General features: G+C 66.7%; 59 protein-coding genes and 1 tRNA gene (1 of these 60 only partly in view). 26 read left to right on the top strand and 34 right to left on the bottom strand.

The window, feature by feature from the left end:
- On the bottom strand, positions 1-229 hold the 5' end (the start) of the coding sequence (locus N4S67_RS27625) for a methylmalonyl-CoA mutase family protein (protein WP_260996248.1). Its footprint begins 1,349 nt before the window's first position; only the first 229 of its 1,578 coding nucleotides appear in the window; its start codon is at positions 227-229; the stop codon falls past the left edge of the window.
- A gap of 202 nt (positions 230-431) precedes the next feature.
- Here N4S67_RS27625 and N4S67_RS27620 point away from each other — a divergent pair, with 202 nt between their 5' ends.
- Genes N4S67_RS27620 through N4S67_RS27605 form a run of 4 tightly spaced genes read left to right on the top strand, consistent with a single transcriptional unit; the run spans position 432 to position 4,563 of the window.
- The gene (locus tag N4S67_RS27620; protein ID WP_260996247.1) at positions 432-1,253 is read left to right on the top strand and encodes an SDR family oxidoreductase; all 822 of its coding nucleotides are present in this window, start codon (positions 432-434) and stop codon (positions 1,251-1,253) included.
- On the top strand, positions 1,250-2,764 hold the full coding sequence (locus N4S67_RS27615) for a class I adenylate-forming enzyme family protein (RefSeq protein WP_260996246.1): 1,515 nt from the start codon (positions 1,250-1,252) through the stop codon (positions 2,762-2,764). Before N4S67_RS27620 ends, N4S67_RS27615 begins: the two co-directional genes overlap by 4 nt.
- Positions 2,765-2,777: 13 nt before the next feature.
- Positions 2,778-3,092 carry a hypothetical protein gene (locus N4S67_RS27610; protein ID WP_260996245.1) on the top strand — a complete coding sequence of 105 codons (315 nt, stop codon included), beginning with the start codon at positions 2,778-2,780 and terminating at the stop codon, positions 3,090-3,092.
- Between the two features lie 13 nt (positions 3,093-3,105).
- Positions 3,106-4,563 (top strand): adenylate/guanylate cyclase domain-containing protein, encoded by a 1,458-nt coding sequence (locus tag N4S67_RS27605; RefSeq protein ID WP_260996244.1) that lies wholly within the window; start codon positions 3,106-3,108, stop codon positions 4,561-4,563.
- Here N4S67_RS27605 and N4S67_RS27600 read toward each other — a convergent pair.
- Positions 4,560-5,297 carry an SDR family NAD(P)-dependent oxidoreductase gene (locus N4S67_RS27600; protein WP_260996243.1) on the bottom strand — a complete coding sequence of 246 codons (738 nt, stop codon included), beginning with the start codon at positions 5,295-5,297 and terminating at the stop codon, positions 4,560-4,562. The genes N4S67_RS27605 and N4S67_RS27600 overlap by 4 nt on opposite strands.
- Before the next feature lie 59 nt (positions 5,298-5,356).
- Here N4S67_RS27600 and N4S67_RS27595 point away from each other — a divergent pair, with 59 nt between their 5' ends.
- The 3 genes from N4S67_RS27595 to N4S67_RS27585 are packed head-to-tail and all read left to right on the top strand — an operon-like array spanning position 5,357 to position 8,824.
- Complete coding sequence (locus N4S67_RS27595) at positions 5,357-6,160, top strand: putative hydro-lyase (RefSeq protein ID WP_260996242.1); 804 nt, start codon at positions 5,357-5,359, stop codon at positions 6,158-6,160.
- Entirely contained in the window at positions 6,157-7,521 is a 1,365-nt protein-coding gene (locus N4S67_RS27590; RefSeq protein ID WP_260996241.1) for an MFS transporter, read from the top strand. Before N4S67_RS27595 ends, N4S67_RS27590 begins: the two co-directional genes overlap by 4 nt.
- Before the next feature lie 13 nt (positions 7,522-7,534).
- A complete protein-coding gene (locus N4S67_RS27585) occupies positions 7,535-8,824 on the top strand; it encodes an MFS transporter (RefSeq protein ID WP_260996240.1) in 1,290 nt (429 codons plus the stop codon).
- Between the two features lie 52 nt (positions 8,825-8,876).
- On the opposite strand, the gene N4S67_RS27580 is transcribed toward N4S67_RS27585, so the two are convergent.
- Complete coding sequence (locus N4S67_RS27580) at positions 8,877-10,139, bottom strand: amidohydrolase family protein (protein WP_260996239.1); 1,263 nt, start codon at positions 10,137-10,139, stop codon at positions 8,877-8,879.
- Positions 10,140-10,164: 25 nt separating this feature from the next.
- Here N4S67_RS27580 and N4S67_RS27575 point away from each other — a divergent pair, with 25 nt between their 5' ends.
- Positions 10,165-10,998 carry an AraC family transcriptional regulator gene (locus N4S67_RS27575; protein WP_260996238.1) on the top strand — a complete coding sequence of 278 codons (834 nt, stop codon included), beginning with the start codon at positions 10,165-10,167 and terminating at the stop codon, positions 10,996-10,998.
- Between the two features lie 9 nt (positions 10,999-11,007).
- Here the strand turns inward: N4S67_RS27575 and N4S67_RS27570 are convergent, their stop codons facing one another.
- Positions 11,008-11,643, bottom strand: coding sequence for a TetR/AcrR family transcriptional regulator (locus tag N4S67_RS27570; RefSeq protein WP_390893548.1), 636 nt, complete (start codon positions 11,641-11,643; stop codon positions 11,008-11,010).
- Positions 11,644-11,871: 228 nt separating this feature from the next.
- Here N4S67_RS27570 and N4S67_RS27565 point away from each other — a divergent pair, with 228 nt between their 5' ends.
- From N4S67_RS27565 to N4S67_RS27555, 3 genes are all read left to right on the top strand, one after another.
- The gene (locus N4S67_RS27565) at positions 11,872-12,099 is read left to right on the top strand and encodes a WhiB family transcriptional regulator (protein ID WP_260996301.1); all 228 of its coding nucleotides are present in this window, start codon (positions 11,872-11,874) and stop codon (positions 12,097-12,099) included.
- Between the two features lie 67 nt (positions 12,100-12,166).
- Positions 12,167-12,409: a hypothetical protein gene (locus tag N4S67_RS27560; protein WP_260996236.1), complete on the top strand. Its 243-nt coding sequence runs from the start codon at positions 12,167-12,169 to the stop codon at positions 12,407-12,409.
- A gap of 9 nt (positions 12,410-12,418) precedes the next feature.
- A complete protein-coding gene (locus tag N4S67_RS27555; RefSeq protein WP_260996235.1) occupies positions 12,419-13,150 on the top strand; it encodes a ZIP family metal transporter in 732 nt (243 codons plus the stop codon).
- 120 nt (positions 13,151-13,270) lie between these two features.
- On the opposite strand, the gene N4S67_RS27550 is transcribed toward N4S67_RS27555, so the two are convergent.
- Positions 13,271-13,353, bottom strand: a tRNA-Leu gene (locus N4S67_RS27550).
- Between the two features lie 214 nt (positions 13,354-13,567).
- On the opposite strand from N4S67_RS27550, the gene N4S67_RS27545 reads away from it, so the two are divergent.
- Positions 13,568-13,939 (top strand): hypothetical protein, encoded by a 372-nt coding sequence (locus tag N4S67_RS27545; protein WP_260996234.1) that lies wholly within the window; start codon positions 13,568-13,570, stop codon positions 13,937-13,939.
- Positions 13,936-14,268, top strand: coding sequence for a DUF3817 domain-containing protein (locus N4S67_RS27540; protein ID WP_260996233.1), 333 nt, complete (start codon positions 13,936-13,938; stop codon positions 14,266-14,268). Before N4S67_RS27545 ends, N4S67_RS27540 begins: the two co-directional genes overlap by 4 nt.
- Here the strand turns inward: N4S67_RS27540 and N4S67_RS27535 are convergent.
- From N4S67_RS27535 to clpS, 12 genes are all read right to left on the bottom strand, one after another.
- Positions 14,246-15,616, bottom strand: a complete 1,371-nt coding sequence (locus tag N4S67_RS27535; RefSeq protein WP_390893556.1) for an MFS transporter — start codon at positions 15,614-15,616, stop codon at positions 14,246-14,248. The two genes, N4S67_RS27540 and N4S67_RS27535, sit on opposite strands and share 23 nt — an antisense overlap.
- Before the next feature lie 140 nt (positions 15,617-15,756).
- Complete coding sequence (rdgB, locus tag N4S67_RS27530; protein WP_260996300.1) at positions 15,757-16,362, bottom strand: RdgB/HAM1 family non-canonical purine NTP pyrophosphatase; 606 nt, start codon at positions 16,360-16,362, stop codon at positions 15,757-15,759.
- A complete protein-coding gene (gene rph, locus N4S67_RS27525) occupies positions 16,359-17,141 on the bottom strand; it encodes a ribonuclease PH (RefSeq protein ID WP_260996231.1) in 783 nt (260 codons plus the stop codon). The genes rdgB and rph overlap by 4 nt, the downstream gene beginning before the upstream one ends.
- 59 nt (positions 17,142-17,200) lie before the next feature.
- Positions 17,201-17,974 carry a cyclic nucleotide-degrading phosphodiesterase gene (locus N4S67_RS27520; protein WP_260996230.1) on the bottom strand — a complete coding sequence of 258 codons (774 nt, stop codon included), beginning with the start codon at positions 17,972-17,974 and terminating at the stop codon, positions 17,201-17,203.
- A 61-nt stretch (positions 17,975-18,035) separates the two neighbouring features.
- A complete protein-coding gene (murI, locus tag N4S67_RS27515; RefSeq protein ID WP_260996229.1) occupies positions 18,036-18,857 on the bottom strand; it encodes a glutamate racemase in 822 nt (273 codons plus the stop codon).
- Entirely contained in the window at positions 18,854-19,528 is a 675-nt protein-coding gene (locus N4S67_RS27510) for a rhomboid family intramembrane serine protease (RefSeq protein WP_260996228.1), read from the bottom strand. Before N4S67_RS27510 ends, murI begins: the two co-directional genes overlap by 4 nt.
- Positions 19,529-19,568: 40 nt before the next feature.
- Entirely contained in the window at positions 19,569-20,540 is a 972-nt protein-coding gene (locus N4S67_RS27505) for a cysteine synthase (protein WP_260996227.1), read from the bottom strand.
- Position 20,541: 1 nt separating this feature from the next.
- Entirely contained in the window at positions 20,542-20,847 is a 306-nt protein-coding gene (locus N4S67_RS27500; protein ID WP_260996226.1) for a MoaD/ThiS family protein, read from the bottom strand.
- Between the two features lie 24 nt (positions 20,848-20,871).
- Entirely contained in the window at positions 20,872-21,285 is a 414-nt protein-coding gene (locus N4S67_RS27495) for a M67 family metallopeptidase (RefSeq protein WP_260996225.1), read from the bottom strand.
- 34 nt (positions 21,286-21,319) lie between these two features.
- Complete coding sequence (locus tag N4S67_RS27490) at positions 21,320-22,345, bottom strand: P1 family peptidase (protein WP_260996224.1); 1,026 nt, start codon at positions 22,343-22,345, stop codon at positions 21,320-21,322.
- Positions 22,342-22,926: an oxidative stress transcriptional regulator AosR gene (gene aosR, locus N4S67_RS27485; RefSeq protein WP_260996223.1), complete on the bottom strand. Its 585-nt coding sequence runs from the start codon at positions 22,924-22,926 to the stop codon at positions 22,342-22,344. Before aosR ends, N4S67_RS27490 begins: the two co-directional genes overlap by 4 nt.
- A 7-nt stretch (positions 22,927-22,933) precedes the next feature.
- The gene (gene clpS / locus N4S67_RS27480; RefSeq protein WP_260996222.1) at positions 22,934-23,236 is read right to left on the bottom strand and encodes an ATP-dependent Clp protease adapter ClpS; all 303 of its coding nucleotides are present in this window, start codon (positions 23,234-23,236) and stop codon (positions 22,934-22,936) included.
- 103 nt (positions 23,237-23,339) lie between these two features.
- On the opposite strand from clpS, the gene N4S67_RS27475 reads away from it, so the two are divergent.
- The 3 genes from N4S67_RS27475 to N4S67_RS27465 are packed head-to-tail and all read left to right on the top strand — an operon-like array spanning position 23,340 to position 28,052.
- The gene (locus N4S67_RS27475) at positions 23,340-24,590 is read left to right on the top strand and encodes a nicotinate phosphoribosyltransferase (protein ID WP_390893555.1); all 1,251 of its coding nucleotides are present in this window, start codon (positions 23,340-23,342) and stop codon (positions 24,588-24,590) included.
- Between the two features lie 5 nt (positions 24,591-24,595).
- A complete protein-coding gene (locus tag N4S67_RS27470) occupies positions 24,596-26,608 on the top strand; it encodes an ATP-dependent DNA helicase (protein ID WP_260996299.1) in 2,013 nt (670 codons plus the stop codon).
- Between the two features lie 13 nt (positions 26,609-26,621).
- A complete protein-coding gene (locus N4S67_RS27465) occupies positions 26,622-28,052 on the top strand; it encodes a peptidase (RefSeq protein ID WP_260996220.1) in 1,431 nt (476 codons plus the stop codon).
- Positions 28,053-28,080: 28 nt separating this feature from the next.
- Here N4S67_RS27465 and N4S67_RS27460 read toward each other — a convergent pair whose 3' ends face one another.
- The 3 genes from N4S67_RS27460 to N4S67_RS27450 all read right to left on the bottom strand — a co-directional run bounded on the left by N4S67_RS27460 (position 28,081) and on the right by N4S67_RS27450 (position 32,406).
- The gene (locus N4S67_RS27460) at positions 28,081-28,812 is read right to left on the bottom strand and encodes an MspA family porin (protein ID WP_260996219.1); all 732 of its coding nucleotides are present in this window, start codon (positions 28,810-28,812) and stop codon (positions 28,081-28,083) included.
- A 109-nt stretch (positions 28,813-28,921) separates the two neighbouring features.
- A complete protein-coding gene (locus tag N4S67_RS27455; RefSeq protein WP_449288842.1) occupies positions 28,922-29,767 on the bottom strand; it encodes a Vgb family protein in 846 nt (281 codons plus the stop codon).
- Positions 29,764-32,406, bottom strand: coding sequence for a glycosyltransferase family 1 protein (locus tag N4S67_RS27450; protein WP_260996218.1), 2,643 nt, complete (start codon positions 32,404-32,406; stop codon positions 29,764-29,766). The genes N4S67_RS27455 and N4S67_RS27450 overlap by 4 nt, the downstream gene beginning before the upstream one ends.
- Positions 32,407-32,617: 211 nt before the next feature.
- Here N4S67_RS27450 and N4S67_RS27445 point away from each other — a divergent pair, with 211 nt between their 5' ends.
- Both N4S67_RS27445 and glgB read left to right on the top strand, forming a co-directional pair.
- Positions 32,618-34,705: an alpha-1,4-glucan--maltose-1-phosphate maltosyltransferase gene (locus N4S67_RS27445; protein WP_260996217.1), complete on the top strand. Its 2,088-nt coding sequence runs from the start codon at positions 32,618-32,620 to the stop codon at positions 34,703-34,705.
- 4 nt (positions 34,706-34,709) lie between these two features.
- On the top strand, positions 34,710-36,932 hold the full coding sequence (gene glgB / locus N4S67_RS27440) for a 1,4-alpha-glucan branching protein GlgB (RefSeq protein ID WP_260996216.1): 2,223 nt from the start codon (positions 34,710-34,712) through the stop codon (positions 36,930-36,932).
- Here the strand turns inward: glgB and N4S67_RS27435 are convergent.
- From N4S67_RS27435 to N4S67_RS27425, 3 genes are read right to left on the bottom strand one after another with little or no spacing between them, the layout of a single operon-like run.
- On the bottom strand, positions 36,929-37,819 hold the full coding sequence (locus N4S67_RS27435) for a tetratricopeptide repeat protein (protein WP_260996215.1): 891 nt from the start codon (positions 37,817-37,819) through the stop codon (positions 36,929-36,931). The two genes, glgB and N4S67_RS27435, sit on opposite strands and share 4 nt — an antisense overlap.
- 13 nt (positions 37,820-37,832) lie before the next feature.
- Positions 37,833-38,216, bottom strand: a complete 384-nt coding sequence (locus N4S67_RS27430; RefSeq protein WP_260996214.1) for a DUF3817 domain-containing protein — start codon at positions 38,214-38,216, stop codon at positions 37,833-37,835.
- Positions 38,217-38,260: 44 nt separating this feature from the next.
- On the bottom strand, positions 38,261-39,442 hold the full coding sequence (locus N4S67_RS27425; protein WP_260996213.1) for an acetyl-CoA C-acetyltransferase: 1,182 nt from the start codon (positions 39,440-39,442) through the stop codon (positions 38,261-38,263).
- Positions 39,443-39,525: 83 nt separating this feature from the next.
- Between N4S67_RS27425 and mce the strand changes: the two genes are divergently transcribed.
- Positions 39,526-40,008, top strand: a complete 483-nt coding sequence (mce, locus tag N4S67_RS27420) for a methylmalonyl-CoA epimerase (RefSeq protein ID WP_260996212.1) — start codon at positions 39,526-39,528, stop codon at positions 40,006-40,008.
- Here the strand turns inward: mce and N4S67_RS27415 are convergent.
- Together N4S67_RS27415 and nucS are read right to left on the bottom strand one after the other, a co-directional pair.
- The gene (locus N4S67_RS27415; protein WP_260996211.1) at positions 40,005-40,295 is read right to left on the bottom strand and encodes a hypothetical protein; all 291 of its coding nucleotides are present in this window, start codon (positions 40,293-40,295) and stop codon (positions 40,005-40,007) included. The two genes, mce and N4S67_RS27415, sit on opposite strands and share 4 nt — an antisense overlap.
- A complete protein-coding gene (nucS, locus tag N4S67_RS27410; protein WP_260996210.1) occupies positions 40,295-40,966 on the bottom strand; it encodes an endonuclease NucS in 672 nt (223 codons plus the stop codon). The genes N4S67_RS27415 and nucS overlap by 1 nt, the downstream gene beginning before the upstream one ends.
- A gap of 46 nt (positions 40,967-41,012) precedes the next feature.
- On the opposite strand from nucS, the gene N4S67_RS27405 reads away from it, so the two are divergent.
- Together N4S67_RS27405 and N4S67_RS27400 are read left to right on the top strand one after the other, a co-directional pair.
- The gene (locus N4S67_RS27405) at positions 41,013-42,614 is read left to right on the top strand and encodes an adenylate/guanylate cyclase domain-containing protein (RefSeq protein ID WP_260996209.1); all 1,602 of its coding nucleotides are present in this window, start codon (positions 41,013-41,015) and stop codon (positions 42,612-42,614) included.
- A gap of 71 nt (positions 42,615-42,685) precedes the next feature.
- On the top strand, positions 42,686-44,473 hold the full coding sequence (locus tag N4S67_RS27400) for a fatty acyl-AMP ligase (protein ID WP_260996208.1): 1,788 nt from the start codon (positions 42,686-42,688) through the stop codon (positions 44,471-44,473).
- Between the two features lie 6 nt (positions 44,474-44,479).
- On the opposite strand, the gene N4S67_RS27395 is transcribed toward N4S67_RS27400, so the two are convergent.
- From N4S67_RS27395 to N4S67_RS27375, 4 genes are all read right to left on the bottom strand, one after another.
- Positions 44,480-44,992 (bottom strand): hypothetical protein, encoded by a 513-nt coding sequence (locus tag N4S67_RS27395; protein WP_260996207.1) that lies wholly within the window; start codon positions 44,990-44,992, stop codon positions 44,480-44,482.
- 64 nt (positions 44,993-45,056) lie between these two features.
- Positions 45,057-45,299, bottom strand: a complete 243-nt coding sequence (locus tag N4S67_RS27390) for an alpha/beta fold hydrolase (protein WP_260996312.1) — start codon at positions 45,297-45,299, stop codon at positions 45,057-45,059.
- A complete protein-coding gene (locus tag N4S67_RS28100; RefSeq protein ID WP_390893553.1) occupies positions 45,275-45,769 on the bottom strand; it encodes an alpha/beta fold hydrolase in 495 nt (164 codons plus the stop codon). Before N4S67_RS28100 ends, N4S67_RS27390 begins: the two co-directional genes overlap by 25 nt.
- A gap of 138 nt (positions 45,770-45,907) precedes the next feature.
- Positions 45,908-47,668 carry an N-acyl-D-amino-acid deacylase family protein gene (locus N4S67_RS27375; RefSeq protein ID WP_260996206.1) on the bottom strand — a complete coding sequence of 587 codons (1,761 nt, stop codon included), beginning with the start codon at positions 47,666-47,668 and terminating at the stop codon, positions 45,908-45,910.
- Between the two features lie 77 nt (positions 47,669-47,745).
- Between N4S67_RS27375 and N4S67_RS27370 the strand changes: the two genes are divergently transcribed.
- Together N4S67_RS27370 and N4S67_RS27365 are read left to right on the top strand one after the other, a co-directional pair.
- Complete coding sequence (locus N4S67_RS27370) at positions 47,746-49,095, top strand: aromatic ring-hydroxylating oxygenase subunit alpha (protein ID WP_260996205.1); 1,350 nt, start codon at positions 47,746-47,748, stop codon at positions 49,093-49,095.
- Entirely contained in the window at positions 49,064-49,717 is a 654-nt protein-coding gene (locus N4S67_RS27365; protein WP_260996204.1) for a TetR/AcrR family transcriptional regulator, read from the top strand. The genes N4S67_RS27370 and N4S67_RS27365 overlap by 32 nt, the downstream gene beginning before the upstream one ends.
- A gap of 16 nt (positions 49,718-49,733) precedes the next feature.
- On the opposite strand, the gene N4S67_RS27360 is transcribed toward N4S67_RS27365, so the two are convergent.
- The 5 genes from N4S67_RS27360 to N4S67_RS27340 form a co-directional block, all read right to left on the bottom strand.
- Entirely contained in the window at positions 49,734-51,080 is a 1,347-nt protein-coding gene (locus tag N4S67_RS27360) for a lipase family protein (protein ID WP_260996203.1), read from the bottom strand.
- A gap of 65 nt (positions 51,081-51,145) precedes the next feature.
- A complete protein-coding gene (locus N4S67_RS27355; protein WP_260996202.1) occupies positions 51,146-51,700 on the bottom strand; it encodes a hypothetical protein in 555 nt (184 codons plus the stop codon).
- A gap of 156 nt (positions 51,701-51,856) precedes the next feature.
- Complete coding sequence (locus N4S67_RS27350) at positions 51,857-52,645, bottom strand: amidohydrolase family protein (RefSeq protein WP_260996201.1); 789 nt, start codon at positions 52,643-52,645, stop codon at positions 51,857-51,859.
- Positions 52,638-52,958 (bottom strand): thioesterase family protein, encoded by a 321-nt coding sequence (locus N4S67_RS27345; RefSeq protein WP_260996200.1) that lies wholly within the window; start codon positions 52,956-52,958, stop codon positions 52,638-52,640. The genes N4S67_RS27350 and N4S67_RS27345 overlap by 8 nt, the downstream gene beginning before the upstream one ends.
- A gap of 108 nt (positions 52,959-53,066) precedes the next feature.
- Positions 53,067-53,726, bottom strand: coding sequence for a TetR/AcrR family transcriptional regulator (locus tag N4S67_RS27340; RefSeq protein ID WP_260996199.1), 660 nt, complete (start codon positions 53,724-53,726; stop codon positions 53,067-53,069).
- Between the two features lie 214 nt (positions 53,727-53,940).
- Between N4S67_RS27340 and N4S67_RS27335 the strand changes: the two genes are divergently transcribed.
- The 3 genes from N4S67_RS27335 to N4S67_RS27325 all read left to right on the top strand — a co-directional run bounded on the left by N4S67_RS27335 (position 53,941) and on the right by N4S67_RS27325 (position 56,317).
- Positions 53,941-54,258, top strand: coding sequence for a hypothetical protein (locus tag N4S67_RS27335; protein WP_260996198.1), 318 nt, complete (start codon positions 53,941-53,943; stop codon positions 54,256-54,258).
- A gap of 71 nt (positions 54,259-54,329) precedes the next feature.
- Complete coding sequence (locus N4S67_RS27330; RefSeq protein WP_260996197.1) at positions 54,330-55,814, top strand: DNA-3-methyladenine glycosylase 2 family protein; 1,485 nt, start codon at positions 54,330-54,332, stop codon at positions 55,812-55,814.
- On the top strand, positions 55,814-56,317 hold the full coding sequence (locus tag N4S67_RS27325; RefSeq protein ID WP_260996196.1) for a methylated-DNA--[protein]-cysteine S-methyltransferase: 504 nt from the start codon (positions 55,814-55,816) through the stop codon (positions 56,315-56,317). Before N4S67_RS27330 ends, N4S67_RS27325 begins: the two co-directional genes overlap by 1 nt.
- The last annotated feature ends 122 nt before the right edge of the window (positions 56,318-56,439 follow it).

The raw sequence follows: 56,439 nt of genomic DNA, 5'->3' as shown, positions 1-56,439 counted from the left end.
GGCCGGTACCGCCCTGATCCAGCAGGTAGCGGTAGCGGCGATTGGACTCCTCGGCGGTGCCGAAACCCGAGTACTGGCGAAACGTCCACAGCTTGCCGCGATAGCCACTCGCGAAGTTGCCACGCGTGAATGGATACGCACCCGGCGCTGGCGGGTCGCTTTCCCGGTCCGCCGGTCCGTAGACGGGCTCGAGCGGCAGGCCGGACGGAGTCTGGACTGGGTCGGTCATCACGGATAACGTACTTGCAAAAAATGAGAATGCCAATACCGCAGTGCGCAAACGTGCAGTCAGAAGGACCTGTCGTCACCGGCGGTAAGCGGCCGAAGGTCCCGTACACAGCGATTATGGGATTCGCTTAGAATGAGAATGCCAATACCGCTTCCGGAGCATCATCGGTAGCATCATCAGGACTGCCCGTCCGAGGAGGCCCATGTCCCCGTTCACCGACCGCACACTCGTGGTCTCCGGCGGCAGCCGCGGCATCGGACTGGCGATCGCGCTCGGCGCGGCCAGGCGCGGCGCGAACGTCGTACTGCTGGCCAAGACGGCCGAACCCCACCCCACACTCCCCGGGACGGTCCACACGGCCGTCGCCGATGTCGAGGCGGCCGGCGGCAAGGGCGTGGCGGTCGTCGGCGATGTGCGCAAGGAAGAGGACGTGCAGCGCGCGGTCGACACCGCCGTCGAGCACTTCGGCGGCGTTGACGTCGTCATCAACAACGCCAGCGCCATCGCGACCGAACCCACCGAGCAGTTGTCGGCCAAGAAGTTCGATCTGATGATGGACATCAATGTCCGGGGCACATTCCTGCTGACCAAGGCGGCGCTGCCCTACCTGCGCAAATCCCCCAACGCCGCAGTGATCACGCTCGCGCCGCCCCTGAACATGAGCCCGCACTGGTTGGGCGCACACCCGACCTACACCCTGTCGAAGTACGGCATGACGCTGTTGTCGCTCGGGTGGGCCGCCGAATATGCCGACGCAGGCATCGGTTTCTCTTGCTTGTGGCCCGAGACCTACGTCGCGACCTCGGCGGTGGCCAACCTGGCCGAGGGAACACTGATGTCTTCGTCGCGCAGCCCCGAGATCATGGCCGACGCCGCGATCGAGATCCTGTCCCGGCGAGCGGGCGAGGTCAACGGCCAGTGCTACATCGACTCCGCGGTGCTCGCCGAGGCCGGTATGACCGACCTGACGCGCTATGGCGGTGGCGACAGCCCAATCCTTGATATCTTCGTCGACAAATCATGAGCATCTCATTGCTGCTCGAGATGGCCGTCTCGAGCAATCCGGACCGGACCGCGCTGGTGTCCGGCGAGATGCGGCTGACCACAACCGAACTGAGCAGCCTCGCTGACGGAGGCGCCGGAGTTGTCGCGTCCACAGGCGCATCACACGTCGTCTATGTCGGGCTCGGCGGCGCCATGCTGCCTCTTTTGCTGTTCTCCGCGGCCAAGGCCGGCATACCGGTCACCCCGCTGAACTACCGGTTGAGCGGTGACGGCTTGCGCGAACTCATCGACCGCCTGCCCCAGCCGTTGGTGGTGGCCGACGCCGACTACCGCGATGTCGTCGAGGGTACGGGCAAGAAGGTCATCAGTTCCGACGAGTTCCTGGCCGCTGCCCGCACCGCCGAACCTGTTGCCGAGTTCCCCGACCCCGAAGACGTCGGCGTGGTGTTGTTCACCTCGGGGACCACGTCGCGGCCCAAAGCAGTTGAGCTGACACACAACAACCTGACCAGCTACATCACCGGAACGGTCGAGTTCGACTCCGCCGAGCCCGGTGACGCGGCGCTGATCTGCGTGCCGCCGTACCACATCGCGGGGGTCAGCGCGGCGCTGTCGAATCTGTACGCCGGCCGAAAGATGGTGTATCTGCCGCAGTTCGACGCGGCGGAGTGGGTTCGGCTGGTGCGCGACGAGGGTGTCACGTCGGCGACCGTCGTGCCGACGATGCTCGACCGCATCGTGACGGCACTGGAGTCCGACGCGGTCTCGCTGCCCACCCTGCGCACTCTCGCATACGGCGGGTCCAAGGTCCCACTTCCGCTCGTACGCAAGGCACTTGCGCTGTTGCCAGAGGTCGGTTTCGTCAACGCCTATGGACTCACAGAGACCAGCTCGACGATTGCGGTACTGACCCCCGACGACCATCGGGCCGCGTTGAGCGCTACCGACGACGCAGGCCTTCGCCGGCTCGGTTCGGTCGGCAAGCCGGTGCCGGGAATCGAAGTGCAGATCCGCGGCGAGGACGGAACGGTGCTCGGGCCCGGCGAAACCGGCGAGTTGTTCGTCCGCGGCGATCAGGTGTCCGGCCGGTACGCCGAGATCGGATCGGTGCTCGACGCCGACGGCTGGTTCCCCACCAAGGACGTCGCGATGCTCGACGAGGACGGCTACCTGTTCATCGGCGGCCGGTCCGACGACACCATCATCCGCGGCGGCGAGAACATCGCGCCTGCCGAGATCGAGGACGTGCTGGTCGAACACCCTGCGGTACGCGACTGCGCGGTAGTCGGGCCCGAGGATCCGCAGTGGGGTCAGATCATCGTCGCGGTGGTGGTTGCCGCCGACGGCGCCGAGCCCGAGCCCGACGAACTGCGCGAGCATGTTCGCGCGCAGCTGCGCGGATCACGTACGCCGGATCGTGTGGTGTTCCGCGACGAGTTGCCGACCAACGCGACCGGCAAGGTGCTACGCCGCGAGCTGATCGCCGAACTGACAGCCGAGAACGGCGCGCACGCGAGGAGCGCGAAATGAAAAGGAGCTCAACATGATCAAGAACGGCACCCGGCTGCAGAGCCAGGTCTGCGATACCCAGGTGATCGTCGTGCGCAGCGCCGAGAGCCTCGACGATCTGCGTGCGGGCGGGGTGCCGATGGTGCCGTTGGACAGCAAGGATGATCCGGCGAAGTCGTCCGAACTCACCATTGACCCCGAGTTCTCCGACGGCAACGTGATGGGCAAGCGCTACGTCGACGAGAACGGCGCCGAGGTGCTCGTCACCAAGGCCGGTGCGGGGACGCTGTCGGTCGGCGCCACAGCGCTCACCCTCAAAGAAGCCAAGCCGCTGCCGGCCAGCGACTGATACCTTCGGCCGGGTGAGGCCACGTCGCCTGCTGGTCCGTTATGCCGCCGGCCTGACGTTCGCCTATCTGCTGACCACGACCGAGGTAACGGCGCTCGTTGTGTCGCTGACCGGGCGCGGTGACCCCTCAAGCACGATCATCGTCGCCACGGTGGGCCTGATCGCCGCAGGCACCGTCACCGTCGCGATCGGAGCGGTGCGCATCGTGTCCCCGGCGCTGCGTTGGCTCGACCGCAGGGAGCCGACGGATTCCGAGCGCAGAACCGCGCTGAAGACGATGCGCAGGCAGTCGGCGCTGACCACCGCACCCTGGGTTCTTTCCGCTGCGGTGATGATTCCGTTGAACCTCGGCGCGGAGCCGGAAATGCAGGTGGTGATCGCCTCGGCTCTGCTGTTCGGAGCCATCGCGACGGTGTGCACCGGCTTCCTGTTCACCATGCGAACCCTTCGACCGATGCTGGCGGGTGTCACCAAGGATTTCAGCGAGATCACGCCGCTGACCGCCCCGGGGGTCCGGGCGAGGTTGCTTCTCGCATGGACGGTGTGCACAGCGCTTCCGGGTATCGCCATCGCCTCCCTTCTGGTCATGCGGTCGCGAGGCTGGATCATCGAGGAATCCACGCCGATCGAACTCGCACTCCTCGTGCTGGCACTCGTCGCGGTCGCCCTCGGCCTGCGGGCCATGATCCTGGTGTCGATCTCCATCTCCGACCCGGTGGGTGAGGTCGTGGCGGCGATGGCCGATGTCGAACGCGGCCGAATCGACCGGACGCTCGACGTCTACGAATGGTCTGAAATCGGCCATCTGCAAAGCGGTTTCAACCGAATGGTGGCCGGACTGCGCGAACGTGAGCGCCTTCGTGACCTGTTCGGCAGGCACGTCGGCGAAGAGGTCGTTCGCCGCGCCGTCGAGGAGAACGAGTCGCTGTCCGGCGACGAGCGTGACGTCGCGATCCTGTTCATCGACCTGGTGGGCTCGACGCAACTGACGGCGGTGCACGAACCGTCCGAGGTCGCCGAGATCCTCAACGAGTTCTTTCGGATCGTCGTCCACGAGGTCGACAAACGCCACGGTCTGATCAACAAGTTCCAGGGTGACGCCGCGCTCGCGGTGTTCGGCGCGCCCTTGCGCATCGACGGTCCGGCCTCGGCCGCATTGGCAACGGCCCGGGTGCTCGCCACCGAATTGCGTCGGCTGCCCGTCGATTACGGTATCGGCGTCTCGGCAGGCCCCGTCTTCGCCGGAAACATCGGTGCGGAGAACCGCTACGAGTACACCGTCGTCGGCGATGCGGTCAACGAGGCCGCGCGACTGGCCGACCGCGCCAAGGGTTTCGAGAGCAGGGTGCTGTGCTCGGATGCCGCTATCGGCCGCGCGGACGAGACCGAGCGCCTGCGGTGGACGGCGCGCGGCGCGGAGGTGCTACGCGGCAGGTCGGAGTCGACGCGGATGTCGACGCCTGTCGGCTAGGCATGTCGACTCGTCACCCCACCGTCGACCACGAGGTGGCTGCCGGTGACGAACGACGCTTTGGGCGACATCAGAAACGCCACCGCCGCACCGACTTCCGCGGGCTGTCCGATGCGACCCAGCGGTGCCGCCTGCTCGAAGCCGGTGCGAACCTCGTCGATGTCCAGTGCCATCTGCAGCATCGGCGTCTGAATGAAGCCGGGACACACCGCGTTGATGCGAATGCCCAACGGCCCCAGTTGCGCCGCCATCGACCGGGTCATCCCCAGCACGCCCGCCTTGGACGCGCAGTACGCGGGAATGTAGGGATTGGCGGCCAGACCCTCGATGCTGGCGATCCCGACGATCGCCGGGCCCGCACCCGCTTCCGCACTCCGTTCCAGATACGGCAGCAGCAGCTGAACCAACAGCGCTTGCGCGCGCAGGTTGACGTCGAGCACTGCGTCCCACGACGCCTCGGTGAATGCGCCCACGGGTTCGGGCAACACCCGCCCCGCGGCGTGCACCAGCCCGTCGATACCACTCAGCGCGGCGTCGGCCGCCTCGACGGCGGCCCGCATGGCCTCGGTATCGCAGACGTCCACCACCGCAGCCGGCATGCCGAGACCGTCCGCGACGGCGCCCACCTCCGGCGAGATGTCCCACAACGCCACCCTTCGGCCATCGGCCACCAGCGCCTCGGCGCTGGCCCTGCCGATCCCCGACGCCGCTCCGGTCACCACCACACCGCTCACATCCACCTCATTCGTCAGGTCCCGAGTTACTTGCATAGCGCAACGGGGAATGCAGGAGTATGGCTTTGGGTACCGCGGAGTCGGCGGTCGCGGCACGAACCCGAATCCGGGCCGGTCGGCATGCCGGTCCGACGAGCGGGCTCGCCCCCGGCTTCGCGCAGGCCAACCTCGTCGTGCTGGCCGCCGATGAGGCGCTGGACTTCCTGCGGTTCTGCGTGCGCAACCCGAGATCCTGCCCGCTTCTCGAAGTGACCGACATCGGGTCACCGCATCCGGTCGCGCTCGCTGCCGATGCCGATCTGCGGACCGACCTCCCGCGTTACCGTGTCTTTCGCGACGGCGAACTCGTCGACGAACCGACCGACGTGACGCGCTACTGGCGTGAGGACCTCGTCGGATTCCTGCTCGGCTGCTCGTTCACCTTCGAGTGGGCGCTCGCCGCGGCCGGCCTGCCGCTCGCGCATCAGGCGCAGGGCGTCAACGTCCCGATGTACCTCACGTCGCGACGCTGTGTGCCCGCCGGGCCCTTCGCCGGCCCGCTCGTCGTGTCGATGCGGCCCTTCGCACCCGAGGACATTCCCCGCGCCGCCGCGGTCGCCGCGCGGTTCCCAGCCATGCACGGAGCGCCCGTTCACATCGGGGACCCCGCCGCGCTCGGCATCGCCGACCTTTCTGCGCCCGACTTCGGCGACCCGGTTCGGATCGGGCCCGGAGAAGTCCCGGTCTTCTGGGCGTGCGGGGTGACGCCGCAGGCTGTCGCACTCGAGTCCCGTCCGGGGCTGGCGATCTTTCACGCGCCCGGCCATATGTTCATCACCGATCGAGCCCATGTCGAATTCGATTGTCAGGAGCAAGCGCTATGACCGTCCATGACACGCCTCGGCGGCACGTCGAACCCGTGGAGATCCGCAGAGCAGTGCGCGGCGCCGCGATCGGCAACACCGTCGAATGGTTCGACTTCGCGATCTACGGCTTCCTGGCGACCTACATCGCGGAGAAGTTCTTCCCGCCCGGCGACGAAACGGCGGCGCTGCTCAACACGTTCGCGGTCTTTGCCGCGGCGTTCTTCATGCGGCCTCTCGGCGGGTTCTTCTTCGGACCGCTCGGCGACCGGATAGGTAGGCAACGAGTACTCGCCCTTGTCATCATTCTGATGTCGGTCTCGACGCTGGCTATCGGTTTGGTGCCCAGCTACGACACCATCGGCGTGTTCGCGCCGCTGCTGCTGCTGTTCCTGCGGTGCGTGCAAGGTTTTTCGGCGGGCGGCGAATACGGCAGCGGTGCGTGCTTTCTGGCCGAGTACGCGCCCGACAAACATCGCGGTTTCGTCGTGTCCTTCCTGGTGTGGTCGGTGGTCGTGGGGTTCCTCCTCGGGTCGGTGACGGTCACCGGACTCGAGACGCTGCTGTCGGAAAGCGCGATGGACTCCTACGGTTGGCGCATCCCGTTCCTGATCGCCGGTGCGCTCGGCGTGGTCGGGCTCTACATCCGGTTGCGTCTCGGTGACACACCGGACTTCGAGCAACTGCGCGACGAGGGCGAAGTCGCATCGTCTCCGCTGAAGGAGGCGATGCGGACATCGTGGCGACCGATTCTTCAGATCACCGGCCTGGTGATCGTCCACAACGTCGGTTTCTACATCGTCTTCACCTTCCTGCCAAGCTATTTCACCAAGACGCTCGAGTTCACCAAGACCGACGCGTTCGTGTCGATCACAATCGCCAGCCTGGTGGCGATGATCCTGATTCCCCCGCTCGGCGCCCTGTCCGACCGGATCGGCCGCAAACCGTTGCTGTTCGCGGGCGCGCTCGGCTTCGCCATCTTCGCCTACCCGCTGTTCGTGTTGCTCAACACCGGTTCGCTCGTCGCGGCGATCGCCGCACACGCGGCGCTGGCGGCCATCGAGTCGGTGTTCGTGTGCGCCTCGCTGGCCGCGGGTGCGGAGTTGTTCGCGACCAGGGTGCGCTCCAGCGGCTACTCGATCGGCTACAACGTGTCCGTCGCGGTGTTCGGCGGCACGGCGCCCTACGTCGCGACGTGGCTGGTGGACCGGACCGGAAACGACATCTCGCCCGCCTATTACGTCATCGCCGCCGCCGTCGCCACCTTCCTGACGGTGCTCACGATGCGCGAGACCGCGGGCAGGCCGCTGAGCCGCCTCGTCGAAAAGCAGATAGCGCACACGGATTCGCCACGAACGGCGCGCCACGGTGGCGAGGGCTAGCAGACTCGACGCCATGACGACGACAGTCCCCCAGCGCACGTCACCGCTGCGCGTGGCACTGGCCAGCTTCATCGGAACGACGGTCGAGTTCTACGACTTCCTCATCTACGGCACGGCGGCGGCGCTGGTCTTTCCCGAGTTGTTCTTCCCCGCGGTGTCGCCCGCGACGGGACTGCTGTTGTCGTTCGCGACATTCGGCGTCGGATTCGTCGCCCGTCCGCTCGGCGGCATCGTGTTCGGCCACTTCGGCGACCGCCTCGGACGTAAACGCATGCTGGTGTACTCGCTGCTGGTGATGGGCGGCGCGACGGTTCTCATCGGCCTACTGCCCACGTATGAGCAGATTGGCTTGGCGGCCCCAATCCTGTTGACGTTGTTGCGGCTTGCCCAGGGATTCGCCGTCGGCGGTGAATGGGGCGGGGCCACGCTGATGGCCGTCGAGCACGCGTCTGACGGGCGCAAGGGGCTGTATGGTGCCTTTCCGCAGATGGGCGCGCCCGCGGGCACCGCCACCGCGACGCTGGCGTTCTACCTGGTTTCTCTGCTGTCCGACAACCAGTTCCTGGCATGGGGCTGGCGTATCCCGTTCTTGGCCAGCGCGGTGCTGATCGTCATCGGCCTGGCGATCCGGTTGTCGCTGACCGAGAGTCCCGATTTCGACGCGGTACGTCAACGCTCCGAAGTCGCGCGCATGCCGATCGCGGATGCGTTCCGCAGGCACTGGAAGCAGATTCTTCTGGTCGCGGGCGCATACCTTTCACAAGGCGTGTTCGCCTACATCTGTGTGGCATATCTGGTGTCGTACGGCACGACGGTCGCCGGAATTGACCGCACCCAAGCACTTTTCGGGGTGTTCGTCGCCGCGGTGGTCGCCGTCGCGACCTATCCGGCGCTCGGCGCGCTGTCGGACGTCGTCGGCCGCAAGCCGGTGTTCCTCGCGGGTGTCGTCGCGATGGGAGTGGTGATCTGGCCCGCATTCGTGTTGATCAACACCGGGAACTCGGCGATGTTCATGCTCGCGCTGCTGCTGGTGTTCGGGCTCGCGATGGCGCCCGCCGCCGGCGTGACAGGCTCGTTGTTCAGCCTCGCGTTCGACGCCGACGTTCGCTACAGCGGCGTGTCCATCGGCTACACGCTGTCGCAGGTGCTGGGTTCGGCGTTCGCACCGACGATCGCCACCGCGCTTTACGGCGCGACCAAATCGAGCAACTCGATCGTCGCCTATCTCGTTGTGGTGTCGGTGATCTCCGCTGTCTCGGCCTGCTTCCTTCCGGGCGCGTGGACCCGCCGAGACCGGCGCTGATCAGGGTCCGTCGGCTGAGCCGACAATCAGGGTTCGTCGGCTGAGCCGACAATCAAGCCTTTGCGAGCTGCTTCTCGTTGTAGAGCCGAGCCCATTCCTTGCGCGGCCGGATCGAGACATCGACGTCGGTGGCCTTGGCGCGCAGCGCGCCGGCCGTCGCCTGTTCGCGCGGTGTCAGCTTGAAGGGGTCCCAATTGAAGAACCGGCAGGAGTTCTGCCAGGTGATCTTGTTGATGTCGCTGTCGTCGGCGCCCGCCGCGTTCAGTTCGGCCAACACCTGCTCGGGTGCGTCGGGCCAGAAGCAGTCGGAGTGCGGGTAGTCGCACTCCCAGGCGATGATGTCGATGCCGATCTCGTGACGCAGTTTCAGCGATGTCTTGTCGGTGACGTAGCAGGCCAGGGAATGCTCACGGAACACGTCGCTGGGCAGCTTGTCGCCGAAGTCGCGGCGCAGCCACTTCTGGTTGGTGTAGTGCCGGTCGCTGCGATCCAGATAGAAAGGGATCCAACCGATCCCGCCTTCGGAGAAGGCGAACTTCAGGTCGGGGTAGTTGCGCATCGCGGGGCCCCACAGCAGATCCTGCGCGCACATCGCCGATACCTGGGTGGCCAGGATGATCAGGTTGTCGATCGGCGCGTTGGGCGCCATGCTGATCGCCCCGAACCCCGTCCCGATGTGCAGGCACATCACGACGTTCTCCTCCGACAACGTCCGGAACACCGGACCCCAGTACTCCTCGTCGTGATAGCTCGGAAGTCCCTCCAGGTGAGGCAGTTCGGGCATGGTGACCGCCCGGCAGCCCTTGGCCGCGACCCGGCGGATCTCGGCGCACATCGCTTCGGGATTCCATGTCGGCAGCACCGCAATCGGAATGAAGCGGTCCGGGTAGGAACCGGCCCACTCGTCGATGTGCCAGTCGTTGTAGGCCGACACCATCACCAGGGTGACCTCCTCGCGGTGCATGTTGAGGTGCCGCGCGGAGAACCCGGTGAAGGTGGGGAAGCACATCGAGGCGAGAATGCCGTTGCGGTTCATGTCGCGGACGCGCTCGTGCACGTCATACACCCCCGGGCGCATCTCGGCGAAGCCCGCGGGGTCGCGGCCCCACTCCTCGGCCGGCCAGGACACCACGGCGTTGAGCCCGCTCACGCCCTGCGGCCTGCCTTGATACATCCACTGGTCGACGCCCTTGTCGTCGGTGACCACGATCGGCGCCTCGTCCTTGTACTTGGCCGGGACATGGCGCAGGAACATGTCGGGAGGTTCCACGACGTGGTCGTCGATGCTCACCAGGATCAGGTCGTCGATGTTCATATCCCAAGTAGTACCGTCTAACAACGTGACCGTCTCCGCGCTTTCGGACAGGAATTTAGCCGAAACGGCCAAGCTCGGTGGCCGGGTCATCGAGTTGCGCCGAGGCGGCCGCGCGTTGGGGGGCAGCTACCTCTACGAGGGTGACGGGCTGATCACCGGTTGGCACTCGCACGAAGTGCACCAGATCGAGTACGCCATCGGCGGCGTCGTGGAGGTCGAAACCGACGCCGCGCACTATCTCCTGCCGCCACAGCAGGCAGCCTGGCTGCCGGCCGGCCTGGCGCATCAGGCGACAATGAACGCCGACGTCAAGACCGTCGCGGTGATGTTCGACCCGCAGTTGATTCCCGATCCGGGTGACCGCGCCCGCATCCTGGCGGTGTCGCCCCTGATCCGGGAGATGATGATCTACGCGCTGAGGTGGCCGATCGACCGTTCACACGGTGACGAGGTTTCCGACGGCTTCTTCCGCACCCTGGCACACCTGGTTTCGGAGGCGCTCGATCACGAGGCGCCGCTGAGCCTGCCGACCTCTGACCATCCGATCGTGTCGTCGGCGATGGCCTACACCAAGGCGCACCTGGACTCGGTGACGGCCGACGACGTCAGCCGTGCGGTCGCGGTGTCGGAGCGCACGCTGCGGCGACTGTTCCACGACACACTCGGCCTGTCCTGGCGCGCCTACCTGCTGCACGCGAGGATGCTGCGGGCGATGGCGCTGCTGGCCTCCCCCACACAATCGGTTCAGGAGGCGGCGACGGCGGTCGGCTTCGACAGCCTCAGTTCCTTCACCCGGGCATTCAGCCAGTTCTGCGGGGAAACCCCGACCACGTACCGCAAGCGCGTCGGGGGCACGTAAGCCCGGGCGCTACTCGTCGTCGTAGTCATGGGTGTGGCGAAGCTGCCCCTCGCGCAGCAGCGCGTCCGTGGCGGTCTGCCAGCGGCGGAGCTGGTCCGGCGAATCGAAGCGCTCAGGCAGATGCCGCTCGATGTGGCCGCGCAGGATGAGCGTGCCCAGCGCCAGCACCAGCGCGTTGAGCGCCGCCCAGGTCATATCGAGATCGGGCCGTGTCTCGCCGTTGTCCCGGCGCTGTTCCCAGCGCGCCATGCCGAGTTCCGCCAGCTGGTCGAAGATCATGTTGCCCAACGGGCTGCCGTCGACGAGTGCTCGCCCCACGTAGTCCACGATGACGGGCTGCTCGCGGATGAATCTCACGACTCGATTTCCGATCTCGACAATGGAGTCTGCCGGTGGGTCGGGAATGGGTCGCGACACCGTCGCGAGCACCGTGCCCATGACGTGGTCGTCCACGGCCTTGATCAGACCGGCTTTGGTCGCGAAATGGTGCTGGACAAGCCCGAGGGACACTCCCGCGGCACCCGCGACCGTTCGCAGCGACGTGGCCGACGCCCCGTCCCGCGCGAAGCAGTTCAAAGCGGCGTTGCGAATCCGCTCGACACTCGAGAGCTCGTCCGCTCCGCTTCCGTCAATTTCCGACAGCACAGTCAATATTCACCCACAGGTTCGGTTTGCCCGCCCGGGGCGGTGGGCAATACGTCTGTAACGGATTTCCGATACAATTGTATTGTCAGTTGATCGGTTAAGAGAAGTCCCAGGTCAGAGGTTTTACGTCGGGGGACACCGAACATCAATCGCGCAATATCGGGGGAGGCGAACTCTGTGACGGTCACAAATTCGATAGAGATCGCAGACCTTCCGGCCCTGCCGTGCATGCGCGATCCGGACCGGTGGACGACAGTCGCCGACGACGGCGCCAAGGCGCTTTGCCGTGAATGTCCACGTCGTTGGAAGTGCGCGCAGGAAGCGTGTGAGACGTCGGGCGCCGAAGGGCTGTGGGCGGGCATTCTGATCCCCCATGCTGGTCGCGGACGGCGCTTCGCACTCAAGCAATTACGCGCCCTCGCCGAGCGCAACGGATACCCCGTCCGAAAAAACTGAGTTTCAACGCTCCGCGAATTGGGCAACTTCTGAGCAACCATATCGGGTTAGCTGACAGGAGTGGACCATGCGCGACGGGGACCCCGCGGGCACCAAGGAACCGATGGCAGAGGCGATCGGCACCACCGGCCTCTTCCTCAACGTCACCGCAGTAATCGCCATCGCAGTTTGCCTCGCCGGCTGGACCTCGTCCGATGCCACACTCGCGCTGCTGGCCGGCGCCATCGCGGTCATCAGCTTCGTCAGCAGCATCCTGTGCTTCCTCGCGCAGGCGGAGGAACGCGAGCGCCAGCAGGTCACGGTTAGCTGACCTGAGCCCGTGCTGACCGCGGTGTACTTCGGTTTGGCCGCGTCGAGCGCGCTCGTCATCGGCGCGCTCGTCGGGGCCCGCTGGGACGCGCCCAAGCGCCTGACCGGAGTGCTTCTTGCCTTCGCCAGCGGGGCGCTCATCTCGGCGCTGGCATTCGAGTTGTTCGAGGAATCGTTCCACTTGGGCGGCGCGGTGCGCGCCGGTCTCGGGTTGTTGGCGGGTGCGGCGACGTTCGTTGCCGTCGACACGCTGCTGGACCGCTACGTCAGCGGCAAGTCCGGGCCCGACGAGCGCGAGATGATGGCGAGCGGCGCGCGGAAAGGTGTGGGACTGGCGCTGCTCGCGGCGGTGACGCTCGACGGCGTACCGGAGAACCTCGCGCTGGGAGTGTCGTTGGTCAGTGGCGCCTCGCTGTCGCTGCTGGTGGCGATCTTCTTCTCCAACCTGCCCGAGTCTCTGGTCGGCGCTGTCGCGATGCGCAACGGCGGAATGAGTCCACGCACGGTGGTGATGACGTGGGTGGCCTGCGCGGTCCTGTTGGCCGCTGCGGTCGTCCTCGGGCGGGCAACCGCGAGCGGCATGAGCGAGGACATTCTCTCGGTGGCGCTGGCCTTCGCGGGGGGCGCGGTGCTGGCGTCGTTGGCCGACACACTGATGCCAGAGGCGTTCGAGCACGGCCGGCCACTGAACGCCTTCGCCACCGCGGCCGGCTTCTTCCTGTCGTTCGTGCTGGCCGCCTAGGAATCCTCGCCGACGAAATAAGCTGTGCGGGTGGCATCCACGCGCGACGAGACCGTCGCCGGGGGCGGGCAGTGCACGGTGGTGGTGGACGACATGCCCGACGAGCGTCATCGAGAAGAGTGCGCGAGGGGGGAGTCGAACCCCCACGTCCGTCCGGACAATAGAACCTAAATCTATCGCGTCTGCCATTCCGCCACTCGCGCGTGGGCGTGCCGATCCTACCGCTTCGCTTCAGGTCGGACTTGTCGGCGGAGCGGGATACCTTTCGCACCACGCGATCGGCCGAGCAGTTCCAACGAGGCGAAACATCTCATGGCCGAAGGCACAAGCACGAACGGCCAATCAAGCCACAACCCGGCGCCACCGCCCGCCTCGGCGAGTTCGTCGGGCCGAAGTCCCGCGCGGTACCGTTGGACGGTGTCCACTACGCGGCGTAGCAGACCGGCGCTCATCCTTTTGGTGATCGTCGGCGCTACCGGTTGCCTGGCGCTGGCCTGGTGGCAGTGGACCCGTTTCGAGTCCTCGTCGGGCAGCTTTCAGAACCTCGGCTATGCGTTGCAGTGGCCGCTGTTCGCCGGCTTCGTCGTGTACGCCTACTACAAGTTCGTGCGCTACGAAGAAGCCCCACCCGAGCCGCGGCGACCCGACGAGGTCACCGAGATCCCCGACGGCCTGCTGCCCGAAAGGCCCAGAGCGACAACCGCTTCGGACGCCGACCCCGCGCTGCGCGAATACAATGCCTACCTCGCCGAACTGGCGAAGAACGACAAGGAACAACCGACGACATGACCGATACCACCTCGCCATCCGTCGAAAGCATCCGTAAGGCGCTGCTGGGCTACCGTGTGCTCGCCTGGACGACGGGCATCTGGCTCATCGCTCTGTGCTACGAGATGGTGATGAAGTACGTCTACGGCGTGGAGGGGTTGAATTGGATCGCCGTCGTTCACGGCTGGGTCTACTTCATCTACCTGCTCTTCACCGCCAACCTCGCGGTCAAGGTTCGCTGGCCCATCGCCAAGACCATCGGCGTGCTGCTCGCAGGCACCATTCCGCTTGTCGGAATCGTCGTCGAGCAGGTGCAGACCAAGGAGATCAAGGACCGCTTCGGTCTGTGACCAACGCCAGGTCGTCGGCAGCATCGTCCACAGACTGCGCGTCGGGTTTCGGGATGGCCAGCGCGATCAGCGCAGCGACGAGAGCCGCGCCCGCCGCGATCAGCAGTGCCGCGCGAAGGCCTGCCAAAGACGGCACCTGCTGACCCGCCAAGGTGGTGGTCATCGCCGCGAGCACCGCACCGATCACCGCGCTGGAGATCGAGGTGCCCAACGACCGTGCGAGCGCATTGATTCCGTTGGCCGCCGCCGTCTCTGACATCGGCACGGCTGCGTTGATCAACGCGGGCAGCGAGGAGAACGCGAAGCCCACCCCGACGCTGACCAAGACGTTGAACACGCACAGCTGCCACGCGCTGTTCATCAGCCACAGTCCGGCAAGATAGCCACCGGCGACGATCGACGCCCCGACGATCAACGTAAAGCGCGGACCACGCACGGCCGCCACCCGTGCCGCTATCGGCGACGACAGCATCATCGCCAGCCCGCCCGGCGCCATCCACAAGCCGGTGTTCAGCAGCGACTGGCCCAGCCCGTAGCCCGTCTCGCTGGGCAACTCGAGGATCTGGGGGGCGATCAACGACATCGCGAACAGCGAGAACCCCACCGCGATCGACGCCAGGTTCGTCGTCAGCACCGGGCGCCTCGCCGTCGTCCGCAGATCGACCGTCGGCGAGGCCACCCGCAACTGCCAGAACCCGAACAGCACGAAGGTCACCAGCGACCCGCCGAACAACCCCAGCGTGATCGCGCTCGTCCAGCCCCAGCTGGACCCCTTCGAGATCGCCAGCAGCAGCGCGATCAACCCGGCGGCAAGCCCGAGCGCCCCGAGCGGATCCAGTCGGTCCGCCGACGTGGCCGGTACCGCGGGCACCAACGTCGCGAACAGCACCAGGCCGAGCGCGCCGAGGCCCGCAGACACCCAGAACAGCATGTGCCAGTCGAAGTTCTCGGCGATGACCGCCGACAGTGGCAGGCCGAGTGCACCACCGACACCGAGGGAGGAACTCATCAAACCCATTGCGCTGCCGACCTTCTCGGGCGGTACCGCCGACCGCAGCACGCTGATGCCCAGCGGGATGATCGGGATGCCGAAGCCCTGCAGTGCCCTGCCGATGATCAGCGGCAACAGCGAGCTCGTCAGCGCGGCCACCAGAGAGCCAACCGTCAGTGCGATCGCACAGGCCATCAGGATCGGCTTCGGCCCGTACATGTCGCCGAGGCGACCGAACACCGGAGTCGCGACCGCGGCCGTCAGCAACGTCGCGGTGATCGTCCACGACGCGTTGGCCGGACTGGTCTGCAGCAGCGTCGGCAGTTCGGGGATCAACGGAATGATCAGCGTCTGCATCAGCGAGACGCTGATGCCGGCGGCGGCGAGCACCGCGACGAGAACGCCGGGATGCCGGTTCACTGTCGTACGGTCGCCGGCAGGCACTCGGGGATAGTACCCATTAGGTAGCCTATATAAAATTTGGCGGCGTCCGTCAGCTAGCCGGCGGCCAGCTCGCGCAGCGCAGGAACCAGCAGAGCCAGCGCACGTCCGCGATGCGACTGCGCATCCTTCTCCGGCGGGCTCAACTCCGCTGCCGTACGCGAAGAACCCGACGGCAGGAAGACCGGGTCGTAGCCGAACCCACCATCTCCGCGCGACGTCCGCACGATGCTGCCCCGCCATTCGCCGCGCACGACGAGTTCGCGTGCGGCTGACACCAGGGCGCACGCCGACACGAACGCGGCGCCGCGCCGCTCGTCGGGTACGTCGGACATCTGCCCCAACAGCAGCGCGGTGTTGGCGGCGTCGTCGCCGTGACGGCCCGACCAGCGCGCCGACAGCACACCCGGCATCCCGTTGAGCGCGTCGACTTCCAGCCCACTGTCGTCGGCGACTGAGGCCAGGCCCGTCGCCCGGTATGCGTCGCGCGCCTTGGCCAACGCGTTCTCCTCGAACGTCGCGCCGGTCTCGGGAGCCTCGTCGAATGCGGCGACATCGTCGAGCGACAGCAGCGTCAGGCCAGACACGCCCGCGGCGTCGAGCACCCGGTGCAACTCCGCCAGCTTCTTGCGATTGCGGCTGGCCACCAGCAGCGAGGTCAGCTTCCGAACGCCTTCTTGGGCGGGTCAGCCGATTCAGGCAGCGCGCCGGGATACGGCAATTCCAGAGCCTCACGCTGGATGACGAACACCTGCTCGCACGCGGCCATCGCGGCGTCGAGCATCTTGTCCAGCGTCGACCGCGGGAACGTCGCGCCCTCACCGGTGCCCTGAATCTCGACCAGAGTTCCGGTGTCGGTCGCGACGACATTCATGTCGACCTCGGCGCGCGAGTCCTCGGTGTAGGGCAGGTCCACCCGAATCCGTCCGTCGACCACTCCGACGCTGACCGCGGCGATGGCGCACGACAGCGGTCGCGGGTCGGAGAGCTTCCCCGCCGTCGACAGGTAGGTCACCGCGTCGGCCAGCGCGACGTAAGCGCCGGTGATCGCAGCGGTGCGGGTGCCGCCGTCGGCCTGCAGGACGTCGCAGTCGATCGCGATCGTGTTCTCCCCCAGCGCCCCGAGGTCGATGCAGGCACGAAGCGAGCGGCCGACGAGGCGGCTGATCTCCTGGGTTCGGCCACCGACGCGGCCCTTCACCGACTCGCGGTCGGACCGGTCATGGGTGGCCGCCGGCAGCATCGCGTATTCGGCCGTCAGCCACCCCTGCCCGGACCCCTTACGCCACCGCGGCACGCCCTCGGTGACGCTTGCCGTGCACATGACCCGGGTCTCGCCGAACTCCACGAGCACCGATCCAGCGGGATGCGTGGTGAAGCCACGGGTGATGCGGACCGGCCGCAACTCGTCGTCGAGCCTGCCGTCTTCTCGTCTGGACACGGGCCAACCCTATCGGGTCGCTCCGACGCGATCCGCGCACGCGAGGAGCAGATCAGGCGTCAGGAGCGCGTTACCTCAAATGTCTCATTACAGACGACCGCATGCACCGGTCCGTGGAACTCGGCCTTGGCCTCGCTGATCACGTCCTCGCGCGACGTCCACGGTGGAATGTGAGTGAGAAGTAGTTCGCCCACCCCGGCTTGGGCCGCGGCGCGACCGGCCTCGGTGCCCGACAGGTGCAGCTTCGGCGGATTCGACGGCGAGTGCGTCCACGACGCCTCGCACAGGAACACGTCGGCGCCGCGCGCCAGATCGACCAGCGTCTCGCAGTAGCCGGTGTCACCGCTGTAGACGAGCGTCGCGCCGGATGGGTCGGTGATCCGCATTCCGTAGGACTCGGTCGGATGGCAAACAAGCCGCGGCGTCACCGACAGCGTGCCGATCTGCACGGCCTGGTTGTCGGTCCAGTGACGGATGTCGAAGATGTCGGAGAAGTCGTCGATCTCGCCGCCCTCGGGGGATGACGCCGCGCCGAGGCGCGCCCACGTGTTGGCGGGGCCATACATGACCCCGCGCTCCTGCGCGGGCGAGGGATGGTAGCGGCGCCAGACGAACAGTCCCGGCAAGTCGAGGCAGTGGTCGGCGTGCAGATGCGACAACAGCACGTGCACGGCGTTCGGGTCGGCGTGACGCTGCAGTGCGCCGAGCACGCCCCCACCGAAATCCAGGACCAGGGGCGGGGTATCAGGCGCCGACACCAGGTAGCCGGACGCTGGCGAATCAGGCCCGACAACACTGCCGGAGCATCCGAGTACGGTGATTCGCACGCTCACTAGCTTGCCATGCCCGATATCCGCATGACGAAAACATCGACGCATTGAGCGACGAACGTCATTATTGGGCGCCCACGTGACGCTGAACAGGCCGGACGCCGTCGAGCGTCGGGCCGAGAAAGCGCGCTGCGAGGGCGGTGAAGGCCTCGGGATCACCAGTCGATTCGAAGCGTCTCGACACCGGCCCCGCGTCGTGCGGACGTAGCAAATCCAACTCGGTGAGCACCCGCAGCAGATCCTTGGCGGTCTCCTCGGCGCTGGACACCAAGCTGACCTGGTCCCCCAGCGCCAGCTGAATGAGGCCCGACAGCATGGGATAGTGCGTGCACCCCAACACCAGGGTGTCGACCTCGGTGCGCTGCAGCGGTTCGAGGTAGCCCTCGGCCAAACCGAGCACCTGCCGACCGCTGGTGACGCCGCGCTCGACGAAGTCGACGAAGCGTGGGCACGCCACCCCGATCACCTCGATGTCGCGCGCGGCGGCGAACGCGTCCTGGTACGCGCCCGAGGCGATCGTGGCGGCCGTTCCGATGACACCGATGCGACCGTTGCGGGTGGCGGCGACGGCTCGTCGCACCGCAGGCAGGATCACCTCGATCACCGGTATCGGCGCGTAGCGCTCGCGGGCGTCACGCAGACATGCCGACGACGCGGTGTTGCACGCGATCACCAGCGCCTTGACGCCGCGGGAGACGAGGTCGTCGCCGATTGCCAGTGCGTGCGCGCGGATCTCGGGGATGGTCAGTGGCCCGTAGGGTCCGTTGCCGGTGTCGCCGACATAGACGATGTCCTCGTCGGGCAGCTGGTCGATGATCGCGCGGGCCACGGTGAGCCCGCCGACGCCGGAATCGAATATGCCGACGGGCGCGAATGCGGATGTCACGGCGTCAGATACGGGTTCGTCGCCCCGAGCTTGCGTCGTTCCCTGGCCTTGCGTTCCGGCGCTGAGAGCCAATAGGCGGCGAGGACGCCGGCGACGGCGCCGCAGAGGTGGCCCTGCCACGACACCCCTGGGGTGCCTGGCAGCACACCCAACAGGACGCTGCCGTACACCAGCAGGACAATGACGCCGACGACGATCTCCCACGCCTTGCGGGTGAAGAAACCGAACACGATGAGGAACGCCAGCCAGCCGAAGATCAAGCCGGACGCCCCGATGTGAGTGGGCTCGCAGCGCACCCCGACGTAGGGACAGTGGACGCCGATGTTTCCGATCAGCCACGTGCCCAGGCCGCCGAGAATCCACACGATGGCGGTGGCGAAGATGAACCGCGACATACCGGCCAGCGTCATCAGGAATCCGAGCACGAGCATCGGGACGGTGTTGGCCATCAAGTGGTCCCAGTTCGAGTGCAGCAGCGGGGCAAAGAGAACGCCCCACAGCCCGTCGGCCTCCAGCGGCCGGATCCCGTTGTCGTCGATCCGATGATCCGACAGCGAGTCGAACAACTCGATGATCCAGAGCAGCACCACGAAGCTGACGACGGTCAGACCGCCGACCACCCATGCCGGCCGATTCTTCGGCTGCGGTGATGTGGCGGGCGGGTACGTCATGCGCGGCCGGCTTTCGTGTCTCGCTGGCCCGCGCGGCCCGTCAAGCCCATAGTTGCCCTTCCAGCGCGTCTTCGGCGTCATCCAGGCTACCGGCGTACGCGCCGGTCGACAGATACTTCCACCCGGCATCGCAGACGACGAACGCGATGTCGGCGTGTTCGCCCGCCTTGACCGCCTTGGCCGCCATACCGAGCGCGGCGTGCAGGATCGCTCCGGTGGAGATGCCGGCGAAGATGCCTTCGACCTGAACCAGTTCTCGGGTGCGCTTGACCGCGTCGTAGGAGCCGACCGAGTAGCGGGTGGTCAGCACGTCCGGGTCGTACAGCTCGGGGATGAACCCTTCGTCGATGTTGCGCAGCGCATACACGCCTTCGCCGTAGCGTGGCTCGGCGGCGACGATCTGCACGTCCGGTTTCTGCTCGCGCAGATAGCGCCCCGTGCCCATCAGTGTGCCGGTGGTGCCGAGGCCCGCAACGAAGTGCGTGATCTCGGGCAGATCGGCCAGCAGCTCGGGTCCGGTGCCCTCGTAGTGCGACAGCGAGTTCGCCTCGTTGCCGTACTGATACAGCATCACCCACGACGGGTTCTGCGCCGCAATTTCCTTCGCGTGCGCCACCGCGGTGTTCGACCCGCCCTCGGCAGGAGAGTAGATGATGCGCGCGCCGTAGAGCTCGAGGAGCTGGCGGCGTTCGATCGACGTGTTCTCCGGCATCACGCAGATCATCCGGTAGCCCTTCAGCAGGGCGGCCATGGCCAGCGAGATACCGGTGTTGCCGCTCGTCGGCTCGAGGATGGTGGCCCCCGGCTGCAGCAACCCTCGTCGCTCGGCATCTTCGATCATCCGCAGGGCCGGACGGTCCTTGATGGAACCCGTGGGGTTGCGGTCCTCGAGCTTGGCCCACAACCGCACATGGGGCCCGTCGGGTCCGTCGTCCCAGCGCGGCGAGAGTCGCGGCAGCCCGACGAGTGGTGTGCTGCCGAGCGCGTCGAGCAGCGAGTCGTGGCGGGTCAACCTAAGCCTTCTGTTCTTCGCGCAAGCGGCTCATCGCACCGCCCGCGACGGCAGGAAGGATGGTCACCGAATCACCGTCGGAGACCGCGGTCTCCAAACCCCCGGAGAACCGGACGTCCTCGTCGTTGACGTAGATGTTGACGAAGCGGTTCAGCTTGCCGTTCTCCATGAGGCGCTCGGAGATGCCCGAGTAGTTCGCTTCCAGGTCGCTGATCACAGCGCCCAGTGTGTCGCCGGTCGCGCTGACGCGCTTCTCGCCGCCGGTGTGCGTGCGCAGGATGGTCGGGATCGAGACGGTGATTGCCATGGGGGTGGGCCTTTCGGGCTGTCGCTAGTACTGCTCGACGATCTTGACGGGTTCTTCGGTGACGACGCCGTCGACGATGCGGTAGCTCCGCAGCTCGTGCTCGTGATCGTCGCGGGTGGACACCAGGACGTAGTGGGCGTCCGGCTCGGAGGCGTACGAGATATCGGTGCGGCTCGGATAGGCCTCGGTCGCGGTGTGCGAGTGGTAGATGACGACGGGCACCTCGTCGGCTGCGTCCATCGCCCGCCACACCTTGAGTTGCTCACCGGAGTCGAAGCGGTAAAACGTGGGCGAACGCTCGGCGTTGAGCATCGCGATGAACCGCTCTGGCCGATCGGAGCCCTCGGGCCCGGCGATCACGCCGCACGCCTCGTCCGGGTGATCGGCGCGAGCATGGGCGACCATCGCGTCGACAAGGTCGGCTCGGATCACCAGCACTGTCTCACGCCTTCCATTTCCGGTCCGGAGCCGATCATTCGAATGCTCCGGGCAACACGTCCCGGTAAGCCGGTATTCCTGCCACCGACTCCGCCGCCAGCACGCCCACGAGGACCGCGCGGGCCAAACAGTCCGCCGCGGCCGCGCCGACCGCGGTGATCAGCGGCACCTCCGGAGACATCGACGCCGGGGTGGTGGGATCCGGCGGTACCTCGACGGCGCCGGTGGCCAGCGCGAACACCGTATCGCCATCGAGTGGGGTGTGCGACGGCCGGAGGGTGCGAGCCAACCCGTCGTGGGCGGCGACCGCAACCCTGCCGCATCCAGCGGGGCTCAGTGCGGCGTCGGTGGCGACCACCGCGATCGTGGTGTTGAGCGGGCTGAATTCCGCGTGCCGTTCGGCGTACGCGGCGATCTGGTCGGTGGGCGGGGGCCGCAGACCGAACTCTCTGATCAGGTCGACCTGCCAGGGCAGCCCGGTTGCCGTGTCGATGGCCTCGCCGGCAGCGTTCACGATCACCAGCGCACCCACGGTGACGCCGGAATCGAGCATCGTCGATGCGGTCCCAACGCCGCCTTTGAGCACGCCGACGCGCGCGCCGGTGCCCGCTCCGACCGTCCCGAGGGCCACATCCGGCCCGGCGCTGTCGGCCGCGGCGTAGCCGAACTCCGCTGTCGGCCGGCACGTCCAGCCGCCGACGGGAAGGTCGAAGACCACCGCGGCGGGCACGATCGGCACGACGCCCCCGCCGTCCATCGCGACGCCGCGCCCCTGTTCCTCGAGCCAGTGCATCACCCCGTCGGCCGCGGCGAGTCCGAATGCGCTGCCGCCAGACAGCACCACCGCATCGACGTGACGCACCGAGTTGATCGGATTGAGCAGATCGGTCTCGCGTGTGCCAGGTGCGCCACCCCGGCCGTCGACGGCGCCGACGGTGCCCGGCGGGGTCAGCACGACCGTCGTGCCGGTCGCCCACCCCGAACCGAGGGAGACGTCGGTGTCGAGCCGATGATGCTGGCCGACGCGGATTCCGCCGACATCGGTGATCGAACCGGTCACCTCGACTTGCCCATCAGACCGAGGATCAGATACTCCTGCAGGACGGTCAGCCATTGGTACACGTCCAGGTGCCCCGCCATCGGATGGTCGGGCGGCAACGCATCGGGTCCGTTCGGTCCGACGTCGAGCATGGTGCCCAACGCCAGTCGCACGTCGTTGACCGCCGACGCCCACGCGTGGGCGTCGTCCTCGGCCAGCTCGAATTTGCCGCCGCCGGTCGGGATGGTGTCCAAGAGCCGTTGCGCGGCCTGACGTTTCGCGTCAATGATCTCCGGCTCGTGGAGGCTGCGCAGTGCGCTGTTGAGGCTTTCGGCAGTGTTGGAGCCGGCAGGATGATCGGTCTGCGGCCGATAGAAGTCGGGCAGCAACCGCTTCAGCGTCTCGTCCTGCGGTGGCGAGGAATTGCCGGTGCGCATTCCGGTTATCGCCTCGAGTTCATCTGCCGGAGAGGAAGATTCGCGCTCTTCCAGCATGCCGATCATAGACGTGACCAGGTTCTGCAGCAGTGCGGCCTCATGCTCGGCCAGTGCCGACCGAAACCGCGGGCCGTCGGCCGTTTCGACCCGCTTCCACTTACGCACGTCTGCTTCAGCGGTCCTGTTGCATGGTCGCCCACAGGCCTGCGGCGTGGAGTTTGGACACGTCGACCTCCATCGACTCGCGGCTGCCGGCCGACACCACGGCCTTGCCCTCGTTGTGTACCTGCATCATGAGTTTGGTGGCGTGCGGCTCGCTGTACCCGAACAACTTCTGAAAGACGTAAGTCACGTAGGTCATCAAGTTGACGGGGTCGTCCCAGACGATGGTCACCCACGGTGAGTCCGTGGCGTCCTCGGTTTTGACGCCCTGCTCCTCGCGAGTGCCCGGTCGGGCCTTCGCCGGCGTAACCATGTGCTTCAGGATAGCCGGGCCATAATTGGCCTCCCGAACTACTACGGTTGCTCCTGTGAGTCCGGCCTCTACGGCGTTATTGACCGACAAATACGAGCTGACAATGCTGGCGGCGGCGCTGCGTGACGGCGCGGCGCACCGGCGCACGACGTTCGAGGTGTTCGCCCGCAGGCTGCCGGACGGGCGCCGGTACGGCGTGGTCGCCGGTACCGGACGCTTCGTGGAAACGCTGGCGCAGTTCAGGTTCGACGACGCGGCGATCTCAGCACTTGCGGACTTCCTCGACGAGGAGACGTTGGCATACCTCGCCGGCTATGAGTTCCGCGGCGACATCGACGGGTACGCCGAGGGCGAACTGTACTTTCCGGGCTCGCCGGTGTTGTCCGTGCACGGCACCTTCGCCGAATGCGTGGTGCTGGAGACACTGGCGCTGTCGATCTTCAACCATGACACCGCGATCGCCTCGGCCGCCGCGCGCATGGTCGGTGCGGCCGAGGGCCGTCCGCTCATCGAGATGGGTTCGCGGCGCACCCACGAGCAGGCCGCGGTCGCGGCGGCCCGCGCCGCCTACCTCGCCGGCTTTTCGGGGTCGTCGAACCTCGAAGCGCAGCGTCGCCACGGCGTGCCCGCGCTGGGCACCGCGGCCCACGCATTCACACTCGTGCACACGACGGCTGACGGACCTGACGAGAAGGCCGCGTTCAGGGCACAGGTCGACGCGCTCGGCGTCGGCACCACACTGCTCGTCGACACCTACGACATCAGCGCAGGGTTGGCCAACGCCGTCGAAATCGCGGGACCCGACCTGGGTGCAGTCCGGATCGACTCCGGTGACCTCGGCGTGATGGCGCGCCAGACCCGCGAGCAGCTCGACAGGCTCGGTGCGGATAAGACCAAGATCGTCGTCTCGGGCGACCTCGACGAGTACGCGATCGCGGCGTTGCGCGCCGAGCCCGTCGACGCCTACGGCGTCGGAACCTCGGTGGTGACCGGTTCGGGGGCGCCGACCGCCAGCATGGTCTACAAGCTGGTCGAGGTCGACGGCATTCCCGTGGAGAAACGCAGCAGCCGTAAGGAATCTCACGGCGGACGCAAGCAGGCGCTGCGGCTGTGCAAGTCCACCGGCACCATGGTCGAGGAAGTCGTCCATCCCCACGGCCGGGCGCCGGAGTTGCCCGACGCGCGTCCGTTGACGGAAAGTTTCGTGCGCGACGGGGAAGTCGTCGGCGACCTGAGCCTCGACGCGGCGCGCAAGCGCGTCGCCGACGGTCTGACGAGCCTGCCGTGGGACGGGCTCAAGCTGTCGCGCGGCGAGCCGGCCATTCCCACGCGGATCATCCCACCCGGCAGGTAGGAGTCATCACGTCTTCGGAGGGCAGGAGCGCCGCGACTCGGGAATCGGGTCGCGTCACCGAACTGCTGGCCACGGCCGTCGCCGCGCTGGGCGGAACCGAACGCCGCGGCCAGATCGAGATGGCCGGGGCGGTCGCGCATGCCTTCGAAACCGGTGAACACCTCGCGGTGCAGGCGGGCACCGGCACCGGAAAATCGTTGGCCTATCTGGTGCCCGCGATCGCACGCGCCATCGAGACCGAGGAGCCGGTGGTGGTGTCGACGGCCACCATCGCACTGCAACGCCAGCTCGTCGACCGGGATTTGCCGCGGCTCGCCGACTCGTTGACCGGCGCGCTGCCGCGCCGGCCCGAGTTCGCGCTGCTGAAGGGACGCGGAAACTATCTGTGCCTGAACAAGATTCACAACGGTAGTACGGGAGGCGCCGCCGAGTCGGAGGATCGGCCGCAGGATGAGCTCTTCGAGCCGATGGCCGCCAGCGCGCTCGGGCGGGATGTGCAGCGACTCATCGCCTGGTCGTCGGACACCGACACCGGCGACCGCGACGAGGTGACACCAGGCGTTGCGGACCGGTCTTGGTCTCAGGTCAGCGTGTCGGCCAGGGAATGCATCGGCGTGGCACGATGCCCGTTCGGCACCGACTGCTTCGCGGAGAAGGCGCGCGATAAAGCCGGCCATGCCGATGTCGTCGTCACCAATCACGCCTTGCTGGCCATCGACGCGATCTCCGACGCGGCGGTCCTTCCCGAACATCAACTTCTGGTGGTCGACGAGGCCCACGAGTTGGTGGATCGGGTGACCGCGGTCGCCACCGGTGAACTGTCGCCGACGTCGCTCGGAGTCGCGCACCGGCGCGCGGCACGACTCGTCGATTCCGAACTGGCACAACGCCTCGAGGCCGCGACGGCGACGCTGTCGTCGTTGATCCACGAGGCCAGCCCCGGACGCATCGACGTACTCGACGACGAGATGACGACGTATCTGACGGCGCTGCGCGATACGGCGAACCGGGTCCGGTCGGCAATCGACACCAGCCCCAGCGACCCGAAGGCAGCGGCGGCACGAAGCGAGGCCGTCACCACCCTCACCGACGTCAGCGACACCGCGTCGCGCGTGCTCGACTCGTTCGTCCCCGCCATTACGGACCGGACCGAGGTGGTGTGGCTAGACCACGAGGACAACCGGGGCAACGTGCGGGCCGTTCTGCGCGTCGCTCCGCTATCGGTGTCAGGGTTGTTGCGCGGCAGGCTCTTCGAGCGGTCGACCACCGTGCTCACCTCGGCGACGCTGACCATCGGTGGCACATTCGACGCCATGGCGTCGGCATGGGGACTCACGGGCGACGATTGGCGCGGCATCGACGTCGGCTCCCCGTTCGAGCACGCGAAGTCCGGCATCCTCTACGTCGCGGCGCACCTGCCACCCCCCGGCCGCGACGGCACCGGTTCGGCCGAACAGCTCGACGAGATCACCGCACTCATCACCGCCGCCGGGGGCCGCACACTCGGGCTGTTCTCCTCGATGCGCGCAGCCCGGGCCGCGGCGGAGATCATGCGCGACCGCCTCGACACCCCGGTGCTGTGTCAGGGCGAGGACACGACGTCGGCGCTGGTGACCCGGTTCGCCGACGATCCGGCGACCTCGCTGTTCGGCACACTTTCGCTGTGGCAGGGCGTCGACGTGCCCGGCCCGTCACTGTCGCTGGTACTCATCGACCGCATCCCCTTCCCCCGGCCCGACGATCCGCTGCTCACAGCGCGTCAGCGCGCGGTGGCCGCGCACGGCGGCAACGGGTTCATGGCGATCGCCGCGAGCCACGCCGCGCTGCTGCTGGCCCAGGGCGCAGGCCGGCTGCTTCGTGGGGTCGACGATCGCGGTGTCGTCGCGGTGCTCGACTCCCGCATGGCGACCGCGCGCTACGGCGGATTCCTGCGCGCGTCCCTTCCGCCCTTCTGGGCCACCACCGACTCGACCCGCGTGCGGCAAGCGCTCGAACGGCTCCGCGACGCGGCTTCGTGATTATTCTGCCTGCATGAACCGACGACGCTGGACAGGCGCCGCAATGGCGACGGCTTTCCTGGCCACGGCATGTACGACCACGATGCAAGGCCAGGCCGTGTCGGTGTTCGACGATCCGTTCAGCGTTGCGGGCATGCCCGCGACTGACGGCCCCACCGGCCTGCGCGACGACGCCTCGGACCCGTCGCGCGTCGTCGAGAACACCGACGACGGCGAGGCGGACGAACTGGCCCGCCAGGCGATCAGCGACATCGAGGAGTACTGGGCGGTCGCGTACGCCGAGGCATTCGACGGGCAGTTCGAACCGGTCGACGCGCTGATCTCCTGGGACGCCAACGGATTCGACGGCATGTTCTGCGACACGGACACCTACGGACTCATCAACGCGGGCTTCTGTCACGACGACAACACCATCGGCTGGGACCGCGGCGAGTTGCTGCCCGCGTTGCAGCGGGCGCACGGCGACATGGGCGCCACGATGGTTCTGGCGCATGAGTACGGCCACGCCATCGAATACCAGGCGGGCCTGCTCGACGACGACACGCCGACGCTGGTCGCCGAGCAGCAGGCTGACTGCCTGGCCGGCTCGTACATGCGCTGGGTCGCCGAAGGCAGTTCGCCGCGATTCACGCTGTCGACGGGCGAGGGCCTCAACAACGTACTCGCGGCCGTGATCGCCTTCCGTGATCCGCTGCTCAACGTCGACGATCCCGAAGTCGGGGTGGATGAGCATGGCTCGGCATTCGAGAGGCTTTCGGCGTTCCAGTTCGGCTTCACCGACGGTGCGCAGGCGTGCAAGTCGATCGATCTGCGCGAGATCGGTCAGCGCCGGGGCGATCTGCCCGTGCTCCTGCCCGAGGACCAGACCGGCGAATTGCCCGTGACCGAGGAGTCCGTCCGCGCGATCGTCGACGCCATGGGCATCGTTTTCGCACCGCAGAACCCGCCGACGCTGAGCTTCGAAAGCACCGACTGCGCCGATGCCCGGCAGAGCCCGCCCGCGTCGTATTGCCCGGCCACCAACACGATCTCGGTCGACCTCGCCGAACTGGAGGCGATGGGCGCCCAACCCGACCCCGAGGACGCAGGCAGCCTCGCGACCGGCGACAACACCGCGTATTCGGTACTGGTGTCGAGGTACATGCAGGCCATCCAGCAGGAGCGTGGTGGCGTGCCTCTCGACAACGCCGAAGCGGCGCTGCGCACAGCCTGCCTGACCGGCGTGGCCACCACGAAGATGACCAAGGACATCACCACCCCCGACGGCAACACCATCGCGCTCACCGCGGGCGACGTCGACGAGGCGGTGTCGGGGATCCTGACCAACGGCCTGGCCGCCAGCGACGTCAACGGCGAATCGGTGCCGTCGGGCTTCTCGCGGATCGACGCATTCCGCGTCGGTGTACTAGGCGATCAGGAGCGATGCTTCAAGCGCTTCCCGTGATCTCGGCCGGACCCCCGGCCCACGTCGACTAGACCTTCTTGGTCACCCCGTACCACGCCAACACCGCGTCGGAGACGGGCGTCGACCTGGTGAGGAATGCGTATGAGCGGATGAAGGACTCGCCGACGCAGCCGTCGATCTTGATGCGGAAGCCGTCGACCATGACCCAGGGCTCGGCGCCCTCGAACTCCTTCTTGGACACGGGGACTGTGTTGATGATGCCGGGCTTGAGGGCGACTGTCAGGCCGCCGCCGATCGGCGTCAGAGCCGTCGGAACGGCGCCCGCGCCTGCCAGTACGAGACCCGGGGTCAATCCGATGTTGCCGCTGAGAGTGACGCCGTTGGAGGTGCTCATGTCGATGCCACAGCCGATCTGGTAGCCGACCTCCAACGATCCCCGTGGTGGCTCAGCCTCCTCCGGCCCGGTCATCGATGCGCTGAAGATGCCACCGACCTCGTACTCGCGCGTCGAGATCGCGGTGGTCAGCGGAGGGATGACCAGTTGGGTCTCGTCCCTGGCCGACAGCGTCAGCGTCCACCCATCGGGCGACGTCGTCGTCGCCGCAGGCGAGGACGGAACCAGGGCCGGATCCGGGGGCGGCGGCGCGCCTTCAGGAGGCGGCGGTACCGCCGGCGCTTCGGCGACCACCGGTTCGACGACCTCCGGATCGGCGGCGGCCGTTCCGACGCCCGCTCCACCGAACACACCACACACCGCCACCACCGCGACGCCGCGTCGCAGCCCATGTCGAACCGTCACTACCCCGACCCTTTCCCACGCGTCCCGCAACATGTAGACGCACTAACGGGAACCTACAAGGGCACTGGCGTCGCCGTACACGTGTCCGGATATTCGTCCGAATTACGCCTCAGACCGGCAGGCGCACGACGAACCCCGACTCCAGCGCCACCCACGGCGCACCGTCGGACCCGATCGCGAGGCCATGCGGTTCGCTGCCCGCAGGCAGGTCCACCGTGACGATCTCGCCGTCATTGGTGACCCGCGCGATCTGGTCACTGCCCCACAGGCTCACCCACACGCCGTCGTCGGGGTCGGCGACGACCGCGTGCGGCTTGCCGGGAAGTTCCATCTCCTGCAGTGCGCCGTCGACAGGAATCCGGCCGAGCTTGTCGGCGAGGATCTCGGTGAACCACACCGCGTCGTCGTGGGTGGCGACGATGCCGACGGGACCCGCTGCGGGCGTGGGCAACTGACGAGTCGTGATCGAGCCGTCGGCATCCATCCGGCCGATGGCGTTGGCTTTGTTGAGCGTGAACCACAACGCGTTGTCGGGACCCTTGGCGATCATCGACGGCATACCGCCGACCGGCCACCTGCTGATGTCGCCGTCGACGGTGATGCGCCCGATCTCGCCTGACGTCATCGCCGTGAACCAGAGCGCGCCGTCGCCGCCCGCCGTGATGCCGAACGGCCCGGTGTCGTCGGGCAATTCGAACGCCGAGATGTCGCCCGCCACGGTCACTCGCCCGATGCGGTCGTCCCCGCTGAGGGTGAACCACAACGCCCCGTCGGGGCCCGTCGCGATGACCGACGGTCGCGAATCCGGGCCGACCGGGTGGACGGTCACTTCGCCGTCCACGTCGACGCGCGCGACCGCGCCGCCATGCACCAGCGTCACCCACATCGCCCCGTCCGGGCCGGCCGTCAACGCATACGGGCCGCCGTCGACCGCGACCGTCAGGGCCCGCGTCACGCCAGCGCGACGAGGCCGAGCTCGTTGTCGCCGGCCAGCAGCGGATGGTGCGGTAGGACCCGAACCGTGTAGCCGACCGGCCCTGCGACCGGCAGCGGTGTCGTCGTCGAGAAGATCTCGTTGGCCCCGTCGGCCGTGCCTGCGTGCTGCATCGGCACGGTGATGGGATCGACCAGCGCGTCGCCCGCGTCGACGCGTCCGAGCACCGCCTGTACCACCACCTCGTCGGGCCGCAGGTCGGCCAGCTGCACCGTCGCGGTCAGTGTCAGCTCGGATCCCAGCAGCGGGGTGTCCGGCAATCCGTAGCTGTCGACGTCGGTGATCTGAACCTTCGGCCAGGAATCGGCCACGCGCAGGCGGTATGCGGCCAGGTCACGCGCGGCGCCGAACGGTTGACCGTCGGCGCCCGGCTCGACGGTCCGGCGCAACGATGCAGCCGCAGGAGCGTAGTACTTCTCGGTGTAGTCGCGCACCATCCGCGAGGCCAACACCTTCGGCCCGAGTGCGATCAGCGTGTGGCGCACCATCTCCACCCAGCGGGTCGGCAGTCCGTGCTCGTCGCGGTCGTAGAACCTCGGCGCCACGGACTTCTCCAGCAGATCGTAGAGGGCCGCGGCCTCCAGATCGTCGCGACGGGTCTCGTCGGCGAGCCCATCGGCGGTCGGGATCTCCCAGCCGTTCTCGCCGTCGAACCACTCGTCCCACCAGCCGTCGCGGATCGACAGGTTCAGCCCGCCGTTGAGCGCGCTCTTCATTCCCGAGGTGCCGCACGCCTCGAGTGGTCGCAGCGGGTTGTTCAGCCACACGTCGCAGCCCCAGTACAGCTGGCGGGCCATCGACATGTCGTAGTCGGGCAGGAAGGCTATCCGGTGCCGCACCTCGGGCCGGTCGGCGAATTTGACGATCTGCTGGATGAGCGCCTTGCCGCCGTCATCGGCCGGGTGCGATTTGCCCGCGACGATCAGCTGCACGGGTCGTTCGTCGTTGAGCAGGATGTGCTCCAGCCGGTCCGGGTCGCGCAACATCAGGGTCAGCCGCTTGTACGTCGGTACCCGGCGCGCGAAGCCGATGGTCAACACGTCGGGGTCGAAAGCCGTTGCGATCCAGCCCAACTCGGCGTCAGACGCACCGCGCTGCAGACATGACCGGCGCAGCCGTGCGCGGACGTCGTCGACCAGCTGCTTGCGCAGCTGTGAGCGGATCCACCAGATGTGGCCCGGATCCACCTCGTTCAGCCGCCCCCACACCGCAGGCTCCCTGAGCAGGTCGAGGTCGGCGTCGCCGAGCAGCTCACGCCCCAGCTCCATCCACTGCGGGGCCGCCCAGCTCGGCGCGTGCACGCCGTTGGTGATCGAGCCGATGGGCACCTCGCCCGTATCGAAGCCGGGCCAGAGCTCATTGAACATCCCCCGGCTGACTCGGCCGTGCAGCAGCGAGACGCCGTTGGCCCGCTGGGCCAGCCGCAGGCCCATGTGCGCCATGTTGAACTTCGACGGGTCGTCTTCTTCCCCGAACGCGATGATGCGGTCGATAGGCACCCCAGGCAGCAGCCGCGAACTGGCACCCGACGGGCTGCCTGCCGCATGCTCCTCGCGCGAGCGCTCGTCGGCGGGGCTGCCGAAGTACCGCTTGACCATCTCCACCGGGAATCTGTCGATGCCCGCAGGCACCGGGGTGTGCGTGGTGAACACCGTCGACGAGCGAACCACCGTCAGGGCCGTGTCGAAATCCAGCCCGGCGTCGATCAGCTCGCGGATGCGCTCGACGCCCAGGAAGCCGGCGTGCCCCTCGTTCATGTGGAACACCTCGGGCGACGGCAGGCCCTCGACGTCGGTGAAAGCGCGGATTGCCCGCACTCCGCCGATGCCGGCGAGGATCTCCTGTTTGATGCGGTGCTCCTGGTCGCCGCCGTAGAGCCGGTCGGTAACGCCGCGCAGGTCGTGGTCATTTTCTGGAATGTCGGAATCGAGCAGCAGCAACGGAATTCGGCCCACCTGCGCGATCCACACCCGCGCGCGCAGTTGGTTGGCGTCGGGCATCTCCAACTCCACCAGCACCGGGTTGTTCGACGCGTCAGTGAGTAGGCGCAGGGGCAGGCCCTGCGGATCTAGCGACGGGTAGTTCTCGTGCTGCCACCCGTCGGCGGTCAGCGACTGCCGAAAATACCCCGAGCGGTAGTACAGCCCTACCGCGATCAGCGGCAGACCGAGGTCCGACGCCGACTTCAAGTGGTCACCGGCCAGGATGCCCAGACCGCCCGAGTAGTTCGGCAGCACTTCGGCCACGCCGAACTCCATCGAGAAGTAGGCGATGCCGTTCGGCAACTGCGCGCCGGAGTCGATCTGCTGCTGGTACCACAGCGGCCGGGCCAGGTAGTCGTCGAGATCGGCGGCGAGCTCGTCGAGCCGACGGACGAAGGACGCGTCGGCCGCGAGATCATCGAGCCGCTTCGGATTCACCTGCCCCAACAGCGCGACCGGGTCGCATCCGACCCGCTCCCACAGCGCCGGATCGACGGCTTCGAAGAGGTCTTGCGTGGGTTTGTGCCACGACCACCGCAGATTGATCGACAGCCGTTCGAGCGCGGCCATTCGGTCAGGTAGGTGTGCGCGGACGGTGAACCGTCTCAAAGCTTTCATAGGGCTGTCACGCGAGCCAACCTTACTGAACTATTGCCGTCTCGCAGCGCCCATGGTCCGGCTGCTTGAGCAGCGTTGGGTTGGGGCGAGCACTACGGTGGGTATAGAGCGCGACGAGGCTTTGACGAACTTGTCCAGACAACTAGAGCGGCCGCCGACGGAGCCGACGATGCATCCACGAAGGCGGCCGCATCAGTGTGAGGAGTGGTAAGTGGCCGGCCGTATCGAAATCGATGACGTCCAGCCTGTCGTCTCCGGCGGCCGGTACCCCGCCAAGGCCGTGGTCGGCGAAATCGTGCCGGTGTCCGCGACGGTGTGGCGCGAGGGCCACGATGCAGTCGCGGCGACCTTGGTGGTGCGCTATCACGGGACCGCGTATCCGAAGCTGGCCGACGATCCGCCGGGACTCGCCAAGTCGGCCGAGCCGGTGCCGATCGAGGCGGTGGTCGGCGCCGCACCGCGGAAGAAACCGCAGCTGCTAGCGATGGCGACGGGGCGCACGCCCGATGTCTTCCACGGCGCGTTCACCCCGGACTGCGTTGGATTGTGGACGTTTCGAGTCGATGGCTGGGGTGACCCGATCGCGACATGGCGCAAGAATGTGACCGCCAAGCTCGACGCGGGCCAAAGCGAGTCGGAGCTGAACAACGACTTGCTGGTCGGCGCGAAGCTGCTGGAGCGCGCTTCGACAGGGGTGCCGCGCCAAGACCGCTATCCCCTGCACGACGCCGCAGCGCAACTGCGCGAGCCGGGTGATCCGTTCACCCGCGCCGGCGCCGCGCTCGGACCAGAAGTGACAGAGCTGCTCGACGCGTATCCGTTGCGCGAATTGGTCACCCGCGGTGAGCAATACGGCATCTGGGTGGACCGCCCCCAGGCCCGCTTCAGTTCGTGGTACGAGCTGTTCCCGCGGTCAACCGGCGGCTGGGACACTCAGGGCAACCCGGTGCACGGCACGTTTGCGACCGCCACCAAGGCGCTCCCCCGCGTTGCGCGGATGGGCTTCGACGTCGTGTACCTGCCCCCGATCCACCCGATCGGCAAGGTGCACCGCAAGGGCCGCAACAACAGCGTGACCGCGGCTCCGACGGATGTCGGATCGCCGTGGGCGATCGGCAGCGACGAAGGTGGCCACGACGCAGTCCACCCGGACCTGGGCACGATCGAGGACTTCGACGACTTTGTCGCGGCGGCCCGCGATGACGGGATGGAGGTGGCGCTGGATCTGGCGCTGCAGTGTGCCCCGGACCACCCGTGGGCCAAAGACCATCCGGAGTGGTTCACGGTGCTGCCCGACGGCACCATCGCCTACGCGGAGAACCCGCCGAAGAAGTACCAGGACATCTACCCGCTGAATTTCGACAATGATCCAGTCGGCCTGTACCGCGAGGTGCTACGGGTGGTTCGGTACTGGGTATCGCACGGCGTCAAGATCTTTCGAGTCGACAACCCGCACACCAAGCCGCCGAACTTCTGGGCGTGGCTGATCGGCGAGGTGAAGAACGAGGACCCCGACGTGCTCTTCTTGTCGGAAGCCTTCACCCGACCCGCCCGGCTGTACGGGTTGGCCAAACTGGGCTTCACGCAGTCGTATTCGTACTTCACCTGGCGCACGGCGAAATGGGAGATCACCGAGTTCGGCGAGCAGATCGCCGAACACGCCGACTACGCCTGCCCCAACCTCTTCGTCAACACCCCCGACATCCTCCATGAGAGCCTGCAACACGGCGGGCCGGGGATGTTCGCCATCCGGGCGGTGTTGGCGTCGACGATGAGCTCGGCGTGGGGCGTGTACTCCGGTTTCGAGCTCTTCGAACACCGTCCGGTACGCGAGGGCAGCGAGGAATACCTGAACTCAGAGAAGTACGAGCTGAGGCCACGCGACTTCGACGCCGCACTCGCCGACGGCGAGTCGTTGGAGCCGCTCATCAGTCGGCTCAACGAGATTCGCCGCGTACATCCGGCGTTGCACGAACTGCGGACCATCAAGTTCCACCCCATCGACAACGACGCGCTGTTGGCGTACAGCAAGTTCGACCCGAAAACCGGTGATCAGGTATTGGTGGTGGTCACGCTCAATCCGTTCGGACCGGAGGAGGCCACACTGTGGCTCGACATGGCCGCCCTGGGTATGGAGCACTACGACCGGTTCTGGGTACGTGATGAGATCACCGGTGATCAATATCAATGGGGACAGGCGAATTACGTTCGCATCGACCCGGCACGGGCAGTAGCGCACGTTCTGAACATGCCGCAGGTGCCCGCCGAACGACGACTCAATCTGCTGCGTAGGGAGTGACGACATGACGCAGACCAAGCAAGACAGCAGTCCGCATCTGCGACCGCACACATCGGACCTCAACCGGTTGTTGGCCGGTGAGCACCACGATCCGCATTCGGTCCTCGGTGCTCACGAATACGACGACCACACGGTCATTCGCGCCTACCGGCCGCATGCGGCCGAGGTGACGGCGCTGATCGGCGGCGAGCGCTATCGGTTCGAGCACATCGAGTCCGGGCTGTTCGCCGTGGCCGTGCCGTTCACCGACCTGGTGGATTACCGGCTCGAGGTGAGCTATCCGGGTGCCAACGGGTCGACCGACGTGCACACCGTCGCCGATGCGTACCGGTTCCTGCCGACGCTCGGCGAGGTGGATCTGCACCTGTTCTCCGAGGGTCGCCATGAGCGGCTGTGGGAGATCCTCGGCGCCCATCCGCGCCGCTTCACCACGCCCGACGGAGTCGTCGACGGTGTCTCGTTCGCGGTGTGGGCACCGAACGCCAAGGGCGTCAGCCTAGTCGGCGAGTTCAACCACTGGGACGGCACCGAGGCCCAGTTGCGGGTCCTCGGCTCGACCGGGGTGTGGGAACTGTTTTGGCCCGGCTTCGAGATCGGCGGACTGTACAAGTTCCGCATCCACGGCGCCGACGGCTCGGTCAGCGACCGCGCCGACCCGATGGCGTTCGCCACCGAGGTGCCGCCGAAGACGGCGTCGAAGGTGACCAAGAGCGACTACACCTGGGAAGACCAGGACTGGATGACCCAGCGCGTGGCGCAGAACCCGGTGTTCGAGCCGATGAGCACGCTCGAGGTACACCTGATGTCGTGGCGACCGGGCCTGAGCTACCGCGAACTGGCGACCGAACTCACCGAATACGTGACTTCTCAAGGTTTTACGCACGTCGAGCTGATGCCGGTGGCCGAGCACCCGTTCGGGGGCTCGTGGGGCTACCAGGTCACGTCGTACTACGCGCCGACCTCCCGCCTCGGCGATCCTGACGACTTCCGGTATCTGGTCGACACCCTGCACCAGGCGGGGATCGGCGTGATCATCGACTGGGTGCCCGCGCACTTCCCGAAGGACGCGTGGGCGCTGGGCCGGTTCGACGGCACCGCCCTCTACGAACACTCCGACCCGCGCCGCGGTGAGCAACTGGACTGGGGCACCTACGTGTTCGACTTCGGTCGCGCAGAGGTACGCAACTTCCTGGTGGCCAACGCGCTGTACTGGCTGCAGGAGTTCCACATCGACGGTCTGCGGGTGGATGCGGTCGCCTCGATGCTTTATCTGGACTACTCGCGTCCGGCGGACGGCTGGACGCCGAACATCTACGGCGGCCGCGAGAACCTCGAGGCCGTGCAGTTCCTGCAGGAGATGAACGCCACGGTCCACAAAGCCGCGCCCGGCATCGTCACGGTGGCCGAGGAGTCGACTTCGTGGCCCGGTGTCACCAGACCGACCAACCTTGGCGGGCTTGGATTCTCGATGAAATGGAACATGGGCTGGATGAACGACACGCTGGAGTTCATCAAGCGCGACCCCATTCACCGCAGTTACCACCACGGCGAGATCACGTTCTCGATGCTGTACGCGTTCAGTGAGAATTACGTGCTGCCGATCAGCCACGACGAGGTCGTACACGGCAAGGGCACGCTGTGGGGCAGGATGCCCGGCGACGACCACATGAAGGCAGCCGGGCTACGCGGCCTGCTGGCCTATCAGTGGGCACATCCGGGCAAGCAGTTGCTGTTCATGGGCCAGGAGTTCGGCCAGCGCGCCGAGTGGTCCGAGGAGCGCGGGCTCGACTGGTATCAGCTCGACGAGCACAGTTTCTCGGCCGGGATTCAGAAGATGGTGCACGACATGAACGCCATCTACGGCAGCCGCCGCGCCCTGTGGTCGCAGGACACCCGCCCCGAGGGCTACTCGTGGATCGACGCGAACGATTCGGCCAACAACGTGCTGAGCTTCCTGCGCTACGGCGACGACGGATCCGTGATGGCGTGTGTGTTCAACTTCTCCGGCACCGAGCACAGCCGCTACCGGCTGGGCCTGCCGCACACCGGGAGTTGGCACGAGGTGCTCAACACCGACGCCGACATCTACAACGGCACGGGGATCGGCAACTACGGTGCGGTCGAGGCGACCGACGAGCCGTGGCACGGTCGACCCGCGTCGGCGGTCATGGTGCTGCCGCCGTTGGCCGCGCTGTGGTTCGAGCCGGCCGACCCGCCTTCGGCCTAGTACAGCGCGTTGGCCAGATTGCGCCGGCCTGCGATGACCTCGGGGTCGGCCGGGTCGAAGAGCTCGAACAGCTCGATCAACCGCGTGCGCACCTTCGTGCGGTCATCGCCCGACGTGCGCTTGACTAGGCCGATCAACCGGTCGAACGCCGCGCCAACGTTCTGCTGCAGGATGTCGACATCGGCTGCGGCGAAGGCGGTTTCGATGTCGTCGGGCGCGGCATCCGCGGCAATCACTGCGCCAGGTGCCCGAGACGTCGCACGCTGCAGGAAGGTGATCTGCCGCACGGCGCCCTTGGCCTCGGCGTGACCGGGGTTGGCGTCGAGGATCGCCTGGTAGGCCGTCAACGCCGCGTCGAAGTCGCCGGCATCGAGATGCGCCCGCGCCTGCGCGACCTCGGGGTCGACCTGTTCGGCTTCTTCACCGTCGGCACCGCCACTGAGCTTTCCCGCAGTGGCATTCAGCAGCGAGTCGACCCACCGGCGCAGTTCCGCCGGGGGCTGTACGCCTTGGAAACTCGACAGTGGTTGGCCCGCGGCCAGCGCGACGACGGTGGGGATGGCTTGCACGCCGAACATCTGCGCAACGCGCGGAACGGTGTCGACGTTGACGGTTGTCAGCGACCATTTGCCGTTGTCGGCGGCGGCGAATTCGGCCAGTGCGTTGCCCAGCTGAATGCTCGCCTCGCTGCGCGGTGACCACAGCAGGACCACCACGGGCACCTCGTTGGACCGGACGAGAACCTCGGCTTCCAGGTTCGCCTCGGTGACCTCGACGCCGGCCGGCGCCGCAGCGCCTTCGGCGGGCGCACTGGCGCGTTGCTTGAGAGCGGACAGATCAACGGCACCGGCAATGGACGCCGCGGCGGGAGGGCGTGGACGACTCACGCCGATAAGTCTGTCACGTCGTTTCGGGTGCTGACCGCCCCGGTTGTGCGCCGGCCGTGGCCACGGCCGGAGCACCCATGCGACCGGTTCGGTCGGCCCATATGAGGAAGATCACACTGCACAGCGGCACGATGCTGGCCAGCAAAGCCAGCAACCATGTGGTGGCCGCCCACTTGAACGAGATACCGGCGAGCAGGGCGGCCACGACGAAGGCGATGAAGATCAGCCCGTGCGCCATCCCGAACACCTTGACGCCGATCTCGGTACGCGGCGTGCCGAGGTACTTGAAGTACATCCCGATCAGCAGTCCAACCCAGCTGACAGCCTCCAGCAGGGCGATGAGACGGAACCAGCCGGCAACGGATCGCAGATCAAAAGCGCGAGACATGGCCGCCATTGTGCCGGAAAACCCAGGCGATTACTACAACACGTCGTAGACGCTTACCCGGCACGGAGAATCAGGGCGTCGCCCTGGCCGCCTGCGCCACACAGCGCTGCCACGGCGTAGCCCGATCCCCGTCGCGCCAGCTCGAGGGCGGCGTGCAGGGTGATCCGGGCGCCCGACATGCCGATCGGATGCCCGATAGCTATCGCGCCGCCGTTGACGTTGACCTTCTCGGGGTCGACGCCGAGTTCTTTGGTGGAGGCCAGCGCCACCGCCGAGAACGCCTCGTTGATTTCGATGACGTCGAGCTGATCGATTGAAATGCCCTCGCGGGCAATGGCTTTCTTGATGGCGTTGGCCGGCTGCGACTGCAGCGTGGAATCCGGGCCCGCGACGACGCCGTGGGCGCCGATCTCGACCAGCCAGGTCAGGCCCAGCTCCTGGGCCTTCTCCTTGTTCATCACCACGACGGCGGCGGCGCCGTCGGAGATCTGTGATGCCGACCCGGCGGTGATGGTGCCGTCCTTGCGGAACGCGGGCCGCAGACCGGCCAGGGATTCGACCGTGGTGTTGGCGCGGATGCCCTCGTCCTCGGTGAACTCGATCGGATCGCCCTTGCGCGCGGGGATGCTCACCGGCACGACCTCGTCAGCGAAGACGCCGTCTTTCCAGGCCGCGGCGGCCTTCTGGTGCGACTGCGCCGCGAACTCATCCTGCTGGGCCCGGGTGAACTGGTCGACGTCGTTGCGCTGCTCGGTAAGCGCACCCATCGGCTGGTCGGTGAACACGTCGTGCAGCCCGTCGTAGGCCATGTGATCGAGCACCGTGACGTCGCCGTACTTGTAGCCTGACCGGCTGTCGATGAGCAGGTGCGGCGCCTTGGTCATCGACTCCTGCCCGCCGGCGACGACCACGTCGAATTCGCCGGCGCGGATGAGCTGGTCGGCGAGTGCGATCGAGTCGATGCCCGACAGGCACATCTTGTTGATCGTCAGCGACGGCACGTCCCAGCCGATGCCCGCGGCGACCGCGGCCTGGCGGGCGGGCATTTGCCCGGCACCCGCGGTCAGCACCTGGCCCATGATCACGTACTCGACCGCCGACGCCGGAACCTTCGCTTTCTCCAGCGCTCCGGCGATCGCGATGGCGCCCAGGTCGCTGCCGGAGAAGTCCTTCAGCGAACCCATGAGTTTGCCGACCGGGGTTCGGGCTCCAGCAACAATTACCGACGTCGTCATTTAGTTCCTCCCGGGACTGGGTACTCGATTATGTGGCCCATGACACATTCCGCAAACATCTGTCTCAAGGTTACCGTTACGAAATGACCACCGAACACGTAGACGCACGTCCGGCGCTCGCGAGCGCCCTCGTGACGGCGATCGATCACGTGGGAATCGCGGTGCCGGATCTGGACGCCGCCATCAAGTGGTACCACGACCACCTCGGAATGATCGTCCTGCACGAAGAGGTCAACGAGGAGCAGGGTGTCCGCGAGGCGATGCTGTCGGTGCGCGGGGCGGCCGTCGGCAGCGCCCAGATCCAGCTGATGTCCCCGCTGGACGAGACCTCGACCATCGCCAAGTTCCTCGACAAGCGCGGGCCCGGCCTGCAGCAACTGGCCTACCGCACCAGTGACATCGACGCGCTCAGCGAGCGCCTGCGTGCCGAGGGCGTTCGGTTGCTATACGACGCACCGAGGCGCGGAACCGCCAATTCGCGGATCAACTTCGTCCATCCCAAGGACGCCGGCGGAGTGCTCATCGAGCTCGTCGAGCCGGCCGAAGACCAGCACTCCGCACACTAAGACCACTTGCGCGTCGGGCGCCGGGTTCCACGATGTGTCCAGCACGGCGTGTGCCAGTGCCGACGGTCATCAGCCGCCGATTCGCCCGCATCCGCGGGCCACACCACCAGATGCGCCGTGTTGGGGCGGATCTCGTGGTCACAGCCCGGGCAGCGGTACGTCTTGACCGCGCGCCCTGCTGTTATGGGACGCACCTCGTAGTCGTGCCCGTCGGGTCCGGCCTCGATTCTGCGCACGGGCGGCGGGACCGACGACGGCGGCGGGCGGCGCCGCGGGCGGCGAGGCATTAGAACAACCGGAACTCGTCGCTGTCCATGCCGCGCATCTGGTCGTAATCCAGGATGAGACAACGGATTCCGCGATCGATTGCCAGCGTGCGCGCTTGCGGCTTGATCTGCTGCGCGGCGAACACCCCCGCAACCGGCGCCAGCACCGTGTCGCGGTTGAGCAGTTCCAGGTAGCGCGTGAGTTGTTCGACGCCGTCGATTTCGCCACGACGCTTGATCTCGACGGCCACCGACCGCCCCTGCTCGTCACGGCACAACAGGTCGACGGGGCCGATTGCGGTCATGTATTCCCGACGAACCAGCGTGTAGCCCGGGCCGAGAAGCTCGACGTGTTCGGCCAGCAGCGCCTGAAGGTGCGCCTCGACGCCGTCTTTGACCAGTCCCGGATCGACACCGAGCTCATGGCTCGAGTCGTGCTCGACGGCCTCGATCGTGATCCTCAACTGCTCGCCGGCCTTGTTCTCGACGACCCACAGCGGCAGGTCACCGCTCATCTGCTCGGTCAGCCAGCAGGGCGGGCTCATCCAATTCAGCGGCTTGTAGGCCCGGTCGTCGGCGTGCACACTCACCGACCCGTCGGCCTTGATCAGCAGCAGCCTGCGAGCGGAGGGCAGATGGGCGGTGAGGCGCCCGACGTAGTCGACGGTGCACTGGGCGATCACGAGACGCACCCGGACTACCTTAGGACGCGGGTCGGCGAATTAGGCTCTAGCCACGATGACCGCCACGAAAAGCGTCCCGCAACGGCTGGGCCTCCTGCTTGAGAAGGTGACGCGGCAGAGCGGTCGGCTGGGCACGCCGGATTACGGCTCCTGGTTGCTCGGCAAGCCTTCGGAGAGCCAACACCGTCGACGAGTCCGCATCCAGTTCATCCTCACGTTCTTCCTCCTGATCACCAACTTTCTCGGCATCGCGGTCTCGCTGCTGCTCAACGCGGTCGCCATTCCGGTTCCGAGCGTGTTCTCCGACGCGCCTGCCTGGTTGACCTGGGGCGTCGTTCCGGCCTACATGCTGGTCGCGTTGATTTTCGGTACCGCTTGGATCACCTCGCGGACCGTCGGATCGCTGCGGTGGGCGATCGAAGAGCGCCCACCCACCAAGACCGACCAGCACAACGTGTTCCGCGCTCCGTGGCGGGTGGCCAAGAAGCTGCTTCTCCTCTGGGGCATCGGCGCCGCGCTGCTGACGTTCTTGTACGGCCTGCAGAACTCCGCCTTCATCCCCCGATTCCTGCTCGCAGTCGGTTTCCCGGGCATCGTGGTGGCCACCGCCTGTTACATGATCACCGAATTCGCGCTGCGGCCGATCGCCGCCCAGGCGCTGGAGGCAGGCCGCCCGCCACGCCGGTTGGCGGACGGCGTCATGGGCCGAACCATGACCGTCTGGCTGCTGAGCTCCGGCGTTCCCGTGCTAGGCATCCTCCTGCTCGCGCTGTTCACGCTCTCGCTGCGGAACCTCACCGCGACCCAGCTCGCGGTGGCCGTGATGATCATCGCGGTGATTGCACTGGCTTTCGGACTGATCCTGATGTGGCTGCTGTCATGGCTCATCGCCACGCCTGTCCGTGTGGTGCGGTCCGCGCTCAAGCATGTCGAAGAGGGCGATCTGGACTGCAATCTGGTGGTGTTCGACGGCACCGAACTCGGCGAGCTGCAGCGCGGCTTCAACTCGATGGTCGAGGGTCTCAAGGAACGCGAACGTGTGCGAGATCTTTTCGGCCGCCACGTCGGCCGTGAGGTCGCCGCAGCCGCCGAGAAGCAGCGGCCAAAACTGGGCGGCGAGGAACGCCACGTCGCAGTGATCTTCGTCGACATCATCGGGTCGACGCAGCTGGTGACGGGAAGGCCCGCAACCGAAGTCGTCGAACTGCTGAACCGTTTCTTCACGGTGATCGTCGAGGAGGTCGATCGTCACCACGGCTTCGTGAACAAGTTCGAAGGCGACGCGGCGCTCGCCGTCTTCGGCGCGCCCAATCACCTCGACAATCCCGAGGGAGAGGCGCTCGGCGCCGCGCGCGCCATCGCCCGGCGGATCCGCGAAGAGGCGCCCGAGTGCGATGCGGGCATCGGAGTCGCCGCGGGCGAGGCGGTGGCGGGCAATGTCGGGGCGAAGGAGCGCTTCGAGTACACGGTGATCGGTGAGCCGGTGAACGAGGCCGCGCGGTTGTGCGAGTTGGCCAAGGACAGCCCGGGCCACCTGTTGACCTCCTCCGACACGGTGTCCAATGCTGCCGAAAGTGAGCGCGGTAACTGGACTTTGGGTGAGACGGTGACGTTGAGGGGCCACGACGAGCCGATGCGACTCGCGCGGCCCGCCTGAGGGAGTGCGCGCTCGGTCACATCGCCTCGAGATAAGTGGTACCGAACGTCACGGTAACTACACTCGACGGTATGACGAACGAGGGCCTGCTGCAGATCGAGGACTGCGTGGATGCCGGCGGTGCCATCGTGCTGCCACCCGGCGCCACCTTGATCTCGCTGATCGAGCGGAACATCGCCAATGTCGGGGAGGCCGTGGCGTTCCGATACCTCGACTATGCGGCCGACGAGCGCACTGTCGAGCTGACGTGGGCCCAGCTCGGTCGTCGTATGCGGGCCATCGGCGCAAGAGTGCAGCGCGTCGCTTCGCATGGCGACCGGGTGGCCATCCTCGCGCCGCAGGGACTCGATTACGTCGCCGCGTTCTACGCGGCGGTGAAGGCCGGTGCGATCGCGGTGCCGTTGTTCGCTCCGGAGTTGCAGGGGCACGCTGAACGGCTCGAGACGGCGCTGACCGATGCCCGGCCGACCGCAGTCCTCACCACATCCGCTGTTGCGGACACCGTGCGAGAGTTTCTGCAGCACCGGGATGTCGGCAAAGGTCTCGCAGTCATCGCTGTCGACGAGATCGCCGACGCCGACGGTGCGGCATTCCGTCCAATCATGCTGGAAGTGGACGACGTATCGCATCTGCAGTACACGTCGGGATCGACGCGCGCGCCGGTCGGCATCGAGATCACGCACCGTGCAGTCGGCACCAACCTGCTGCAGATGATCCTGTCTATCGATCTGCTGGACCGAAACACTCACGGCGTCAGTTGGTTGCCGCTCTACCACGACATGGGACTGTCGATGATCGGCTTCCCCGCGGTGTACGGCGGCCACTCGACACTGCTGTCTCCGACGGCATTCATCCGTAGACCGCAGCGCTGGATCTTGGCTCTGGCAGCGGGATCTCGGACCGGACGGGTGGTCACCGCCGCGCCGAATTTCGCCTACGAATACACCGCACAACGCGGCTTGCCGACGCCGGGCGCGGACATTGACCTGAGGAATGTCGTGATGATCGTCGGCTCCGAGCCCGTCAGCATGGCCGCGATCACATCGTTTCGCACGGCCTTCGCGCCATACGGGTTGCCCGCCACCGCGATCAAGCCGTCCTACGGCATCGCAGAAGCCACCTTGTTCGTCTCGACGATCGCGCCCGAGGCCCAGCCGTCAGTGGTCCACCTCGATCGCGACCAGCTGTCCGAGGGACTGGCGGTCCCCGTCGCGGCGGACACGGACGCGGTGGCACAGGTGTCGTGCGGCCAAGTCTCGCGAAGCCAGTGGGCGGTGATCGTCGACCCCGATGCGCACATCGAACTCGCCGACGGACATGTGGGCGAGATCTGGGTGCACGGCGACAACGTCGCCCAACGGTACTGGGGCCTGCCGGACGAGTCCCGTGACGCGCTGGACGCCCGGCTGGAGTCGAGGCTCGACGTGGACAGCCATGCCAACGGGTCGCCCGCTGATGCGCGGTGGCTGCGCACCGGCGACCTCGGGGTGTACCTAGCTGGCGAACTCTACGTCACCGGGCGCCGCGCGGACATCATCACCATCGATGGCAGGCAACACTATCCACACGACATCGAGGCCACCACGACGGAGGCGTCGACCATGGTGCGGCCCGACCATGTCGCGGCGTTCGCCGTCGACGACGGGCTGGTCCTCATCGCCGAGCGCGCGTCGGGTACGCGGCGGGCGGATCGGCTGCCCGCTATCGAATCGATTCGCAAGGCGGTCTGGACTCGTCACAGGCTTTACCCTGTCGACGTCCGATTCGTGCCTGCAGGATCCATTCCGCGAACGACCAGCGGCAAGCTGGCGCGCCGGGCATGCCGCGGCCAGTACCTGCGCGGCGAACTGCGCGGGTGATCCGAATCAGCTGCCGCCGACTTCGGCAGGCAGGGGCGGCGGCAGTGGCGTTGACGGCGTTGCGGTCTCGGCCGGTGACGGCCCAGGGCCAGGGCCAGGGCTGGGGCTGGGGCCAGGCGATGCCTGCGCTTCGTGGAAGTCCACCATCGCCTCCTCGCGGATCACTTTCGAGCCGGCACTGACCGATAAGGCGTTCTTCGTCACGGTGTAGGTGATGCCCTCGTTCTCGGCGGTGAACTCGCTACCGGACTGCGAGGCCGGCACGATGAGCTTGGCGCCGTCGCGCACGCGCACGCCGCGGTACTCGAACTCGCCGCCGGGCGTCTCACAGATCGCCACCCGCGACGTCGCGGTGCTGCCGAACAGGACCGCCGAACCCGGCGTTGCGCAGCGCGCGGTGGAATCGACGTAGCCCTGCGCGTCCGTGGCCGGTGCGGCCCCGGCAGCCGGCAGGCCGGTCGCCGCCAGCGCAGACACAGCGGCAGCGGCGGTGACTATCCGAAAAGGTCTACTCGTCATCAGATTCCACGACACCACACCTTGTGCCGATGCGTGCACCAGAGTGCCGCTTCGTACGAAATCGTTAGATGTTCGCAACCGACGCGTGAGGTCCGAACACGGCGGGCAGCAGGCGATTGAAGATGTCAGCGCGCTCCCACTGCAGGAAGTGGCCGGCGCCCGGAATCACCAGCGGTCCGATGCGATTGCTGAACGCGCGCTCGCACATCGGGACGAATTGCTCGCCGACAGCGTGATCCTCGGGACCATAGAGGATGAGCGTCTCGACGTCGACGGCGTCCATCATCGGGAAATTCGGGCATGGCACGCCCGTAGGCGAGTTGGTACGTCGCCCAGCCGGCTCGCAAGCGGGCCTCGTCGGCGAACGGTTCGGTCATGAAGTCGACATCGGAGTGGTCGAACGCAAACCGTGAGGCCCACAGCCGGTTGGTGTACATCGCCGCAACCCACTGCCTGCGCGCCGCAGGCGACGGCAGCATGGCGGCGAGCTGGTCGGGGAAGGCGCCCTGCATCCAGCGGTAGTCCGCCGTCGGTCGCTACCACGCCGCCCACGTCGCCTGCTGCGATGAGGCACGACGAGTGTCCGAGTCCGTCGTGCACCAACGCGTACAGATCGCGTGCATACGTCACGAGATCGTGTCGGTCGTCTGGCGGGAGGTCGCTGTCCCCCATGCCGCGCAGGTCCGGGGCGATGACCTCGAACCCAGCGGCGGCCAACGCCTCGATGTTGCGCCACCAGATGCGCTTGGTCTCCGGATAGCCGTGAATCAGCAGCACCGGCGTCCCACCGACGCCTTCGCGGACGTATGCCAGCGAAACACCCTCACCGACAGCGGCTTTCTCGATGTTGAATGCGTCGGCGCGCGGTCGTGCCGGCTGGGCCGGCCGGTGGCGTGGCGCATAGCCGAACGACACCTAACGCGCCCCGCGCACCAACCGACCGGGACGCGCTCCCGTGTCCACGCCGTCACGCCGCGTGACGACGCCGCTGACGATCGTGGCGGCATAGCCGGAGGCACCCTGCACCAGCCGGTGCCCACCCGCAGGCAGGTCGTAGGCCATCCGCGGCGCATGCAAGGTGAGGGCGTCCATGTCGATGACGTTGACGTCGGCCTTCTTCCCCACCCCGAGCACACCGCGATCGGTCAGTCCGAACAGTCGCGCGGTGTCGTGGGACTGCTTGCGAATCACGTACTCCAGCGGCAGTTTCGCACCGCGATGGCGGTCTCGCGCCCAATGTGTGAGCAGGAACGTCGGATACGAAGCGTCGCAGATCATGCTGCAGTGCGCGCCGCCGTCGGACAGGCCCAGGACACCGGACGGGTGGGTCATCATCTCGCGGATGGCGTCGTGATTGCCCTCCGAGTAGTTGAACAGCGGCAGCATCAGCATCGCGGCGGCGTCGTTCTGGAGCATCAGGTCGTACATCGTGGCCAGCACGTCGTCTCCGCGCTCGCGCGCGATCGCGGCCACGGTGCGCTCCGCGGTCGGCTCGTAGTCGGGCGGCTCGCCCAACGCGTAGAGCCGGTCTGCAGAATGCTGCGCGAACGCGAACATGCCGTCAAACAACAGCTTCGGGTCGACGGGCAGATCATCCTCGGCCAGAATGGCCGCGCGCACAGCGGGTTCGGCCAGTCGAGCGGCCAATTCGTCGCGTGTGCACTGCGCCTTGAGCCGCCGGTAGGTCGGGCGGTGGGTGAAGGCGTGGTGTCCGGGGAACCCGAGCAGCATGCCGAACGGCCGTGCGGCCACCTGGGGGTGAAGCCGGCTGCCCGCTTCGTGTGCGGCGGCCGACATGTCGAGTTGCTCGCGCCAGAGGTTGGGATCGGCGTCGACTTGGATCAACGCGAAACTCAGCGCGCAGTCGAGCTCCTCGCCGAGTCGCCTCATCCACTCGAGCTCCTTCTTCGGCGCCACGATGTCCTCGCCCGCGGCGCCCTGCGGGGCGAGTTCGAAGACGGCGCCGCCGCCGGCGACCATTGCCCGACCCAGCGCGAACAGTTCGTCCTCGGCCGCGAAGGTGCCCGGCACCGGCTCGCCGTCCATGGCGCGATGGGCTAGCGTGCGCGACGACGAAAAGCCCAGCGCCCCAGCCTCGGCGGCCTCCTGCACCAGCCGACTCATCGCTGCGATGTCCTCGGGGGTGGCGGGCTCGTTACGCGCGCCGCGCTCCCCCATCGCATACGCCCGGACTGTGCCGTGGGCAACCTGACTGCCGATGTCGACGGCGAGTTCGCGGGTGCCGATGACGTCGAGATACTCGGCGTAGCTCTCCCAGCCCCACGTGATGCCCTCGGTGAGTGCGGTGCCCGGAATGTCCTCGACGCCCTCCATCAGCTCGATGAGCCACTGCTCCTGGCCGGGACGAACAGGAGCGAACCCGACGCCACAGTTGCCCGCGACGACGGTGGTGACCCCGTGATTGCTCGACGGTTCCAGCAAGCTGTCCCAGCTGACCTGACCGTCGTAATGAGTGTGGATATCGACGAATCCGGGCGCGACGATCTTGCCGGCCGCGTCGATGGTCTGGGCCGCCTCGCCCTCCAGCGGACCGTCGCCGGGGCCGCGGCGACGGATCTCGACGATTCGTCCGTCCTTCACCGCGACGTCGGCGTTGAAACGCTCACCGCCGGTGCCGTCGACGACAGTGCCACTTGTGATCTTCAGATCGAACACGATTACTCCCACCAAACCCGGGCCGACCGCTACCGTTGGGGACTGTAACACCGTTACAGAGCGGGGAGAGGCGAATCGTGACGCAGACCGTCGGCAATCCAACCCACACCAAGCGCGAGGATGCCATCGGACCGCCGCCGCGGCGCCCTACCCGTGTGCCGTCGGAGCGTTACTACTCGCCGAAGTTCGCACGGCTGGAGACCGAGCGGATGTGGCCGAGGGTGTGGCAGGTCGCCTGCACGGTGGACCACGTCGCCGAGCCGGGCGACTTCTTCGAATACCGTTGCGGCGCCTACTCGGTGTTGATCGTCCGAGGTGACGGCGGCGAGCTGCGGGCCTTCCAGAACGTGTGCAGGCATCGCGGAAACTCGCTGTGCAGCGGCACCGGTACGAACCTGCGCGAACTGCGCTGTGGATATCACGGGTGGACCTGGGACCTGGACGGCGCGCTGAGGCGTGTTCCCCACCGCAAGGGGTTCGGGGCGCTGCCGATGAGCGACCTGCCGCTCATTCCGGTCGCTGTCGACACGTGGGCACGGTTGGTGTTCGTCAACCTCGACCCCTCCGCGATGCCGCTGCTGGAGTATCTGGAGGAAGTGCCGAACGACATCGCCTGGTGCCGACTCGATGAATTCCGCTGCTATGCCACCATGACCGTCGAGGTCGACGCGAACTGGAAGACCATCGCCGACGGGTACAGCGAGACCTATCACATCCAGACCCTGCACCCCGAGCTTCACCGATGCATGGACGATGTCCATGCACCGCAACAGATCTGGGGTCATACCGGCAAGTCCGAGCAGATGTACGGTGTACCGAGCCCGCAGTTGCGTGAATCTTCGACCGACGCAGACGTGTGGGATGCCTACGTGCGGACTCAGGGCGCGCTGATGGGCGTCGCCGAGGACACGCCGTTCCCGGCCGACCAGGCGGACGGCCGGTCGGCCGCCGACCTGATCGCCGAGCGCACAAGGGCGTTCGGTGCCGGGCGTGGTGTCGATCTGCGCTGGGCCACCGACGATCAACTGCTGCGTCTGCACCAGTACAACGTGTTCCCCAATATGACACTGTTGTCGAACGCTGACCATCTGACCGTGATGACGTCGCATCCGGGACCCGACCCGGAACACGGCGAGCTCGTGATGCTGTTGTGGATGCGAATGCCGCCCGACTCGCCGCGCAGCAGACCTGCCGACGTTCGCTTGACCGCTGAGCAGGCCCACCCGGGACTGGTTCTCATTCAGGATATTTCAGTGTTAGCGGGGCTGCAGCGTGGCCTTCGTCAGCCCGGCTTCACCCATCTCGTCCTGTCAAACGAGGAGCGGCGCGTCATCAATCTGCACCGCAACCTCGACCGTTATCTGGACCTGCCCGACTCGGATCGCATCACCGGGGGTGAGTCCGCTGACGCGCCAGACCGGCCATAACGCCAAGAAGCCCGGCGCGTCCATCACGGCCGAGGTGATCCTGGAGACCGCCGCGCGGCTCATCGAGCACGACGGCGTGGATGCGTTGACCATGCGGCGGCTGGCCGAAGAACTCGGCGTCGCAGTCACGTCCATCTACTGGCACGTCGGCGGGCGCGACAAGCTGCTCGACAGCCTGGTGGAGCGCCTGCTCGGCGAGATGGCGACCCTGCCTGTCCAGGGTGCCGATCCGGTCGAGCGCATCGCGTCGCTGGCCCGGCTGCAGCGTAGGGCGCTGATCGAGCGTCAGCACCTGCTCGGCGTCGCGCACGAGCGCGACCGAACTCCGCAGTTGTTTCTGCCGGTTCAGCAGGCGCTGGCCACTGAACTGGCTGATGTCGGAGTGACCGGGGCCGAGGCGGCTCTGGTCCTGCGGGCGATCGAAGTGCACGTCATCTCGTCGGCGGTGATGCAGTTCTCGGCGGTGCGGGGCGCCAAGCACGACGAAGAGGATCCGACGCTGTGGACCGACGACTGGCCGGACCAGGTGTTGGTCGAGGCGTTGCAGTCTCCGACCGACTACGACGCCGTCTTCGATTACGGGCTCACCGCGTTGCTTCGCCCGCTGCGCGACAAGAGCTAGGTCCTCGAACTCCGGGTCACCGGTCGTATTGCGACAGTGGGCGCCGCTCGACTCCACGCCCGGTGACCACCTTGCCACTGACCCTGGCCAGCCGGGCCAGGCCGCGGTACGTCGACGGATTGAGCAGTGTCGGCCAGGTGGTACGCCTCCGGTTCTCGTCCAGCGGCCGCCCGTCGAACCGATCGCGGAGCCACCTCAGCGCCATCGGCGCCGACATCGGATGCAGCATTATGTGCTCGGCGAATCTGTCGCGGTGGTAGGTGACATCGGTGCCGCCGGCGCTGTAGGTGCGTGCCAGTTGGTCGATGTCGTCGACCGAGATGATGCGATCATGGGCCGCCTGCACGATCAGCACAGGCATGGTCGGCGCGGCGATGCCGAGCCTGATGTGGTCGAAGACGTGCTGGACTTCGGGCATGTCCAGGAGCTCCTGCAGGGGACGGTCGAGCATGCTGGCCATGTTCTGTTTCCGTAGCCGAACCACTGCCTGCGCAGTCGTCATCTTCCCGAGCTTCTCGAAGAGCGCTTTACCTTCATCCGAGGCGTGTTCCTCGATGACACGTCGCAAGTCCGGGTAGGTCTGCATGAGTGCGGCCACCACCATCGTGGGCAGCCCGGAGAAAAACTTGCCGTTGAGGCGGTGATACGTGCTGCCGAGATCGCCTACCGGCGAACCGAGCACGGCGCCGACGACATTGAGTTCCGCCGCATAGCCGTCGTACATCTCGGCGGCCCATGCGGTGGCCAGCCCACCGCCGGAGTAACCCCACAGGCCGATCGGGGCCTCCTGGGAAAGTTTCAACGGTGCGAAATTCACTGCAGCCCGCAGACCGTCGAGCACGCAGTAGCCGGGCTCGAAGGGTGCGCCGAACAGACCCAGCGGCCCGCCGTGGTCCGGCACCGAGACCGCCCAACCCTCGGCGAGCGCGGCGACGATCAGCAGCATCTCGAACTGTGCCAGTGCGCCTGCGGCCTTGGCTCGCCGACGCAACGCGTAGGAGGGAAAGCAGCGGCCTGTCACGGCGTCGATCGCGCACTGGTACGACACGATCGGGCACGGCATATCGGGCGTGCGCTCCGACGGGGTCAGGACCGTGGTGACGGTGGTCGAGGCGTTCTTGTTCAGGTCGGTCGTCCGGTAGAGCAGTTGCGTCGCCGTAAAGCGTTGCGGGATCAGTCCCAGGAACGCCAACTGCACCTCGCGAGAGCGCAGAACGGTACCCGGTGCGGTGTGCTCATACCCCGGCGGCGGCTGGTAGAAGGGATCACGAGCGGGAAGCAGCGGGCGGCTGCGGGGACGGAGCTTCTCGTGCGGTGCGGACCACTCGGCTGCGTCGCCGGCGACTTCCACGTGCGAGTCCATCGTCCTACGGTATCCGTCCGTCGCATAGCGTCACGGCTTTGCTCCAGACGTTGCACGCGATCTGGTCACGAATTTCGAAAGGCGGGCGCCGGCTGGTTGTGGATGCCGGTGCCGTACACGTACGTGAGCTGGTGGGCGGCGATGAGCTCGGCGGCTTCCGGTAATACGGGATGCGGTCCGATCGCATCCGCAGCCAGGGCACGGATCCGTCGGTTCAAGCGTGCCGACGCGCGGTTGATCGCCTGCCAGTCCCACGCTCGTGGATCGCCGTATTCGGGGTAGAGCCCCTCCCACTTCGCGACTCGCTTGTCGGTGTTGTGGTTCGTGATGCTCCAGCGCAGCTCTCGGTCCTCGAAAAGCCCACCGAAACTCAACTGGATCAGACCCCAACCCCCAATTGCCTTGCCGTCGAGGATCGGCTGACCACCTGCGCGGACCACATGCAGCATCAGGTGCGGGCCGTGTGCCTCACCCGGCACGTCCTGCGCATCCCTGAAGCGTCGAATGCGCCTGCCGGGCTCGGAGTACATCTCATACAGCGCGAAGTCACCCACGGCGAAAACGGTGTCGAGGACGGCTCGGCGGTCAGCACCCACGGCATAGAACTTCAGGCTCGGCACCAACGAACTATCCCACTGAAATGATCGGCATGAATTATCGAGCTATGGAGCTGTGGTTTCGAGTTCCAGCCACTGTCGTCCACCGCAGAAACTGAAGCCGACCTCAACAGCAGGGCCCCGACCGAATAGAGCGGCACTGCCGCGAAGACTATTTGCCTATCGCCCTGGTGTGTTGGCGTGCTCGATTCGGTAAAGCCGAGCGGCGTTGCCCCACAGAACATCATCGAGGTGTTCGGCACCAACTACGTCGGCGATTGTGTTGAGGTCCTCGTCGCGAAACGGCCGCGGCGCCCGCGTGGACGGCAGGTCGGTACCGAACACCAGAGCACCCGGATTGACCTTCATGATCTCACCGATCGCGTACGCGGGATTCAGATCGAGACGCCCGAAACCGGTGGCTTTCACGTAGGCACCTTTGTCCACCAGGTCCAGCAGGCAATGCAGTCCTTCGGACGAGAGTCCGAGATGGTCGATGCTGACGACCTGGAGTCTTGCGAGTACGGGCGCGATCGCCACCAGGTCGCGCGAAGCTATATAAAGTTCGGCGTGCCAATCGGCGACTTCATGGACGCGGCGAGCGAGGTGTTCAAGGTCTCGGAGCGACGCCGACCCCCCGCGGTGAACATTGAAACGCACAGCCCGAATGCCGTCGGCGGTCAAGGCGCGGATGTCGTCGTCGGTGGTGTCAGACGGTATTTGAGTCACGCCTACGTATGCGGACCCCAGAGTGCGGAGTGCGTGGCGCAGATAGCGCTGATCGAAGCCTTGGAACGATCCTGAAACCACCGCCCCGCCCCGTACATTGAGCTCGGAGACTCTCGTGCGATAGTCCTCAACGGTGAAAGGTGGCGGCAAGTAGCCGTCGTTCGGTATCAGCGGAAAGGCGCGCTCGATAATGTGCAGGTGCGCATCGAAGATGCGTGCGCCGCATCCGAATTCACCCATCACTGTGACTGCTCAAAGCGGCGAGTCTCTGCTCGAACCGCTCGAGGTTGACGATGTTGCGTCGATGGTGGCCCCGACACACAATCGCGTTGCGGTCATCGACAATGACGTCGAACTCGAGCTGGCGACCCTTCATGGCGACAAGCTCCGCATATATGTGCACAGCCGTTCCCGGTAGCGTCGGCGCCTCGTGCGAGAGGTCAACGTACGTCCCCACCGTGCGTTCTTCGGCGTTGAGATGGGGGTGCACCATTCGCATGCACGCCCATTCGACCAGACCGATCAGGTAGCCCGTGGCCAATACCGCAGGCATGCGGGCGAATTCCTCCGACTCAGGTAATAGATGCGGAACAGTCCGCGATGCGGAGACCCTGTACTCGAGGGTCGTGACCATACCCGGCGCTATCGAAGGAGACACGGCTCAAGCCTCCCTGGGAGATGTCCGGCGATTCGAAAGATCGGACGCCAGAAGGGAAGAGGCCACTCGGCGCGCATCGCGCATCGCCGACCGGTCGTCTTCGACTACAACTCGGGCATTGGCTCCATCGATGAGCAACTGCAGATCCGAGCCAAGCCGTTCGGGATCGGCAGCCCCCGCGGCAGACGCTAAGCTCGTCAACATCGTTCGCAGCCATCTCTTGTAATCGAGGATCACGAGACGGGCTGGGTGCCGTGCATCGGGTAGCTCGACGGCGGCGTTGATGAACGGGCAACCGCGAAAGCCCGACTTGCCGTGGCCTTCGGCAAGCCAGTCGAAGACCGCCAGTAGCCGTGCTTCGGCGTCACCGTCGAAGTCGGCCAGCATGGATTCGATCGCTGCTTGGCGATCGCGGCTGCGTCGGTCCAACACGGCCGCAATCAAATTGGCCTTCGAACCGAACTGCGCATACAGCGTCGGCTTGGTCACCGCTGCTTCTGCGGCGATTCGATCCACCCCGACCGCACCTATGCCCTCGGTGTAGAAGATCTCGGTGGCCGCAGCCAGGATGCGCTCCCCAGCGGGGGACGGATCGTTCACGTAACTATACTGACAGGTCGGTATACCGTAGTCAATCGTGGTGCTGCGATACCGCGAGGCCACACGACAGAATCCGTGAAGCACAAGTTGGCGACGTCGCAGTCCGGTATCGCCGGCGAAGTAAAGAGTTCGGTTCCCTGGCAACAGGATTGGAGCGACTACGCACTTCAACGCGATGGTCCACAGACGCTGCCACCCGCGGTTCGCCGGAGACGCGCCACTTCTCACGCAGCGATGATCGCTTCGAAATGCTCACCAGTTTCCTTATAGTCGCATCATGATTGTCCGAACATGGTCGGCGCGCGCGACGAAAGCCGGTGCTCAGTCCTACCACCGGTATTTCGAGTCGATTTTGCTTCCGCAGCTTCATCGGCTGCGCGGGTTCGAAGGCGCATTTCTGCTGGGAAGAGAACAGGAACCTCTGGTCGAGTTGACGTCACACACGCTATGGACGTCCTTGGACGCGATACGAGGCTTCGCCGGTGACGACATCGACGCGGCCGTGGTCGAGCCCGAAGCGTTGGCGATGCTATCTGACAGCGATTCGACCGTTGTGCACCGCTCTGTGCTCCTCAGCGACCGTGGACCGGGGTGAAGGTAGGGCTCGCCGGTGATGATGTCGGTTTTCCGCCAGTCTTGTCGGTTGGGGCGTGTAATCGTCTAGGCATGCACGAGGATTTCGACCGCTGCTACCGGGCCGTCCAGTCGAAGGACGCCCGGTTCGACGGCTGGTTCGTCACCGCCGTGCTGACCACGAAGATCTACTGCAGGCCCAGCTGCCCCGTGCGTCCGCCGTTCGCTCGCAACATGCGGTTCTACCCCACCGCTGCCGCGGCGCAGAAGGCGGGCTTTCGGGCATGCAAGCGGTGCAGGCCCGACGCATCGCCCGGATCGCCGGAGTGGAATGTGCGCGGCGATGTCGTCGCGAGGGCGATGCGGCTGATCGCCGACGGCACTGTCGACCGCGAAGGTGTTTCCGGGCTGGCCGCGCGTCTCGGTTACACGACCCGCCAGCTCGAACGGCTGTTACAGGCCGAGGTGGGTGCCAATCCGCTCGCACTCGCAAGGGCTCAACGCACGCAGACCGCCCGCGTGTTGATCGAAACGACCGAATTGCCGTTCAGCGATGTCGCTTTCGCCGCCGGCTTCTCCAGCATTCGCCAGTTCAACGACACGCTGCGCGCAGTGTGTGATCGGACGCCAACGGAGTTGCGCGTACGTGCGCGTGCACGGTTCGGAGTTGGGGCCGCAGCCGCCGGAGCGCTGTCGTTGCGACTTCCGACGCGGGCTCCGTTCGCCTACGAGGGTGTCTTCGGGCACCTCGCGGCCAGCGGCGTCCCAGGCGTGGAAGAGGTGCGTGACGGCGCCTATCGGCGGACACTGCGTCTTCCGAATGGCAGCGGAATCATCAGCCTGACACCGCAGCCCGACCACGTTCAGTGTCGCATCGTGCTCGACGACTTTCGGGACCTGGCCACCGCGATCGCCCGCTGCCGCCGCCTGCTGGATCTCGACGCGGACCCGGAGGCGGTCGTCGACGCGCTCGGCGCCGACCCGGACCTCAGCGTCTTAGTCGCCAAAGCGCCCGGACAGCGGATACCGCGAACGGTCGACGAACACGAACTCGCCGTGCGGGTGGTGCTGGGCCAGCAGGTGTCGGTGAAGGCCGCACGCACCCACGCCAGACGCATCGCGGACGCCTACGGTCAGCCGGTGGCCGACGTCAACGGCGGCCTGACGCATGTATTTCCGGCGGTGGAGCAGCTCGCCGAGATCGATCCTGTTCATCTGGCGTTTCCCCGGTCGCGTCAGCGAACCCTCACCGCGTTGATTCGCGCGTTGGCCGACGGCGAGGTCGTGCTTGACGCTGGCTGCGACTGGAATCAAGCCCGCGCGCAGCTGTTGTCGCTGCCCGGAATCGGCCCCTGGACCGCCGAGATGATCGCGATGCGCGCCCTGGGCGACCCAGACGCATTTCCCGCCAGCGACCTCGGGGTGCGGCTGGCCGCCGACCATCTCGGATTGGCGTCCGAGGTCAAATCCCTGACCGAGCACAGCGCGCGCTGGCGTCCCTGGCGGTCCTACGCCACCCAGCATCTGTGGACAGCGCTCGATCATGCGGTCAACGAATGGCCACCGAAGGAGCCGTGATGGGAACGGTGCAGTTTCGCTCGATGAACAGTCCGGTCGGCCCATTGACCCTGGCGGGCAAGAACGGCCGGCTGATGCATCTGCGGATGGTGGACCAGACCTACGAGCCGAGCCGCGACGGCTGGGAAGAAGACGACGGCATCTTCGCCGAGGCGGTTGAACAACTCGACGCGTATTTCGCCGGCGAGCGAATCGAATTCGAACTCGAGCTCGACCTTGTCGGTACGTCGTTCCAGCGGCGGGTCTGGGAGGCGCTGTTGACGATCCCCTACGGCGAGACAAGGTCGTACGGCGAGATCGCCAGGCAGATCGGTGCGCCCACTGCATTTCGCGCGGTCGGGCTCGCCAACGGGCACAACCCCATCGGCATCATCGTGCCGTGCCACCGGGTGATCGGCTCGAACGGGAATCTCACCGGGTACGGCGGCGGCATCGAGAAGAAAAAGGCGTTGCTCGGACTCGAGCGGTCCCGGGTCTTCGCGCAGCCGTCACTATTCGAGTGAGACCGCCCCATAGACGACAAATGCCTGTGCCCCCCAATTGAATTGGGGGGCACAGGGCTTAATGTGTGTTCGGCGGTGTCCTACTTTTCCACCCGGGTTGGGCAGTATCATTGGCGCTGGCA

It is taken from the genome of Mycobacterium deserti, from assembly GCF_025345615.1.
Taxonomy (GTDB): domain Bacteria; phylum Actinomycetota; class Actinomycetes; order Mycobacteriales; family Mycobacteriaceae; genus Mycobacterium; species Mycobacterium deserti.
This window is presented reverse-complemented; position numbering and strand designations above follow the sequence as displayed.

What these genes read in the sequence shown, in the direction of transcription:
- N4S67_RS27620 (WP_260996247.1), top strand. Translation starts at nt 432, where the DNA reads ATGTCCCCGTTCACCGACCGCACACTCGTGGTCTCCGGCGGCAGCCGC.
- N4S67_RS27615 (WP_260996246.1), top strand. Translation starts at nt 1,250, where the DNA reads ATGAGCATCTCATTGCTGCTCGAGATGGCCGTCTCGAGCAATCCGGAC.
- N4S67_RS27610 (WP_260996245.1), top strand. Translation starts at nt 2,778, where the DNA reads ATGATCAAGAACGGCACCCGGCTGCAGAGCCAGGTCTGCGATACCCAG.
- N4S67_RS27595 (WP_260996242.1), top strand. Translation starts at nt 5,357, where the DNA reads ATGGCTTTGGGTACCGCGGAGTCGGCGGTCGCGGCACGAACCCGAATC.
- N4S67_RS27590 (WP_260996241.1), top strand. Translation starts at nt 6,157, where the DNA reads ATGACCGTCCATGACACGCCTCGGCGGCACGTCGAACCCGTGGAGATC.
- N4S67_RS27585 (WP_260996240.1), top strand. Translation starts at nt 7,535, where the DNA reads ATGACGACGACAGTCCCCCAGCGCACGTCACCGCTGCGCGTGGCACTG.
- N4S67_RS27580 (WP_260996239.1), bottom strand. Translation starts at nt 10,139, where the DNA reads ATGAACATCGACGACCTGATCCTGGTGAGCATCGACGACCACGTCGTG.
- N4S67_RS27565 (WP_260996301.1), top strand. Translation starts at nt 11,872, where the DNA reads ATGCGCGATCCGGACCGGTGGACGACAGTCGCCGACGACGGCGCCAAG.
- N4S67_RS27560 (WP_260996236.1), top strand. Translation starts at nt 12,167, where the DNA reads ATGCGCGACGGGGACCCCGCGGGCACCAAGGAACCGATGGCAGAGGCG.
- N4S67_RS27540 (WP_260996233.1), top strand. Translation starts at nt 13,936, where the DNA reads ATGACCGATACCACCTCGCCATCCGTCGAAAGCATCCGTAAGGCGCTG.
- N4S67_RS27535 (WP_390893556.1), bottom strand. Translation starts at nt 15,616, where the DNA reads ATGCAGACGCTGATCATTCCGTTGATCCCCGAACTGCCGACGCTGCTG.
- N4S67_RS27510 (WP_260996228.1), bottom strand. Translation starts at nt 19,528, where the DNA reads ATGACGTACCCGCCCGCCACATCACCGCAGCCGAAGAATCGGCCGGCA.
- N4S67_RS27500 (WP_260996226.1), bottom strand. Translation starts at nt 20,847, where the DNA reads ATGGCAATCACCGTCTCGATCCCGACCATCCTGCGCACGCACACCGGC.
- clpS (WP_260996222.1), bottom strand. Translation starts at nt 23,236, where the DNA reads ATGGTTACGCCGGCGAAGGCCCGACCGGGCACTCGCGAGGAGCAGGGC.
- N4S67_RS27475 (WP_390893555.1), top strand. Translation starts at nt 23,340, where the DNA reads ATGCTGGCGGCGGCGCTGCGTGACGGCGCGGCGCACCGGCGCACGACG.
- N4S67_RS27465 (WP_260996220.1), top strand. Translation starts at nt 26,622, where the DNA reads ATGAACCGACGACGCTGGACAGGCGCCGCAATGGCGACGGCTTTCCTG.
- N4S67_RS27450 (WP_260996218.1), bottom strand. Translation starts at nt 32,406, where the DNA reads ATGAAAGCTTTGAGACGGTTCACCGTCCGCGCACACCTACCTGACCGA.
- glgB (WP_260996216.1), top strand. Translation starts at nt 34,710, where the DNA reads ATGACGCAGACCAAGCAAGACAGCAGTCCGCATCTGCGACCGCACACA.
- N4S67_RS27430 (WP_260996214.1), bottom strand. Translation starts at nt 38,216, where the DNA reads ATGGCGGCCATGTCTCGCGCTTTTGATCTGCGATCCGTTGCCGGCTGG.
- N4S67_RS27425 (WP_260996213.1), bottom strand. Translation starts at nt 39,442, where the DNA reads ATGACGACGTCGGTAATTGTTGCTGGAGCCCGAACCCCGGTCGGCAAA.
- mce (WP_260996212.1), top strand. Translation starts at nt 39,526, where the DNA reads ATGACCACCGAACACGTAGACGCACGTCCGGCGCTCGCGAGCGCCCTC.
- N4S67_RS27415 (WP_260996211.1), bottom strand. Translation starts at nt 40,295, where the DNA reads ATGCCTCGCCGCCCGCGGCGCCGCCCGCCGCCGTCGTCGGTCCCGCCG.
- N4S67_RS27405 (WP_260996209.1), top strand. Translation starts at nt 41,013, where the DNA reads ATGACCGCCACGAAAAGCGTCCCGCAACGGCTGGGCCTCCTGCTTGAG.
- N4S67_RS27400 (WP_260996208.1), top strand. Translation starts at nt 42,686, where the DNA reads ATGACGAACGAGGGCCTGCTGCAGATCGAGGACTGCGTGGATGCCGGC.
- N4S67_RS27395 (WP_260996207.1), bottom strand. Translation starts at nt 44,992, where the DNA reads ATGACGAGTAGACCTTTTCGGATAGTCACCGCCGCTGCCGCTGTGTCT.
- N4S67_RS27360 (WP_260996203.1), bottom strand. Translation starts at nt 51,080, where the DNA reads ATGGACTCGCACGTGGAAGTCGCCGGCGACGCAGCCGAGTGGTCCGCA.
- N4S67_RS27350 (WP_260996201.1), bottom strand. Translation starts at nt 52,645, where the DNA reads ATGGGTGAATTCGGATGCGGCGCACGCATCTTCGATGCGCACCTGCAC.
- N4S67_RS27345 (WP_260996200.1), bottom strand. Translation starts at nt 52,958, where the DNA reads ATGCCTGCGGTATTGGCCACGGGCTACCTGATCGGTCTGGTCGAATGG.
- N4S67_RS27335 (WP_260996198.1), top strand. Translation starts at nt 53,941, where the DNA reads ATGATTGTCCGAACATGGTCGGCGCGCGCGACGAAAGCCGGTGCTCAG.
- N4S67_RS27330 (WP_260996197.1), top strand. Translation starts at nt 54,330, where the DNA reads ATGCACGAGGATTTCGACCGCTGCTACCGGGCCGTCCAGTCGAAGGAC.
- N4S67_RS27325 (WP_260996196.1), top strand. Translation starts at nt 55,814, where the DNA reads ATGGGAACGGTGCAGTTTCGCTCGATGAACAGTCCGGTCGGCCCATTG.